The organism is Croceibacterium ferulae (genome assembly GCF_003660445.1).
GTDB classification, from domain to species: Bacteria; Pseudomonadota; Alphaproteobacteria; order Sphingomonadales; family Sphingomonadaceae; genus Croceibacterium; species Croceibacterium ferulae.
In genome coordinates, this window is record NZ_QZVQ01000014.1 from 1 (window position 1) to 57,671 (window position 57,671).

Annotated in this window: 46 protein-coding genes and 3 pseudogenes (1 of these 49 running past the window's edge); 20 read left to right on the top strand and 29 right to left on the bottom strand. The window is 61.8% G+C overall.

Features of this window, described 5'->3' with window-relative positions:
• The 6 genes and pseudogenes from D5S08_RS14535 to D5S08_RS14555 form a co-directional block, all read right to left on the bottom strand.
• The coding region (locus tag D5S08_RS14535) for a putative bifunctional diguanylate cyclase/phosphodiesterase (protein ID WP_241557432.1) at nucleotides 1-2,084 on the bottom strand (2,084 nt) is incomplete at its 3' end.
• 78 nt (nucleotides 2,085-2,162) lie between these two features.
• Nucleotides 2,163-2,690: pseudogene (locus D5S08_RS17525) on the bottom strand (MHYT domain-containing protein); the annotation flags it as partial.
• A gap of 165 nt (nucleotides 2,691-2,855) precedes the next feature.
• Nucleotides 2,856-3,053, bottom strand: coding sequence for a YadA C-terminal domain-containing protein (locus tag D5S08_RS14540; RefSeq protein ID WP_162301994.1), 198 nt, complete (start codon nucleotides 3,051-3,053; stop codon nucleotides 2,856-2,858).
• 260 nt (nucleotides 3,054-3,313) lie between these two features.
• Entirely contained in the window at nucleotides 3,314-7,921 is a 4,608-nt protein-coding gene (locus tag D5S08_RS14545) for a YadA-like family protein (protein ID WP_121119852.1), read from the bottom strand.
• 454 nt (nucleotides 7,922-8,375) lie between these two features.
• Entirely contained in the window at nucleotides 8,376-9,023 is a 648-nt protein-coding gene (locus D5S08_RS14550) for a DsbA family protein (protein WP_121119854.1), read from the bottom strand.
• A gap of 650 nt (nucleotides 9,024-9,673) precedes the next feature.
• A complete protein-coding gene (locus tag D5S08_RS14555) occupies nucleotides 9,674-10,162 on the bottom strand; it encodes a MarR family winged helix-turn-helix transcriptional regulator (protein ID WP_121119856.1) in 489 nt (162 codons plus the stop codon).
• A gap of 393 nt (nucleotides 10,163-10,555) precedes the next feature.
• Here D5S08_RS14555 and D5S08_RS14560 point away from each other — a divergent pair, with 393 nt between their 5' ends.
• The gene (locus D5S08_RS14560) at nucleotides 10,556-13,708 is read left to right on the top strand and encodes a TonB-dependent receptor (RefSeq protein WP_241557448.1); all 3,153 of its coding nucleotides are present in this window, start codon (nucleotides 10,556-10,558) and stop codon (nucleotides 13,706-13,708) included.
• Between the two features lie 111 nt (nucleotides 13,709-13,819).
• On the opposite strand, the gene D5S08_RS14565 is transcribed toward D5S08_RS14560, so the two are convergent.
• Complete coding sequence (locus D5S08_RS14565) at nucleotides 13,820-15,268, bottom strand: tetratricopeptide repeat-containing sulfotransferase family protein (RefSeq protein WP_121119859.1); 1,449 nt, start codon at nucleotides 15,266-15,268, stop codon at nucleotides 13,820-13,822.
• Between the two features lie 477 nt (nucleotides 15,269-15,745).
• Between D5S08_RS14565 and D5S08_RS14570 the strand changes: the two genes are divergently transcribed.
• The 3 genes from D5S08_RS14570 to D5S08_RS14575 all read left to right on the top strand — a co-directional run bounded on the left by D5S08_RS14570 (nucleotide 15,746) and on the right by D5S08_RS14575 (nucleotide 18,877).
• A complete protein-coding gene (locus tag D5S08_RS14570) occupies nucleotides 15,746-16,561 on the top strand; it encodes a hypothetical protein (RefSeq protein WP_121119861.1) in 816 nt (271 codons plus the stop codon).
• Nucleotides 16,562-16,819: 258 nt separating this feature from the next.
• Nucleotides 16,820-16,975 (top strand): hypothetical protein, encoded by a 156-nt coding sequence (locus D5S08_RS16760; protein ID WP_155522983.1) that lies wholly within the window; start codon nucleotides 16,820-16,822, stop codon nucleotides 16,973-16,975.
• A 483-nt stretch (nucleotides 16,976-17,458) separates the two neighbouring features.
• The gene (locus D5S08_RS14575) at nucleotides 17,459-18,877 is read left to right on the top strand and encodes a carboxylesterase/lipase family protein (RefSeq protein ID WP_121119863.1); all 1,419 of its coding nucleotides are present in this window, start codon (nucleotides 17,459-17,461) and stop codon (nucleotides 18,875-18,877) included.
• A gap of 45 nt (nucleotides 18,878-18,922) precedes the next feature.
• On the opposite strand, the gene D5S08_RS14580 is transcribed toward D5S08_RS14575, so the two are convergent.
• From D5S08_RS14580 to D5S08_RS14620, 9 genes are all read right to left on the bottom strand, one after another.
• Complete coding sequence (locus tag D5S08_RS14580; RefSeq protein ID WP_121119865.1) at nucleotides 18,923-20,203, bottom strand: sugar MFS transporter; 1,281 nt, start codon at nucleotides 20,201-20,203, stop codon at nucleotides 18,923-18,925.
• A 28-nt stretch (nucleotides 20,204-20,231) separates the two neighbouring features.
• A complete protein-coding gene (locus tag D5S08_RS14585) occupies nucleotides 20,232-22,079 on the bottom strand; it encodes an alpha-amylase family glycosyl hydrolase (RefSeq protein WP_121119867.1) in 1,848 nt (615 codons plus the stop codon).
• The gene (locus D5S08_RS14590) at nucleotides 22,076-23,557 is read right to left on the bottom strand and encodes a tryptophan halogenase family protein (RefSeq protein ID WP_241557434.1); all 1,482 of its coding nucleotides are present in this window, start codon (nucleotides 23,555-23,557) and stop codon (nucleotides 22,076-22,078) included. The genes D5S08_RS14585 and D5S08_RS14590 overlap by 4 nt, the downstream gene beginning before the upstream one ends.
• Before the next feature lie 54 nt (nucleotides 23,558-23,611).
• On the bottom strand, nucleotides 23,612-26,461 hold the full coding sequence (locus D5S08_RS14595; protein WP_241557435.1) for a TonB-dependent receptor: 2,850 nt from the start codon (nucleotides 26,459-26,461) through the stop codon (nucleotides 23,612-23,614).
• A 198-nt stretch (nucleotides 26,462-26,659) separates the two neighbouring features.
• On the bottom strand, nucleotides 26,660-29,170 hold the full coding sequence (locus D5S08_RS14600) for a TIM-barrel domain-containing protein (protein WP_241557436.1): 2,511 nt from the start codon (nucleotides 29,168-29,170) through the stop codon (nucleotides 26,660-26,662).
• 139 nt (nucleotides 29,171-29,309) lie between these two features.
• Entirely contained in the window at nucleotides 29,310-30,299 is a 990-nt protein-coding gene (locus D5S08_RS14605; protein ID WP_121119871.1) for a LacI family DNA-binding transcriptional regulator, read from the bottom strand.
• Nucleotides 30,300-30,805: 506 nt separating this feature from the next.
• Entirely contained in the window at nucleotides 30,806-31,378 is a 573-nt protein-coding gene (locus D5S08_RS14610; protein WP_175578953.1) for a nucleotidyl transferase AbiEii/AbiGii toxin family protein, read from the bottom strand.
• A 124-nt stretch (nucleotides 31,379-31,502) separates the two neighbouring features.
• Nucleotides 31,503-31,790 (bottom strand): hypothetical protein, encoded by a 288-nt coding sequence (locus D5S08_RS14615; protein ID WP_241557437.1) that lies wholly within the window; start codon nucleotides 31,788-31,790, stop codon nucleotides 31,503-31,505.
• 199 nt (nucleotides 31,791-31,989) lie between these two features.
• Nucleotides 31,990-32,865 carry an SDR family oxidoreductase gene (locus D5S08_RS14620; RefSeq protein WP_121119873.1) on the bottom strand — a complete coding sequence of 292 codons (876 nt, stop codon included), beginning with the start codon at nucleotides 32,863-32,865 and terminating at the stop codon, nucleotides 31,990-31,992.
• A gap of 236 nt (nucleotides 32,866-33,101) precedes the next feature.
• Here D5S08_RS14620 and D5S08_RS14625 point away from each other — a divergent pair, with 236 nt between their 5' ends.
• On the top strand, nucleotides 33,102-33,359 hold the full coding sequence (locus D5S08_RS14625; protein ID WP_241557438.1) for a type II toxin-antitoxin system CcdA family antitoxin: 258 nt from the start codon (nucleotides 33,102-33,104) through the stop codon (nucleotides 33,357-33,359).
• Complete coding sequence (locus D5S08_RS14630) at nucleotides 33,359-33,577, top strand: CcdB family protein (protein ID WP_121119875.1); 219 nt, start codon at nucleotides 33,359-33,361, stop codon at nucleotides 33,575-33,577. Before D5S08_RS14625 ends, D5S08_RS14630 begins: the two co-directional genes overlap by 1 nt.
• Nucleotides 33,578-34,169: 592 nt before the next feature.
• On the opposite strand, the gene D5S08_RS14635 is transcribed toward D5S08_RS14630, so the two are convergent.
• Both D5S08_RS14635 and D5S08_RS16940 read right to left on the bottom strand, forming a co-directional pair.
• Nucleotides 34,170-36,341, bottom strand: a complete 2,172-nt coding sequence (locus D5S08_RS14635; RefSeq protein WP_206610359.1) for a hypothetical protein — start codon at nucleotides 36,339-36,341, stop codon at nucleotides 34,170-34,172.
• Nucleotides 36,342-36,481: 140 nt separating this feature from the next.
• Nucleotides 36,482-36,616: pseudogene (locus tag D5S08_RS16940) on the bottom strand (IS5/IS1182 family transposase); the annotation flags it as partial.
• 217 nt (nucleotides 36,617-36,833) lie between these two features.
• Between D5S08_RS16940 and D5S08_RS14645 the strand changes: the two are divergent.
• The gene (locus tag D5S08_RS14645; RefSeq protein WP_121119879.1) at nucleotides 36,834-39,155 is read left to right on the top strand and encodes a S8 family peptidase; all 2,322 of its coding nucleotides are present in this window, start codon (nucleotides 36,834-36,836) and stop codon (nucleotides 39,153-39,155) included.
• Nucleotides 39,156-39,342: 187 nt separating this feature from the next.
• On the opposite strand, the gene D5S08_RS14650 is transcribed toward D5S08_RS14645, so the two are convergent.
• Both D5S08_RS14650 and D5S08_RS14655 read right to left on the bottom strand, forming a co-directional pair.
• Nucleotides 39,343-40,293, bottom strand: a complete 951-nt coding sequence (locus D5S08_RS14650; protein ID WP_162301997.1) for a retropepsin-like aspartic protease — start codon at nucleotides 40,291-40,293, stop codon at nucleotides 39,343-39,345.
• A gap of 438 nt (nucleotides 40,294-40,731) precedes the next feature.
• The gene (locus D5S08_RS14655) at nucleotides 40,732-41,121 is read right to left on the bottom strand and encodes a carboxymuconolactone decarboxylase family protein (RefSeq protein ID WP_338322998.1); all 390 of its coding nucleotides are present in this window, start codon (nucleotides 41,119-41,121) and stop codon (nucleotides 40,732-40,734) included.
• Here D5S08_RS14655 and D5S08_RS17195 point away from each other — a divergent pair.
• Nucleotides 41,071-41,256 carry a hypothetical protein gene (locus D5S08_RS17195; RefSeq protein WP_241557440.1) on the top strand — a complete coding sequence of 62 codons (186 nt, stop codon included), beginning with the start codon at nucleotides 41,071-41,073 and terminating at the stop codon, nucleotides 41,254-41,256. The genes D5S08_RS14655 and D5S08_RS17195 overlap by 51 nt on opposite strands.
• A gap of 13 nt (nucleotides 41,257-41,269) precedes the next feature.
• Here the strand turns inward: D5S08_RS17195 and D5S08_RS14660 are convergent, their stop codons facing one another.
• The 3 genes from D5S08_RS14660 to D5S08_RS17530 all read right to left on the bottom strand — a co-directional run bounded on the left by D5S08_RS14660 (nucleotide 41,270) and on the right by D5S08_RS17530 (nucleotide 42,396).
• Nucleotides 41,270-41,767: a helix-turn-helix transcriptional regulator gene (locus D5S08_RS14660; RefSeq protein WP_121119883.1), complete on the bottom strand. Its 498-nt coding sequence runs from the start codon at nucleotides 41,765-41,767 to the stop codon at nucleotides 41,270-41,272.
• A gap of 123 nt (nucleotides 41,768-41,890) precedes the next feature.
• On the bottom strand, nucleotides 41,891-42,157 hold the full coding sequence (locus D5S08_RS16870) for an AraC family transcriptional regulator (RefSeq protein WP_162301993.1): 267 nt from the start codon (nucleotides 42,155-42,157) through the stop codon (nucleotides 41,891-41,893).
• Nucleotides 42,064-42,396, bottom strand: coding sequence for a cupin domain-containing protein (locus tag D5S08_RS17530; protein WP_421757475.1), 333 nt, complete (start codon nucleotides 42,394-42,396; stop codon nucleotides 42,064-42,066). Before D5S08_RS17530 ends, D5S08_RS16870 begins: the two co-directional genes overlap by 94 nt.
• Here D5S08_RS17530 and D5S08_RS17200 point away from each other — a divergent pair.
• The 9 genes from D5S08_RS17200 (at nucleotide 42,289) to D5S08_RS17210 (ending at nucleotide 50,112) form a co-directional block, all read left to right on the top strand.
• Nucleotides 42,289-42,633, top strand: coding sequence for an SDR family NAD(P)-dependent oxidoreductase (locus D5S08_RS17200; protein ID WP_241557441.1), 345 nt, complete (start codon nucleotides 42,289-42,291; stop codon nucleotides 42,631-42,633). The two genes, D5S08_RS17530 and D5S08_RS17200, sit on opposite strands and share 108 nt — an antisense overlap.
• Nucleotides 42,634-42,805: 172 nt before the next feature.
• Nucleotides 42,806-43,339, top strand: a complete 534-nt coding sequence (locus D5S08_RS17205; RefSeq protein ID WP_241557442.1) for an SDR family NAD(P)-dependent oxidoreductase — start codon at nucleotides 42,806-42,808, stop codon at nucleotides 43,337-43,339.
• A gap of 91 nt (nucleotides 43,340-43,430) precedes the next feature.
• Nucleotides 43,431-44,261: an alpha/beta fold hydrolase gene (locus tag D5S08_RS14680; protein WP_175578954.1), complete on the top strand. Its 831-nt coding sequence runs from the start codon at nucleotides 43,431-43,433 to the stop codon at nucleotides 44,259-44,261.
• A 108-nt stretch (nucleotides 44,262-44,369) separates the two neighbouring features.
• On the top strand, nucleotides 44,370-44,831 hold the full coding sequence (locus tag D5S08_RS14685) for a carboxymuconolactone decarboxylase family protein (protein WP_121119890.1): 462 nt from the start codon (nucleotides 44,370-44,372) through the stop codon (nucleotides 44,829-44,831).
• Nucleotides 44,818-45,723 carry a sigma-70 family RNA polymerase sigma factor gene (locus D5S08_RS14690; protein ID WP_277750424.1) on the top strand — a complete coding sequence of 302 codons (906 nt, stop codon included), beginning with the start codon at nucleotides 44,818-44,820 and terminating at the stop codon, nucleotides 45,721-45,723. Before D5S08_RS14685 ends, D5S08_RS14690 begins: the two co-directional genes overlap by 14 nt.
• A gap of 364 nt (nucleotides 45,724-46,087) precedes the next feature.
• Nucleotides 46,088-47,272 carry a YfiM family lipoprotein gene (locus tag D5S08_RS16535; RefSeq protein WP_162301998.1) on the top strand — a complete coding sequence of 395 codons (1,185 nt, stop codon included), beginning with the start codon at nucleotides 46,088-46,090 and terminating at the stop codon, nucleotides 47,270-47,272.
• Between the two features lie 193 nt (nucleotides 47,273-47,465).
• Nucleotides 47,466-47,918, top strand: coding sequence for a cupin domain-containing protein (locus tag D5S08_RS14695; RefSeq protein WP_241557443.1), 453 nt, complete (start codon nucleotides 47,466-47,468; stop codon nucleotides 47,916-47,918).
• Between the two features lie 471 nt (nucleotides 47,919-48,389).
• Nucleotides 48,390-49,106, top strand: a complete 717-nt coding sequence (locus D5S08_RS14700) for a PEPxxWA-CTERM sorting domain-containing protein (protein ID WP_241557444.1) — start codon at nucleotides 48,390-48,392, stop codon at nucleotides 49,104-49,106.
• A gap of 661 nt (nucleotides 49,107-49,767) precedes the next feature.
• Nucleotides 49,768-50,112, top strand: a complete 345-nt coding sequence (locus tag D5S08_RS17210) for a hypothetical protein (protein ID WP_241557445.1) — start codon at nucleotides 49,768-49,770, stop codon at nucleotides 50,110-50,112.
• A 433-nt stretch (nucleotides 50,113-50,545) separates the two neighbouring features.
• On the opposite strand, the gene D5S08_RS14710 is transcribed toward D5S08_RS17210, so the two are convergent.
• Complete coding sequence (locus D5S08_RS14710) at nucleotides 50,546-50,917, bottom strand: PilZ domain-containing protein (protein WP_121119900.1); 372 nt, start codon at nucleotides 50,915-50,917, stop codon at nucleotides 50,546-50,548.
• Nucleotides 50,918-51,153: 236 nt separating this feature from the next.
• Between D5S08_RS14710 and D5S08_RS14715 the strand changes: the two genes are divergently transcribed.
• The 3 genes and pseudogenes from D5S08_RS14715 to D5S08_RS14720 all read left to right on the top strand — a co-directional run bounded on the left by D5S08_RS14715 (nucleotide 51,154) and on the right by D5S08_RS14720 (nucleotide 53,103).
• A complete protein-coding gene (locus D5S08_RS14715) occupies nucleotides 51,154-51,954 on the top strand; it encodes an AI-2E family transporter (protein WP_338322995.1) in 801 nt (266 codons plus the stop codon).
• Between the two features lie 71 nt (nucleotides 51,955-52,025).
• The gene (locus D5S08_RS17425; protein ID WP_338322996.1) at nucleotides 52,026-52,226 is read left to right on the top strand and encodes a hypothetical protein; all 201 of its coding nucleotides are present in this window, start codon (nucleotides 52,026-52,028) and stop codon (nucleotides 52,224-52,226) included.
• Between the two features lie 142 nt (nucleotides 52,227-52,368).
• Nucleotides 52,369-53,103 (top strand): annotated as a pseudogene (locus tag D5S08_RS14720) (IS5 family transposase).
• Nucleotides 53,104-53,529: 426 nt separating this feature from the next.
• Here the strand turns inward: D5S08_RS14720 and D5S08_RS14730 are convergent.
• The 5 genes from D5S08_RS14730 to D5S08_RS14750 all read right to left on the bottom strand — a co-directional run.
• Nucleotides 53,530-54,612, bottom strand: coding sequence for a fatty acid desaturase (locus D5S08_RS14730; RefSeq protein WP_121119904.1), 1,083 nt, complete (start codon nucleotides 54,610-54,612; stop codon nucleotides 53,530-53,532).
• 594 nt (nucleotides 54,613-55,206) lie between these two features.
• The gene (locus D5S08_RS14735; protein WP_121119906.1) at nucleotides 55,207-56,079 is read right to left on the bottom strand and encodes a DUF3618 domain-containing protein; all 873 of its coding nucleotides are present in this window, start codon (nucleotides 56,077-56,079) and stop codon (nucleotides 55,207-55,209) included.
• Nucleotides 56,069-56,536 (bottom strand): phage holin family protein, encoded by a 468-nt coding sequence (locus D5S08_RS14740; protein ID WP_162301999.1) that lies wholly within the window; start codon nucleotides 56,534-56,536, stop codon nucleotides 56,069-56,071. The genes D5S08_RS14735 and D5S08_RS14740 overlap by 11 nt, the downstream gene beginning before the upstream one ends.
• Nucleotides 56,533-57,267 carry a hypothetical protein gene (locus D5S08_RS14745; RefSeq protein WP_126665592.1) on the bottom strand — a complete coding sequence of 245 codons (735 nt, stop codon included), beginning with the start codon at nucleotides 57,265-57,267 and terminating at the stop codon, nucleotides 56,533-56,535. Before D5S08_RS14745 ends, D5S08_RS14740 begins: the two co-directional genes overlap by 4 nt.
• 81 nt (nucleotides 57,268-57,348) lie before the next feature.
• Nucleotides 57,349-57,671, bottom strand: partial view of a hypothetical protein gene (locus D5S08_RS14750; RefSeq protein ID WP_121119912.1) — the 3' portion only. The gene runs 199 nt beyond the window's last position; the window shows 323 of its 522 coding nt (coding positions 200-522); its start codon lies off the right edge, out of view; the stop codon is at nucleotides 57,349-57,351.

The following is a 57,671-nucleotide window of genomic DNA, read 5'->3' on the forward strand; positions in this document are numbered from 1 at the left end:
TGCTCGTCATTCTCAAGTCCCTCCGCCAACACCGGCGTGTTGAGACTTCGGCCGAGGGCAAGAACAGCGCGAATGATGGCGCGTGCCTGATGGCTCGCGTTAGCTTCAAGCAGGAATGACTTGTCGATCTTGATCTTGTCGAACGGAAAGGAATTGAGCGTATCGAGTGACGAATAGCCGGTGCCAAAATCGTCAAGCGCGATCGCCACGCCCATCGCCTTGATCTGCCGCAGCACGTGCAGTGCGCGAGCCTTATCAGCAACCAAGGCAGTTTCGGTGATCTCGAGCTCCAGCCTATTGCCGGGCAACCCTGACTCTAGCAGCGCACTTGCCACGATATCCACCAGGGCGACATGCATGAGCTGTACCGGCGACAGATTAACGGCGACGCGCAGATGATCGGGCCACTGGGCAGCTTCGCGACAGGCCGTGCGCAGAACCCACTCGCCGATCCGTAAGATCTCGCCGCTTTCCTCAGCTATAGGTATGAAGTCGACCGGGGAAATTGAACCTTTTTCCGGATGATCCCAGCGAAGGAGTGCCTCGTAACCAGTGATCTCCTCTGTGAGCACCGACTTTTGTACTTGATAGGCCAAGCTCATCTCATCGCGGGCGATCGCCTGACGGAGGTCATTGGCGATGATGCGCCGGGCCCGAGCTGCTTCGTCCATCCCTTGTTCGTAATAGCAGATCTGATTGCCGACGATATCCTTGGCGCGGTACATGGCAAGATCCGCAAAGTTCACGATCTGCTCGCGCGAGCTGGCGTCGCTTGGATAGACGGCCACGCCGAGGCTGGCACCGGCTATAACCGTAAGACCGTCCAGTTCGATCGGCATTGTCAGGCAGCTCTCGAGCCGCGCGAGAAATTCGGTCAACTCCGCATCATCCTTGAACGGCTTACATGCAGCGAACTCATCGCCGCCGATCCGCGCGATTATCTCGTCTGTTTCAATCGCGCTCCTGAAGCTATCGGCAAGCCGGCACAACACGGCGTCACCGGACGCGTGGCCATGCATGTCATTGATTTCTTTGAACCGGTCGAGGTCGATGGCGACAACTGCAACCCTCTCGCCGGTGCGCTGAGCACGCTGCATTTCAGCATCAAGCCGCTCGACGTAGTTGGTGCGGTTTGGCAGGTCTGTCAGACCGTCGTGCAGCGCCATGTGCTCTATTCGATGTTCCGCCCGTTGACGGTCGGTGATGTCATCGAAGGTGGTCACCCACCCGCCATCGGTCATCGGCTTGTGGGTGACTGATAACGTGCAGGTCTCATGAAATGGCACGATGAGAGTGCCCCCATCCGGCTTGCCTATGCAGGCGCGGTGCCGACTTACGACCTCACGAAAAACTGCAAGCGGCACCGAACCGCCGTCCCGCTTCTCCAAGCCACGTCGGAAGACATCTTCGAAGGTGATGCCTAAGGGGCACTCCTCGCGGCTCAATCCGAATATCGCGCCAACACGATCATTGGAGATGATCAGGCGTTCGTCCTTGTCGAACAGGCACAAGCCTTGGTGCATGTTCGATAGCGCGGCATCGAGATTATCCTGATGCTCCTTGAACAGAGTCATGTCGCGAGTGATCTTGGCAAAGCCGCGGAACTCACCGCGTTCGTCGTGTACCGCTTCGATCGTGACGTGGGCCCAGAAGCGAGTGCCATCCTTGCGGTGCCGCCAACCTTCCGCCGAAAACTTGCCCTCGCGCCGCGCAGTCTCGATCCCGGCGAGTGGCAGCCCGGCGAGCGCGTCTTCTTCAGAGTAGAAGTGCTCGAGCTCCAACCCGACCGCTTCCTCCCGAGAGTAGCCCTTCAGGCGCTGCGCGCCGGCATTCCAGCTTGCTACGCGGCCATCGGGATCCAGCATGTAGATTGCGCAGTCGCTGATCCCCTGGACAAGCACCTTGAACTCGCGTTCACTTGCCAGAATGCTCGAACGCGCCCGCGCGCTCATCAGGGCAGCCAGCATGCTGAACGCCAGAACGGAAAACGCAGTCGCAGCGACTGCAATGCCGACGTCGATCGGTGATAAGAGCGCCGACGTCGGCGTGTCGGCCTGACTGGGAATAATCGAGATCCCTGCCATGCTAGTAAAATGTAGCAGCAATATTGCGGTGACAACCAGGACGGTAGCGGCGGCGGCTCCCTTGCCGTTGCTCCGGTCGAGCGCATGGGCGAGTGCCGGAGGGATCGGCAAGATCGCGAATACGATTGAAGCGACTAGATGAGGGGCCGACCAGCGGATCGCACCGGCCAACTCTACCGCCTGCATCCCGGCATAGTGCATTGCTGCAATGCCTAGGCCCACCACTGCCGCAGCGCCCCATCGGCGAGTTCCACGTGCGGACCGTAGAGCTAACCAAAACCCGAGAGTCATCCCACCTGTTGCTATCAAGAGGGAGGCAACGGTGGGCACAAGCGCGTAGCCGCGGACAACGCCGGGATCGTAGCCGATCATGGCGATAAAGTGCGTAGCCCAAATTCCAAATCCGCTCGCTAGCCCGGCCGCTACGAGCCATCGGGTCCGGTCGGTTCCGCCTCCATCCCGTGCGTGGCGGAGCAGGATAACCGCAGCGGCCGAAGCGGCAACGCAGACCAGTCCTGCCAGGATGACCAATCGGAGGTCATGATCATTTCGAATACAGGCGTAGATTTCAAACACTGGCAGTCGATCCGTTCGCAGATGCGACATCGTTGTAAGAGGCGCAAGTCTCAAAACTGTTAATGCGTTTGCTCCGAAGATCGACAGCGGCAAATGGCAACAATCGCTGCGCTGATGGTGCCGCTGTTCAGATCCGCGCTAGAACGGATCCGTGCAGTCGATTGCGTCCGCTAGCCTGCGTTGGTGGAAAGGCGCCTACCTGTTTAGCGAAAGGGGGAAGGCGATCGCGACGGCGGCGCCCGCCTGCCCGTGGCTGGTATAGGTCGCCGCCATGTTGATGCGTCGGCGTTTCGTCCGGTGCGAAAGACCTAGAGCCATGGCGCTTTCGCCCCGCCAAATGCCGGCGCCGCCCTCGATCTTGCACACCCTTTCCAGAGAGGTGATCTGCACCATAGCTTTCGCCGCTCGCCTTTGCATCGCGGCGCAGATCGTCCAAGCGGATGTCGACCTTATGTAAGGCTCAGTTCGGCAAAGGCGGACCGCAACTAAACGACAGCATAACCTCTACATCTTTAACAATCCGCACTGAGAAGCTGGGTCCCCGTTCAGTGTGCTTCAATAGGAGAAGCGGCAAATCAAGCGTTCAGATCGTAGATCCCTGCCGAGCAACATATTCCCTGGAGGTGGCCAGAGAGAAGTACAAACCAGCTTGATCAGAACTGCCAGCCCATACCTGCGCTTGCGGACACGTGGCCCATCGAGTCAAAGGCAAGACCAGCCTTTGCGACCATGTGCCCGTCCTCACCCGCCCCTGAGAAACCTAACGAGACAGCTTGCTCGCCGCCGTAGGCTCCGACGCCAACCGACAACATCGAGCGACCAGACTCTAGGGGTTGCGGCATGCTAGCCAAAGCCATTGCACCAGACGCTCCGGAGGCAGCTCTGCGCGAAACCTTCGACAGATCGAAGCTCAAGGCAGCAACCCGAGTATCCGTGTAAGCTCCTGCTTCTGACAAGATCTGGCCGAGACCTGCATTAAGTTGCCCGACGGTTGCTGCATCGGTTCGCTCTGTTCCAGCGGCGACGTTGCGCAGCCGGACCGGCGGGCCGCCTGCGGCAAGGGTCACAGATTCGCGGGAAGGATCGTCATAACGAACAGCATTTTGCCCAAGCTCCAGTGCTGTTTCGGCCGTTTGTCGAACGGTCCCGATCGCCTGATTGGTTTCATGCAGCTGGCCTCCGTTGATTGCGTCTCGCGAGGCTACCGTGACCGCGCCTCCTGCCACGTTGGCGATGACCGTACCTGCACCATCAGCACCATTCACCAAAGTCACTCGAGCTGCCGGTCCACCGTGGGCCGTAGCTTCGTACTGCACGGCGAGCCCTACCTTGCGCTGGACTGCTGCAAGCTGCGAGCCATTGACCGCGTCTGTTGAACCCTCCGCGACCATGCCATCTGCGACATTGCTCAGTCGGGCAGCCGGCGACAAACCACCTCCGCCTATGCCAGCGGCGGCCGCCTGCAGGCTAGCCAGCTGCGCCTGAAGGGTTGCCAGTTGGGCACTAAGCGCCTGAACCTGCGCGATGAGCTGCGGGTCAGGCTGGGAGCCACCTTGCTGACCTGTTGGAGGATGGGGGATAGCCGCCTGGCCGGTGTTAATCTGAGTGGCCAACGCACCGAAGGCATCAGAGACGTTTCTATACATGGCGCCATTCACCAGGTAGCTCGGACCAGAGATGCTTGCTGTGGCTACATCGTACTTTGCACCACCACCAAAACCGTCTGCAACCGCGACACCGATTGCATTGGCTACCCCTTTTAGCTGAGCGACGTTGACTGCATCGGTATCGGCACTGCCAGCTGCGAGACCGGTGATCTGGCGATTGCCCGTCGGAGTTTGCCGGTTTGCGACCGGATCAAAGTAACTGATGTTCCGAGCAATCGCGATCTCACCGGAGGAGCTTTGGACCGAATTCAACCCAAATGCTGTGTAGGCACCAACATCGCCACGCACGGTCTGCGAGGCAGTTCCTAGCGCTACGCTGCCATCGTGCAGTGCCATAGCTCCCGAGCCAAGCGCGGTAGCCGCATAGGCCTGGCTCGATGCCATCAGGCCGAACGAGGAACTCGCGAAACCGTTGGAAGTCGCGTTACGTCCAATTGCCGTCGAATAAGCGCCGTGGGCTGCTGCTCTGGCACCAACGGCCGTAGCCTCCAAGCCCGAGGCCTGTGCTGCGTAGCCGAAAGCGGAAGTGCTGACGGCGCTTGCAATGGCATCGTTGCCAACCGCCAAGGCTTTCTCATCATTGGCCATCGCCCGGTTCCCGACTGCAGCGGAATGCAGGCCGCCGACATAGGCCGAAGAGCCTACTGCGAGGGTGTCAGATTGCAGCGACTGGATGTCGCTGCCCATGGCGAGTGCGTTTGCACCATTGATTACGTTGTTATTGCCGATCGCGATCGAAGAGGTCCCATTCACTTCGTTGGACGTGCCAACGGCGATAGAGCCGTCGCCCACCACAGTGTTCAAGCGTCCGAGTAGAGTTGCGCCAAGGCCTTCTCCGACGTTTTTTAGGCCAAGCGCGATGCCGCTGGCGCCCTCGATGAAATTTGTGTCGCCGAGCGCTACCGCACCGTCACCGGTCGCAATGTTATCGCGGCCGAGTGCAACCGCGCCCGAACCGGTCGCAAAGTTGGGATCGCCGATCGCCACCGCGCCGTCGCCCGAGGCGAAGTTTGCCGTGCCGATTGATACTGACTTGCCTCCCGTGGCGACAGCCTCGTTGCCGATTGCAACCGCGCCGAGACTTTCAGCCCTGGCATTGCGTCCACTTGCAACTGACGCGTCGCCAGAGGCAAGCGCGTTTGGCCCTGTTGCGATCGAGTCTTTGCCGGTGGCAAGGCTGTCCGCCATTGTCGAGGTCGTGTTGAAATACTTTATCGGTGTTCCGGTACCGACAGGAGACGTCGAGATGGTGCTCCCGATAGCATCGAACACATTTTGCACGCTCGCGTAGGTCGTTCCTCGAAAAGAGAAAGCCGCGGCTTGGCCGCTTAGCGGGTCGAAGGTGCTTTCGCCGAGTGCGGCCGCTACCTGACTGCTCAAAGCAAACAGCTGACCCCCGTTCACTGCATCCAGCGAGCCGCTGCCGACGACGCCGCGCGCGATGTTGCCCAGGGATACCGGTCCCTCGTTCAGACCAACCAGAACAACGCTATTCGTGACGCTACCTGAGTTCGGTATCAGAAGGCTTGAAGCATCGGAGTAGCGGACGGGGCCGAGCAGTCCGCGGCCTACATCGACCCGCAGAGTGCCGAGCACCTCTTCCGCTGCCGCAATACCAGCTTTGGCGGTTGAGACCTCGGTGGTCATCGTGGTCAGTTTAATTGCATGATCACGCAGAATGTCGTCTTGAGCAACAAGAAGCAGGCTATGTTCCGCCACCTGTATATCGATCCGGTCGACCGCAAGGCTGAATTGGTTTAGCGTGGTGCCGTGGCTAGCTAAAGTGGCAACAGCGCCATCAAGAACCGTGCCGTGATCATTCAGATCGGTGCGCAAAGCGCTAAGTGACGCCGTGTTGCTGCCGACAGCGTTGTTCGTCGTAAACAGCTGATCACCAGTGACAGCTTCGGTCGAGCCTAAAGTAATTGCGCCATTCGCCAGGTTGTGCAGTCCGACCGGGCTCGTAGTAGCGCCGACGAGCGTTAACGACTGCGACGGTACCCCGCCGTTGGGAGTGGTGGGCGAAAAGGCATCCGCGTAGCGGACTGGCCCGAGACCGCCTGCGCTCACCTGCGTAGTCAAATTGCCGAACGCGTTGCTGATGGCGAACAGCTGGGCGCCATTCACGGCATCTCTGGAATCGGCCGAGAGGGTGCCGGCAGATAGATTGGTAATTTGCGTGCCGCCGGCGCCAGCCAGTGTCACAAGCTCCTTTGCTCCGCCGTCGTACTGGATTGCCGCTGCACTCAACGCGGTGATTGCAGTGGAGTTCGTTCCGATGCGTTCCTCATGATTGCTGACGGCGGTGCTGTTCTCCGCAACCCGGCTGTCCAAAGCCGCCAGATCGGTTGTGTTCTTACCCACCTCCAGATCGAGGCGTGCCACGGCTGTATCAGTGACCGTGATGCGCGTGCTAAGCTCATCGATACTGGAAAGGTTGGCTGCGACCTGTTCATCGATGGCGAACAGCTGGGCGCCGTTCACAGCGTCAGTGGAGCTAGCCGTCAGGGTACCGGCAGATACATTGGTGATGCGGGTGCCGCTGCTGCCGGCCAATGTTATCTGATCCTTCGCCGGACCATCATATTGGATTGCGGCGAGATTCAATGCGGCAATTGCGCCGGCGTTGGTGTCAATGCGCCCGTCATGGTCTGCAATGGCGATTGTGCTATCCACTACACGGTTGTCCAGCGCAGCGAGCGTGGTCGTGTTGTTATCTACGCGAACGCCGAGAGCGATGAGTTCCGCGCCGTTGGTGGTGATGCGAGTGTCCAAGTCGCCGATACTGGCGACATTGGCAGCGACGTCCTCGTTGGTCGCGAACAGCTGGGCACCATTCACGGCATCGGTCGAGCCCGCCACGAGTGATCCGGCACCGAGATTGGTAATCCTTGAGCCGCCAGCGCCCGCCAGGGTTACAAGGTCGCGCGTGATGCCGGCATATCGCACTGCGACCGCGTCAAGCCCAGCCACTTGCGCCGCCACCTGGTCCCGCACGCCCGTGACCTGCCCTACGGTTGCAGCGTCGCTCAAGTTGGTGCCGGCCGCGACATTGGTGATCTGCCGCAAGGTACCGGCACTGCCCACAGAAAGTTCGCCGGCCGAATATTGTGGGGCAGTCAAGCCAATGGCAGAGTAACCGGCAAGCGTACCGCGCAACGCTTGCGACCCGGTGCCCAGCGCGATGCTATTGGCCGCCGTTGCGCGGGCGTTCGCGCCAAGCGCGATGCTTGCGCTTGCGCCATTTGCGGTCAGGGCATTGTTGCCCAAAGCGATGGAGTCGATGTGAAAGGCACGCGAAGCGGAGATGGCGTCGGAGCCCAAGCCCGAGATGCGATTGCCTCCGATGGCGATACCGGCCGGAGCGTCTAGGACGATACTGTCGGACGTGGCAACGCACTGGTCGGATGGGCCGATGATAGTTCCGTCGGTCCCGAGCACCTGAAGCGTGATCGGCTGTCCTGATGCGGCAGTGGTCAGCAATCCTGTCACATTAAGGTTGGGCCGGAGTCCCAGGAGCGAACCTGCGCTACCAAGCAGGCCGTTCACCGCGGTTTCAAGCGGACCTGCCACGCCTGTGATAACCGGACCCATAATATCGGTTACCACCGAACGGGGCAAGCTAACACCGGCGCAGGCGCTGACCAAGCGATCTTGCGATTGTGCCAAGACGGGTGTGTGCCCGACAAGAGCCAAACAAACTATCGCACTTGTCGGAAAACCGATTCTCTTTGGCCAGCTTCGAACGTTTAAGGACAGCAACTGCTATCTCCAGCTTCGTAAATCTACCTTCCAGTTGGTATGAAAGATTGGTGAAGACATGCTTGCGAGTCTCAGAGAGTTAAAACACGTAGAACTGTCGTGAGCTCGACGGTTCATGCCATCGTACTACTCTGGGCGCTTGGTTCTCAGATGCGCGGTTGTGTGCCAGGCGGCCTGAACGTTCGTGCGTGGCAAAGAAGGTCCGCAAACTGAACTGCTGTCCTGATAAAGATTGTTCAGAACATTGCAAAGAACTGGGCCGCAGACATACCCCAGCCCGACCCGCTCAGCTAGCTCGGCGGGCTCGCGCGAACAGCTCAACGAAGGAGTTTTCTGAAGTCGCACCTATCACCAGCCTGGATCCAGCAAGATAGCCGGGCGTCCCTACAAGGCCGATCGCCAAGGCGTCCTGCCCGTTTGCATGGAGGCGCGCGGCAATCGTCTGCCCGTGAGTCATCATGTAAGCCATCGCGCGCTTACAGTCGCCGCCCGCATCAGCGACGACTTGCTGCAACATACCGTCATCATCGATCCTGCGACCGCTCATCAGCTTCCGATGCACGGCCGGATAGATGCCTTGTTCGTCACTGGCGAGCGCAAGGCGAGCAGCCCGTTCCGACACCGGGCCGAAGATTGGCCAATCCTTGTAGATGATGCGCACATCCCCATCGGAGTGCACTGCGCGCTCCATCGCCGGGAAGGCGCGCCGACATGCTGGGCAGAGATAATCTGTGAAGACAGCGAGCCGGACTGACGCGTTGGCCGGCCCGGACGTCGGTAATCCAGCTCCTTCAAGTATACGTGCCACAGCACTGGAATTGCCTAGGTCGCGCTCACTTGGATCGGTGCGCAGCACCACGCGAGCGACGGCCCAACTACCAACGATTACGGCACCGAGCTGCACTGCCTGACGGCGGTTGAATGGTGCCGCCATCAGCGACCCGCCAGCGATGCTGAGGCAATCTGCACGTCTTGTCTTTATGTCACGCGGCGGTCGGGTGCCAGCTTTGCCAGACGGCAGGTGGAGCCTTCAACCTCCATTTCCGGGCGCCAAGCCATGGTAAGCCGACATACGATCGGGGGAGAGGCTGATGTCGGTTGTCGACCAAAATGCGTCGTTCGCGGTCGGACCTTGAACGTCAGCTTCGGCCAAGATCTGACGTTCGACATGTCGCTCAGGACCGGCGGAAAAGTCCCACTCGCCGCCAAGCGACGACTGCTAGGTGGCGAGCACGGCTGATATGAGAGGATGTCTGAAGTTGAGGGCCGCGATGGCGCCGCCGAGCGTCCAAGGAGGGTCCTCTGTGTGGGCTCTAGCAGTTATGGGGCTCCGCACCATTTCTTCCGTTTGATCCTGCCCTTCTAGTCGTCAGAACCTCGCGTCGGGTTGGTCAGTAAGCGTGCATGAACGAGCGTCGGAAAGTGGTTAACGGTGAGGAGCAGCAAGGCGTTCGTGACAGCCAAAAGTTTCGCATGGCGGTTACAAAGGTGGCGTGAGGCTCCTTCTGAAATCATGCTGTCTACGACACCGAACCCTTCCGGCGCGCATAACAGCTTCTTAATCCGTTCACCATGTTGGATGGATCAACCGTATCGCCGACCTTGCATATCAATCGCAAATTCGCTCACATTCAAACGGCTTACTTGGTCATTCACTCGTTCCAGCATTGCGCGGAAGTGACATTGCTCCTCAACGGTCAGCACGCCCATGATCCTCCGCGATATGTCGGCGACCACGGGCATGATCCGTTGATACAAATCTTGCCCGGCCATTGACAGATCAACCAAATGGGACCGTCGGTCGCAAGCATTGGGACTGCGATTAATGAGGTGCCGTTCCTCGAGCAGCTTGCATGCTTGATGGATTGCCACTTTTCCCATCAGCGTCCTGTCAGTCAGTTCTGTCTGGGTCAGCGGTCCATATTCATACAGGACAGCTATGACCCGCCATTCGATGACAGACACTCCAAATCGGGTCTTATACTCTCTGGATATTCTCCCACTCACTGAGCTGGATGCCAGCATCAGTCGTTCGGGCAGTGTTTGCTGAAGCAGGATTCGAACAACCTCCATATACCACCTCCGATACTGGTTGAGGCTGCCTCTGAGTGGCTGTTCGTCAGCAAATTAACTTTGCAACAGAACGGCGTACTTGAGGCGCCTGATGCCGATTCTTGCATGGGCAACTGTGGGACGACATGGTTTGTAACCAACGTGTATCATCGCCGACACAATCGATAGATATAATTTTGCGGGGACGTTGGTTCCAATTGCAACCGCGGGCGCGGTTCCGCAGTCTCCCCTGGTCGGCTGACCTGCGGAAAGCAGAATGCCGGCGCGCCGTCTGGGCTGCATCAACAGGGACTGCCATCAGAGATGATCACACACCATTTTCGCAAGCACCTGCTTGGAGCAGGTAGCGCATTGCATGTGCTCGCAATCGTTGGCGCGGGGGCTGCCGTGAGTATGCTGGCTGCACCGGCTGTCGCACAGGATTACACGACCGGTTCCGTGACCGGCAATGTGACGGACGAAGCGGGCAACGCGATCGCCGGCGCGACCGTCACGATTACCTCGCAGGGGCAGGGCTTCACCCGCACCGCGACAACGACCGCGCAAGGCGGCTTCCGCTTCGGCTCGCTGCCGACCGGCCGTTACGACATCCGCGTGGAATCCTCCGGGCTCGATTCGACCACGGCGACCGATGTCGGCGTGATCGCCTCCCAGACCACCGACCTGCCGATCACCCTGACCACTTCGGGCAACGAGATCGTCGTGTCGGCCAGCACGCTGGCCCCCGCCTTCGCCGGCAATACCACGGGTGTCGCTGTCGACCTGGCCGAACTGGTCCGTCAGGTGCCGATCAGCCGCGACATCGCGTCCGTCGCGCTGCTCGCGCCGGGCACGTCCTTCGGTGATGACGGCTTCGTGTCCAACGGTCAGCTGATCCCGTCGATCAACGGCGCGTCGCCGGCGGAAAACGCCTATTACGTCAACGGCCTGAACACGACGAACTTCGACAACTACCTGGGCTCTGTCCGCGTCCCATTCGAGTTCTATCGCACGGTCGACATCAAGACCGGCGGCATCCCGGCCGAATTCGGCCGCGCAACGGGCGGCATCATCAACGCCGTGTCGAAGTCCGGCACCAACGAGTTCATCGGCGCGATCCACCTGAACTGGGAGCCCGACTTCCTGCGCATGGACGCGGCCGAACTGGTGAATTGCGAGTACGAACCAGGGACGACCAATCGCGTCTGCCAGGATTCGACCAATCGCGCGTTTGATGAAACCGAGAGCTACTCGGCCATCTTCGAAGTCGGTGGACCCGTCGTCCGTGACCGCTTCTTCCTGTACGGCCTGCTGGAACTGCGTGAGCAGCAGACCCTGCGCACCAGCCGCAACGCCAGCACCGCGACGCAGCGCACCAGCAACAGCCCGTTCTGGGCGATCAAGGCAGACGCCTACCCGATCGACAACCAGCACTTCGAGCTGACGGTCTTCAACTCGAAGAACACGGAGCGTCGCACCGATTTCGGCTACAGCGAGCTCAACGGCGCCCCGACGCTCGGCGCTGCCAGCGCCATCCAGGAAGGCTATTCCGGTGGCATCAACTATGTCGCCAAATATACCGGCACGTTCACGGACTGGCTGACCGTCTCGGCAGCCTACGGTGTGGTGAAGGACAACTTTGAACAGCTTGGCATCGACGCCGGCTCGCAGGGCTTTGCGGTCCGGAATCAGTCAGGGGCCACGATCGCCGGTGTTCCGAATGACGGCTACCTGAGCGATCAGATCGTCCAGAGCCGCGACTCTCCCTACAACACGAAGCGCGAATTTTATCGCGGTGACGTGGACCTGTTCTTCAGCCTGCTTGGCGACCACCACATCCGGGCCGGCTTCGATGTCGAGAACAACACGCTGAACCGCGTTACCGTCCGCACCGGCGGCGCGGCCCTGGTCGAGGCCGGTTTCCTGACCCAGGAAGCCTTCAACGCCAACTTCGGCGGCGCAGGCGCTTCGGTGCTGTTGCGGGCCGGCAACGTGGCAGAGGTGAACTACTTCAACGCGGGTGGTTCGTTCGAGGCGCAGAACTCCGCCTTCTACATCCAGGACGAGTGGAGCATCACCGATCGCCTGACCCTGAATTTGGGTCTACGTCGGGACGATTTCGGCCTCGATAAGCCGGGCGGCGTCGAATATATCGACTCCCCAGAAAACTACGCTCCGCGTCTGGGTGCCAGCTACGAGATGTGGGAGAACGGCGAAGGCCGCCTGTTTGGCTCGTACAGCCAGTACTTCCTGCCGGTCGCCAGCAACACGGCGTTCCGTCAGGCCAGCCCGGAACTCTACGTCCGCGAACGTTTCACCTATAATGGGTTCGATGCCAACGGCCTGCCGATCCTGACCGGACAGGTGACGAACAACGCTTCTTACCAGTCGGCCTGCCCGATCAACCTGACCGGTTCGGCATTCTCGACGGGTGCGTTCTGCCAGGTGACCGGCGATGGCACCGTGAAGGATACCTCCGCCAGTCTCTCGTCGACCTTCGAGGCGACCAAGACAACCGAATGGATCGTCGGTTACGAGCACAACTTCAACATTGGCGGCTTCCTGGACGAGGTTCGTGTGGGTCTGAGCTACACCAATCGTCGCCTCAACACGACAGCGGAAGACGTCGCGGTCGACGCGGCCGTGCTCGCCTATTGCGATGCGAACGGCATCGCCGGGTGCGAGGATACCTGGACCGGTTTCCATCAGTACGTGGTCATCAACCCGGGCAACGACGCGACCTTCGCGCTGGCGCCGAATGCGGGTGGTCCGGAGGGTGTGGTGACCATCTCGGCCGAGGACCTGCGTTACCCCAAGGCGGTGCGCAAGTATGACGCCGTGCAGTTCACCTTCGATCGTCCCTGGGATGGCAAGTGGAGCCTGGCGGGCAGCTACACCTGGTCCAAGTCGCGCGGTAACTCGGAAGGCTTCGTCCAGTCCGATTTCGAACAGGACGATTCCGGCATCACGCAGGACTTCGACCAGCCGGGCTTTACAGATGGCGCCTATGGTCGCCTGCCGAGTGACCGGACGCACCGCTTCGTCGTGTACGGCTCGTACGGGATCACCGACGACTTCACCGTGGGCATGAACACTCGCGTACAATCGCCGCGTCCGCTCAGCTGCTTCGGCTTCAATCCGAACCCGAACTACTTCGATCCGAACGGCGAGCCGTACAGCGACTTCGGCAATGGCTACGGCGCTGCATCGCACTACTGTGCGACAGGCGACCTGGTCGCGGTTCCGGGCGATGCGCCGTATCGCACCAACAGCACCCTTTCGCCGCGTGGCGAAGGTCTGCAGACAGACTGGACGTACCAGATCGATCTGTCGGCGCGGTACAATCTGGAGGTCGGCGATCGTCTCGTGACGCTGCGGGCCGACGTCTTCAACGTGCTGAACGAGCAGGCCGTGCAGGGTCGGACCGAAACAGGTGACAGCGAATCTGGCGTCTATGTCGATGACGACGGCGTGTCGCGGGGCGTGTATTCGAACCCGAACTACGGCAACCCGACCAGCTTCCAGACCCCGCGTTTCGTCCGGATCGGTGCTGATATCGCTTTCTGATCCTCGCTGGTCAGATTGCAGAAAGAGAGAGGCGGGCTTCGGTCCGCCTCTTTTTTTGCCCGCAGCGGTTGGCAGGGATGGCGCATTCCGACGCCTAGTGATCGGCAGCTTTCACCCCCGCAGGGCGCGGCGGTATTCCTCCAGCATGGCGGTGTGCGGCCGCGCCTTGCCGATCGCATCGGTGCCGATCGGCGCACGGACCTGTTGCACACTGGCCGTGCGGACTTCGCGCACAGTCTGGTGCGGAGTGAACACCTGCTCCTCAACCGGCAGGTCGAAATGGTGCAGAATGCGCCCGATCCATTCGCGCGGGTTCCCGGCCAGCTCCTCGTACGGCACGGTCAGGATGCGATCGGGAAACAGCGCCTGCCAATGGGCGTGCAGACGCGCCTCGATCCGGTGGAATTGGCCGATGTCGGACAGCGACCAGCTCCACGGCACGGGCGAGGTGAAGAAGGTGCGGTAGGTGGACAGGGCCGTGTCCTCCCCGGCCCGGCGCAGCCACACCATGCGCGCACCGGGCATCGCATGCAGCAGCAGGCCGGCGATGTGCGACTGGCCTAGCGTCTTGTCCACGATCAGCCCGGCAGGGCCGAACCGTTCGCCCAGCAACCGGTTGTAGGTCCGCGCAACCGCGCCCCAGGGGTCCGCCGGGTGCCGCTGCTGGTACCGGAATGCACCCGCAAGCGAATAATCGAGCGTCGGCAGCAGGGCGGCCCGCGCCAGATTGATCTCGCCACCGTCGCGCACCGCCGAATGGCTGACCAGGATCTGTTCCACCAGCGTGGTGCCGGAACGCGGCAGTCCGTTGACGAACAAGGCCCGCGTCGCGCCTTCTCCTGACGGCATCAGTCCGGCCAGCGCCGCTGGCGTAAAATCGCGGATCAGTGCGTCAGCCATGCGCTCGATTGCCGGCAGGTCCGGCTTCTCCTGTGCGCGCCGCAGCGCGGCACCTTCAGCGTACAGGGCAAAAGCGCGTGCCGGGTCGCCGACATCGTCCCATGCCTTGGCCAGGCCATACAGGAACCGTGCCCGCAGGCCCGGCTCCGCGCCAGCCAACCGCGGCAGCACGTGTTCCATCTGTTGCAGATCAGGATCGCCGGCGGTGAACCGCTTGAGCATCGCCAGCGCGAACCAGCTCTGCAACTGGTCAGGCTGCGCAGCCAAGGCACGGCGGTACAGCGCTTGCGCGCCGGCGGCATCCCCGGCCGAGCCTGCTATGGTGGCGCGGAAGTGCAGCACGGCCGGATGGTCCTGCTGCTGGTCGGACAGGCTGGCAACGGCTGCCAAGGCTTCCGCACTGCGCCCCATCGCCGCCAGATCGCCCCAGAACTGCAGCAGCCGCGGCAGCGCCGGAGGCGGCGTCGCCGCATACCGGCGTCCCGCCTCAAGCTGCAAGGCGACCTCGCCGATCCGCTGCGCCAGCAGGGCGACCGACCGCCAACGCTCGCCATCTGGCGGTCCCTGCGCCAGATCCCGCCGCAGCAGCGCGACTGCCTCTTCTCGCTCGCCTGATTTAAGAGCATCGATGGCTTGCAGGATCAGCGGCTTCGTGTTCATCGTGAGAACCTAGACTGGCACTCGCCTGATCTCAAACACGAGGGCTGCCGATCCTGGTGGGAACAGGGCGACCGCGTAAGCTTCAATATGCTGCCGGAACAACGCTGCCGCCGCGGTTCCGGGGCAATCGCGTGCCTTGATAGAGTGAGCTCCTCCGATTTCTTGGTCGTACCTGCCGAGAACGGCACAAATCATCTGTCGCAACGTCCAAGGAGCAAGTGGGCAAAGTGTGATCAATGATCCGCCCCGACGGCATCGGTTATCGGCCTCCGGTCCAATCTGTCTTGGCTCCGTGTTCATGCGATCTGGAAGAGATCCTCCTGTTGGAAACAGAACAGGCGTATAGAAGAACGGATTGTTGCAGTCTGGCCTTTTTTTTCCGTACAATTGTCCTTTCGGATTGAAGAGGGTGCCATGCGAAATCTCTCTGTGCTTGTTCGCTCGGCCACCTTGCGCCTGACCTTGGCGCTTCTCGTCTTGGGTAATCCGCTGAACTGTTCGGTGGCCGGTGCGCAGGATGCCGCTGTCTCCGCACCGGTGTCCGCCGATGCCGAGACGACGATCGTGGTACTCGGAAATCCGGACGACATGCCGGCGATAGCCGGGCAGGTCATCACCTTCAGTCAGATCAGCCGGAAGCTGAGGGCGGAGAGCGATCGGTTCACCCGATGCGCGCCACTGCCGGAACGTTCCAGGTTGAGCGCGATCTTGGACGGCCCGCCCACGCGGGAGCGGACGCAGACGGAAATGCACCGCTACATTGCCTCGAACAAGGGCTGCTATTCCGGACAGCCGGAACTGCTGCAATCGCCGCAGCTCGGCGTGTGCAATCCTGAATCGGTCACTCTGTTTCCGACCAACAATGTCTGTCGCGTCACCTATGATCGCGGGGCGTTGTTCGAACGGACATTGCGCGAGGTCGTCGGCGACCTGCGGCTGACGCGCGAGGATACGTTTGATGCCGATGTGCGTGCGCGTTTCCTGCAGCGGGAGAGCGCTCGCAATGTCGCGCGCGGTACGATGGAGCGGCGGTACTTTGATACGGTCGCGTGCATGGTGCAGATCGTGCCGGATGCGGCAGTCGGCATGCTGTTGGCACGGGCGGGATCCGACCGGGCGAAGCTGGCCTATGAATCGCTGATCGGCAATGGCGGCCCTTGCGTCGGCTATGCGCGGGAGGTGCGCGCCGATCCCGATCAGTTCCGCGCCTTCGTGGCCGAAGCGGTGTATTCCTGGATTACGGCCAAGCACAACCGCGACAGCCTGATCGTTCGCTACCCCGCCGCGTATTAAGCGGGGGCAAGAATAGGCGCTTGGATCGATTCGGACGGTCCGTTCTTTGTCGCGGCTATGCCAGTGAGGTGCTGTGGCATATTTTTACGGCAAACGAGTTCGGCGTAATTTCGGAGTGGCTGACCTCGTTCTACCTCAGCTCGACATCCGCTACAGCGGACCAGCAGGCGTAATTCTGAGTGGCAGAGTCCGGCGAGGGCACGCCCGCTCCGCGTCCGGCCACCGCGCAGGGTATTGCTGAACTGGGTGCGCTCCCGCGTGAAGATCTTGCGCACTTGGTACGACATTACGTTCGCTTGCCGGTTCAACAACTTCGCGCCGTCGAACTGCATCGTCCGCCTGATTACCGGCTTACCGGTCGCCTCGGCATCAGCAGCATCGTTCGTGCCGCGCTTCGTTCAGGGCGTCAAGTAGCAGACATCTCCATGATCGTTCTCCGATGGCCAGAGCGGCCATCGGAGAACGCTTTCGGTATGACGGTCTGGTTTCCCCAACGGGCCTATGCCTACCGAAATGCGTCGTTCGCGGTCGGACCTTGAACGTCAGCTTCCGCCAAGATCTGTCGTTCGACACGTCGCTGGGGAACGGCAGATAAGTCCCACGTCTCGCCGTTCCGCATCCTCGATGTGACCACCTGAAGTCCCGACCGGCTAACATTAACGAGCGTCCGAAAGTTGATACCCCGACAAGGGAGCTGAATGGCCGGTATGGGGTCGTCTTCGTGATTGTGGAAGTCACGGGACCCCGGCTGTTTCCTCCGTCGTGTTCACGCCGGAGTCGAGGCTAATAGTCGACCATCATACCCGATGCAGGATCCAATCAGGAAAGTGTTATGAAGGGCCACGGATCGGCTATGCATCTCTGACAGATCGCGTGGGCTACAGGAGGTTTTTGAGAATGTTGAAGGTGCTAGTCCTTGCCGGGTGCGTAGCGCTGGCATCCACTCCGCCCTCGCAGGCGCAGGATAGCCAAGCAGTTGTACAGGTGGCCAATGGCAGTCTGCAGGGGGCAGTGGAAGACGGTGTAGCGAGTTGGAAGGGAATTCCATTTGCCGTGCCGCCGGTAGGGCCGCTGCGTTGGCGCGCGACGCAGCCAGTGCAAGATTGGACAGGTATCCGCGACGCAACCGAATATGCGAGCGACTGCATGCAGGAGCCGTTCCCGAGTGACGCGGCGCCCCTTGGCACTGAGCCGGCCGAGGATTGCCTGTATGCCAACGTCTGGCGTCCGGCGGAGGCAGCGAACGGGCGATTGCCGGTCGTGGTGTGGATCTATGGCGGCGGTTTCGTGAATGGCGGCGCCTCGCCGCCCACCTATGCGGGCGCCGCCATCGCAGGCCGCGGGGTGCTGTTCGTCAGCTTCAACTATCGTGTCGGGCGGTTCGGGTTCTTCGCGTTTCCGCAATTGACCGCTGAGAATGCCGACGACGGGTTGCTGGGCAATTACGGGTTCATGGACCAGGTCGCCGCCTTAGGTTGGCTGCGGGAGAACGTTGCGGCGTTCGGCGGCGATCCGGGCAACGTCACGGTCATCGGCGAAAGCGCAGGTGGCATGTCGGTGCACAATCTGGTGACCTCCCCATTGGCACGCGGTCTGTTCCACAAGGCCGTGGTGATGTCCGGCGGCGATGCAAAATCAGCGGATGTTACGCTGGCCGAGGCGGAAGAGATCGGGGTGAACTTCGCTCGGGCCCAGGGGCTCGATCCGACCGCTTCCGATGCGTTGCAGCGTTTGCGGCAACTGAGCGCGGAGGAGGTGACCGGCGGGCTGAACCTGTCGCAGCTATCCGAAACTCAAGGGCCGCGGACCTTCACACGTCCATTCCCGGACGGGACGGTCGCCGTGGACATGGACAAAGCCTATGCCAGCGATGCCTTCGCGCCGGTTCCAATGATCGTGGGGGCGACCAGCGCGGATATTGGCGGGCCAGTCGGATACATGATCGCCGGCGCGCGCGAAGCAGCGGGTATGCTGGCCGACAAGGGCGTGCCCGTGTGGCACTACCGCTTCTCCTATGTCGCGGACGCAATCGGCCAGACCGGTGCGCAGCACGCTTCCGAGATCCCGTTCTTTTTCGACAATACGGCAATCAAGTATGGCAGCGCGACAACGCCCCAGGACATTGCGATCGGCAGAACGATCGCGGATTACATCGTCCACTTTGCAAGAACGGGTGAGCCGAATGGACCGGGCTTGCCCTTGTGGCCGCGATATACACGCGCCAGCGACATGATCATGGACTTCGCTGAGAGCGGAAGGGCTGAGGTCAAACCCGACCCTTGGGGGGCCGAGATCGATGCAAGCCGAGCACGCTGAGCTTCGTGCTCTCCCGCTTTCGGCTCTTCACAGCCATTGATGCAGCTACAGCATTGCAGGCTTTCTGGCGAAGATGCCGAAGCCGGCAATCGCTGCATAGCACAGCGCGGGCAGGATCAGCGCGACCGCGAGACTGCCGCTCAGATCGGCCAGCATTCCGGTAGCAAGCGGGATCACGGCGCCGCCGAAGATCGCGACATTGATCAGGCCCGAACCGTCCGCTGCCCGTGACCCCAGGTTTTCGGAGGCGAGACTGAAGATGGTCGGGAACATGATCGCGTTTGCCAATCCGACCGCCAGGATGCTGTAGGCAGCCAACGTGCCGTCCGAATTGGTGGAAATGCCCAGCAGCACGATTGCACCCGCCGCAGCACAGGCCAGCACCAGCCCCGGGCTCACGACGCGCAGAACGGCGGACCCAAGAAAGCGGCCAACCATTGCACCCGCCCAATAAAGGCTGACCATCCAGCCAACCGCACTTTCAGGAGCGTCGAGCACACGGTCCTGCATCAGGTAGTTGATAACGAGGGAGCCGATCGAGACCTCCGCCCCCACATATAGAAAGATCGACAATGCGCCGAACCCGAACCGCGGACGGCGCAGCAGGTCGAGGCCGCCCAGCATGCTGGAGGGTTCGTGCCGTTCGCCCTTGAGCCGGTTGCGGAACAGCCAAACGACCAGCGCCACCACGGCAATGGCGGCGGCAAGGCCGACATAGCCGTTCACGATCGCTTGGCTTTCCGCCCGGCGATAGGCATCGAGTGCCGGACCGGAGAGTTCCGCTGCGGACACCGTCACAAGGCTGCCCAAGATCAGGATGGAGCCGACATAAGGGAAGATCGTGGTGCCTAGCGAGTTGAACGCCTGCGCGAAGGTCAGCCGGCTGTGCGCCGTTTTCGGATTGCCGAGCAGGCTGATCAGCGGATTGGCCACCACCTGCACCAGCACCACTCCGCTCGCCAGCACGAACAGGGCGAACAGGAACAGCGGATAGGTGGCGCTCTGCGCCGCGGGAATAAACAGCAGGCAGCCAATCATCATTGCGACCAGGCCCACCACCGCTCCACGCATGTACCCGATGCGTTTGACCAGCTGCGATGCCGGAATGCCGACCAGCAGGTATGCGGTGAAGAAGCAGAACTGCACCAGCATCGCCTGTGTGTAGTTCAGCGTGAACAGCTCCTTCAGTTTGGGGATGATCACGTCATTTAGGCTGGTGATCCCGCCGAAGATGAAGAACAGCGCAAAGACGAAGCCCTGCAATCCGGGCGCCTGAACGGGCGCGGCCGAGCGGTCGGCGTGCAGTGCAGAAGGAGCGATGGCCATGGGTGCAACCTGATTGGAGAAGGGGAAATTACTGTGCCTGGCAGATGGCGTAGCCCAACGGAGGCAGGGTGACGGCGACGCTGCCAGGGGCGCTGGCCGTCGGCGCGCACGTGCCGGCAAGGGCAGCAAAGGCGCTGGAGGCGGTCTCCACCTGCACCTGTTGCGTCATGGTCTTCGTGGAGGTGTTGAAGACCAGCAGCATTTCACGGCCGCTGGCGGGGTCGAAGCGCGATATCGCCAGCAGGCCGGGCGTATCGCCACGCGCGCGCAGAACCTGCCGCCCGCGGGTCAGCGCGGCATGGCCCGTGCGGATACGGGCCAACTCGGCAATCTGGCGAAACAGCGGATGTGCGGTGTCAAAATTGATCTCGGCGGTGGTCGCATCGCTGCCGAGCAGGGTGTTGTCATTGTAGCTGGCGACTTCGCTGGCGAACATGTCCTCCCGCGATCCCTGGTCGCCGCCATCTCCGGTAAAGCCCTGCTCGTCGCCTGAGTAGATCGTCGGCACGCCGCGCAGCGTCAGCAGCATGGCGTTAGCGAGCATGGTGCGTTCCAGCAGCTCGGCATCGCTAGCTTGTGGGAAGGCCCGCCGAAGCTGGAAGCCGAAGCGGCCATCGTCGTGATTGCCGGTGAAGGTGGGCAAGGTGAGTGCGGTGTCGAAGCCGTGTTCGTATAGTGCATCGCCGTCGAACAGCGTCTCGAATGCATTGGTGCCAGACGTGCCGGCCACCGTCTGGACGACCGCCTCGCGGAAGGCGAAGTCGAGCACGGCCGGCAGTTTGTCGACGCGGGTAAATCTGGCGAGGCCCCCCGCATCGAGCGAGTGCAGCGCAACTTCGCCGAAGATGTGGAAATTCGGGACGCCGCGCGTCCGGGCCCGATCGAGCATTGCGGGGACGAAGGCCTGCCAGAACTCCGGGTTCACATGTCGCGCCGTGTCGATGCGGAACCCATCGATGCCGAAGCGCTCGATCCAGCCACCGAAGATATCGATCATTCCCTCAACAACCCTGGGATGTTCCGTCATGACATCGTCGAGCCCGAAGAAGTCGCCCATGGTGGAGCTTTCGCCGGCGAAGCTGGTGTTGCCACGGTTGTGGTACAGGAGCGGATCGTTCAGCCAGGCTGGGCTCTTGGCAGCCTCCTCTCCGGCGGGGATGTAAGGCTGGTATGCCCAGGCCGGATCTGTCAGCTGCGCCCAGTTGGCCGGATCGGCATCGGCATCGCCCTTGAAGCCGGGGTTGATCGGTTCACCGTCGATCCTGCCAGCAGTGATGTAGGGGAATTCCGCCAGCCCGCGATAGGTGCAGTCCCCACTTGCGCCGTTGTCGCCGTCGCATTCGCGATAACTGATTACGTCGGCCGTGTGGTTGACGACGATATCCATGTATACTTTCAGGCCGCGCTCATGGGCAGCTTCAACGAGAGCGGCAAAGTCGGCATCCGTCCCAAAGTGCGGATCGACATGCTCAAAATCCGTGATCCAATAGCCATGATAGCCCGCGGACTGGCGGCCTGGCGGACCCTGAACCGGCTTGTTGCGGAAGATCGGTCCGACCCACAACGCCGTCACGCCAAGGTCCTGGAGATAGTCGAGCCGCTGCAGCAGCCCTTTCAGATCGCCGCCATGGTAGAACCCGGTATCCGCGGGATCAAAGCCGGTGACGGAACGATCGCCGGACAGGCCGCCGCGATCATTGCCCCTGTCGCCATTCTCGAACCGGTCGGGCAGCACGAAGTAGATCACCTCGTCCTGCGGCAGACGCTGCTGGACCGCGGTGGCGGTAGGCGGCGCGGCCTGTGCCCAGGCGGCGGGGGCGGAGAATAGCAGGGCTAGCGCGGGCAGGGCGGAGCCGATCAGGCGAGAGGGGGTCATGCGGGCGTCTCCAGTGCGGCAAGGAAGGCTTCGTGCGAGGGCATCCGGTCGACCGTCGCGGCCGAATGGCGCCGGGAGAGGGCGAGAAATTCTGTCAGTTCGGCGGGGTCAGGCGCATCGGCCAGAGGGTGATGCCCTGCCGGCACGATCCCCTGTCCCACCATCACCTGCAGCCAGGCGACTTCGGTAAACAGGTCGTCGGGATCGCGCGCGATCTGGCCGGTGGCGCGGAACAGGTCGATGCGGTGCTGCAGCCGTTCGGGCAGGGGAGTGGACCGGCGTTCGACCCAGAACGGTTCGGGCCGATCATTGGCGTAATAATGCAGGATCAGGAAGTCCCGCACGGCCTGCCATTCGCGTTCCGTCTGCCTATTGTATTCCGCTGCCAGGGCAGGTGCGACGTCGGCCCCTGGCAGAAGCTCCAGGAGGCGGGCGATCCCCGACTGGATCAGGTGGATGCTGGTGGATTCCAGCGGTTCGAGGAAGCCGGCGGCAAGGCCCAGCGCCACGCAATTTCCGAACCAGGCTTGGCGGCGGCGTCCCGCGCGGAAATGCAGGGGGAGGGGCTGCGAAAGGGAGCGGCCGTCAAGATTGGAGAGAAGGGTGTCGGCGGCCTGCTGATCGTCCATGTGCGCGCTGCTGTAGACCAGGCCGTTGCCGGTCCGGTGCTGCAGGGGGATGCGCCACTGCCAGCCTGCCGGGTGCGCGGTGGCGCGGGTGTAGGGGGTGAGCGGGCGGACACCGTCGCACTGCACGGCGAGCGCGCGGTCGCAAGGGAGCCAGCGGCTCCAATCATCGAAGCCGACCCCCAGCGTGCCGCCCAGCAGCATGCTGGCAAAGCCGGTGCAGTCGATAAAGAAACGGCCGGCGAGGCTGCGGCCATCGTCCAGCTGTACCGCCTGTATCAGGCCGCTGGCGCCATCGCGGCGGATATCGGCCACGCGCCCTTCCGTGCGCTGCACGCCGCGCCCTTCAGCATAGCTACGCAGGAAGGCGGCGTAGAGCGCAGCGTCGAACTGGAATGCCCAAGCAAGGCCGGTGGGCAGGTCGGGCCGGCCCTGATCGGGCGCGAAGCGGTTGGCCCGGGCGGCCAGCGCGCTGGTAGAGAACGCCCATAAATCTGCATCCGGCTGCTGTGCCTGATGCCGCAGCCAGTAATGATGAAACGGGACCAGTCCCAGCTTGCGGCCGATTGTTCCGAACGCGTGGTAATAGCGGCTGCCATTCTGGGACCAGTCGACGAATTCGATGCCCAGCTTGATCGTGCCATTGGTCTGGTGGATCAGTTCGGCGTCGTCGATCCCCAGGCTCTTGTTGAACAGGCGGATCTGCGGGATCGTTGCCTCGCCAACCCCGACACGGCCGATCGCATCGGATTCCACCAGCGCGACGCTGCGCCCGTGTGGCAGGAAGCGAGCAAGGGCGGCGGCGGCCATCCAGCCGGCGGTGCCGCCGCCCACGATCACGAAATCATGCATGGTCCCTCCCATCGCGCACCGCCGCCACATGAACGACGGTGCGCGGAATGATGGTCAGAACTTGTAGCTGAACCCGGCCAGGAACCGGCGGCCATAGGTCTGGTAATCGATGACCTGTGCGCGTTCCTGACCATTGATGGTCACGAACGGGGCGTCGGTCAGGTTCTGGCCCTGCAGGAACAGCGACAGGCCGTTCAGCGTGCCGGAGGAGAAGTCGTATCCGACCTGCGCGTCCACGATCGTCTCGTCCAACGCACGACGGCGGGTACGCGCCGCGCCAAAGCCCGACAGCTCACCCACGAAGGTGGAGCGGTAGCGCACCGAGCCGCGTACGTTCAGGCCCCACTTCTCGAAGAAGGCGGTGCCGTTCAGCACCCAGCGCGAATAGCCGGGGATGTCCTCTGCCAAGCCGCCGGGCGTCGGGACGATCTCCGTCTTGGTGTAAGAACCACCACCGGTGACGCCAAAGCCGTCCAGCGCTGCGAACACGTCGCCCAGCTGCAACGTGCTGGCGAGTTCGGCGCCATAGATGCTGCCGCCTTCGCCATTGATCGGTTGCGTGTTGCGCCCCAGCGTCGGCGTGCCTTCGGGAGCGCCGGTGGGCAGGGGAAAGCCGGCGAAGTCGAACGGCACTTCCAGGTTGTAGACGAAGCTCTTCAGGTCCTTGTAGAAGCCCTGCGCCGCAACATAGCCACTGTTGCCGAAGTACTTTTCGACCGTGACGTCGAACGAATTCGACCGGATCGGCCGCAGATACGGGTTGCCGCCGCTACCACTGATGATCTCTTCCTGCGTGTTGTAGCCGTAGCCATTGGCAACGCGCATATCGTCCATCCGCGGGCGCTGCATCTGCCGTGCGGCACCGAGGCGGAACACCCAGTCGCTGGGCAGGCGCAGCGACAGGTTGATGCTGGGCAGCACATCGACATACTTGTCGCCCCGCTCAAGCTCGCTGAAGCCGGCGCCATTGAACACCAGACCGGAGGAGGACTGGTCCGTGAACACGGCCTGCAGGCCGACATTGCCGGTCAGGTCCGCATCGCCGATCTCCTGGTCGATCGTGCCCTGCGCGTAAGCGGTGATGACATCCTCATCCACGCGGAAAGCGGACGAGATGACATCGTTCGACAGGTTTGGGACCCGATCATAGACGCCGCCATCAAGCAGCGCGCGCGGATCGTAGCTGAGGATCGGCCCCAACCCCAGATAGGACACATCCGTCGATTCCAGCACATACTGCGCCGGAATAACCTGGCTCAGCGCTTCATCGGGAAGGGCCAGGAAGAACTGGGTTGGCACCAGATCCTTTGTGCGGGTGGTATAGTTCACGCCGGCCCGCACGCTGGCCAGGAACCCGCCATCAAGTTCCTTTTCCAGTTCGGCACGGAACTGCTTGATCTCGTCCTTGATGTCGCGGTCGTTGTAATAGCCAGCCTGGCGGTTCACACCTCCCCAGCCGAGCGGATCGGTCAGCAGAATCAGGTTGGGATCGGAATAGTCGAGCGTCGGGCTGAACGTCGAACCCTGCTCGCCGGTGGCAAAGCCGATCGTGTCGGTTGCGCCCGTGTTCGGTCCGAAACCGGTGCCGCCGTAAGTTTCAAGGACGATCTCATTCCGGTCGGTGCGCGAGTAGCTTGCGTCAAGCTGGGCGCTCCACCCGTTGTCACCTTTCCAGCGGCCGTTCCAGCCGAAGGAGTACAGCTTCGCGCTACGTTCGAAGCCGTCATTGCGCACCAGTCCCTCGACATTGTTGAACGTGCCCGAGGTGACCAGACCGTCCGTGATCACGGCATCGGTTAGTGGCGACTTGGGCACAGCGTTGCCCGCCGCATCGGTGATTGTGCCGGCATAGCTGAGCGGCAGTTCGATCCCGCGCTTGATCTGATCGTCGTTGAAATCGGAATAGAATGCATCGAACGTGGTGGTGATGCTGTCGGTCGGCCGCCATTCCACCGTTCCCTGCAGGCCAAGGCGCGTCAGCGTGGTGGATGTGACATAGGACTTGGAACCACCGATCACCGCCACGCCCGGCGCTGAAGGGTTCGCCGTGTCGAAGCCCCACGCATTGTATTCCTGGATCTGGTACGGCTCATCCAGATAGGATGCGGACAGAGCCACACCCAGCGTGCCGTCGGCAAACTGGTCGACATAGGTAGCGTTGACGCGGTAACCGAGGTCCTGCGACCCGGCGTTGAGCTTGCCCGCGTCGGCATAGGTGCCGCGGGCGCCGATGGAAACGACCTGACGGCCATATTCCAGCGGGCGGATGGTGCGCAGATCGACCGTCCCGGACAGGCCCTGTCCGATCAGCGAGGCATCGGCTGTTTTGTACACGAGCACCTGATTGACCACTTCAGACGGGTACTGGTCGTATTCCACCGCGCGGTTGTCACCGGTCGAGGTCTGTTCACGGCCGTTCAGCAGGGTGGTGGCGAAATCGGGCGCAAAGCCGCGGATGGAGATCTGGTTCGATCGGCCGCTGACCCGCTGGCTCGTCAAACCCGGAAGCCGGGCGATGGATTCGGCGATCGAGGCGTCGGGCAGCTTGCCGATATCTTCCGCCGATACGGATTCCACAACCACGTCCCGCGTACGCTTAGCCGCGACCGCATTCTCCAACGCGGCCCGGAAGCCGGTCACCACGATCTCGGCCGAACCGTCGGCGCCTGCGCCGGCCTCTGGCTGGAGCCCGTCGGCACTGGGTGCCTCGTTCGGGTTGCCGGCGGTGGCCGAACTCGCGTTCGGGTCGGGCACATTGGTGGAAGCCTGGCCGGCCTGCGCGGCGGCTGGCGCGGCCAGCATCAGCGAGGCGGCAATTGCCACGATGCTGGTCCCGGCAGCTGCATGGCGCGCGATGGCGGAGGACAGGGCAACAGTCTTCCCGGTCGAAATCGGCTCAATCATGAATCATCCCCTCGTGGACCGGACGGATCCTCCCCTTCGGGCCGCCGATTCCTTGCAAGCGCTGGTTGTTACGTAATCGTTTACAGTGGAGCTGGTGGGACAGACAAGAGGGATCCCGAACCGTCACTGTGCAGTAATGAAACGTGGCTTTTCAGCAACATCGGGCAGCGAATCACGGTCCGCTGCCCGATGTGCCGATCACTTGCGGGCAATGGTGATCTTGGCCGCCCGACCTGACGTACCGAGCGTGAACGCTACCGTGCGAGTGGCGGCATCACTGCGGCTGTCGAGGGTACGCCGGCCCTGGCGCACATCCGCTGTTCCGTCCCAGCCATGCACTGTGACGGCGATCTGCTCCCACCATGGGCGGAACTGCCCTTCGCGCGCACCGATATCGATGCTGACACCCTCCGGAGTAACGGCGCAGGTCAGCTCTTGGCGCAGATAGCTTCCCTGCTGGAAGGCCATCGAATGCCCGTCATCCGCGTAGAGCGTTCCCCGGCAATCCTCGCCAGGATAGACGTCCAACATCAGCGGTCCCGCCGGCGTTTCCGACAGGCTTTGCACCACCGCCTGCCGCGGCAGGATGGTGCCGGCGCGCACGAAGATCGGCAGGTGATCCAGGCGGGGGGTCTCGCGCACGATGCTGCTTGCGACCCGCACCCCGCCAGTCGCCTGGGACGCCGACTGGATCGGTGCGTCACCCTGATCGGTTGCAGGCTTCCCGGCAGGGAGTCCGGTCCAGTAATCGTACCATCCACCTGCCGGCAGACACACATCGTACTGCTGCGGCGATTCCGGCTTGGGCGGCGGCGCTACCAGCATTGCCCCGCCAACAGTGAAGGTCCAGCTCTGATCGCACGCGGCGTTCAGGGCGGTGGGGTAGTCGTAGAATACCGGGCGCAGGATCGGGTCGCCGGTGCGCGCATTCAGTTCCGCCAGGCCATACAGATACGGCATCAGGCGGTACCGTTCCTCGATGAACCGGCGGCGGATCGCCAGATGCTCCGGACCATCGACCCATGGTTCAACGCGGGGCGTGTCCTTTGCCGAATGGTTGCGGAACACGGGATAGAAGGCGCCGATCTGGAACCAGCGGGTCAGCAGGTCCGCGCTGGGTCCGCCACCGAAGCCGCTGACATCGGCGCCCGAATAGGAGAAGCCCGACAGGCCCAGATTGATGATCTGCTGGATCGACAGCTTCAGGTGATCCCAGCTGGCGGTGTTGTCGCCCGTCCAGGTCACGGAGTAGCGCTGCCCGCCGGCATAGCTGGCGCGGGTCATGAGATAGGCCCGTTCGTCTGGGCGCAGCGTCCGCAAGCCGTCATACGTCGCCCGGGTGTTCTCCATCCCGTAAACGTTGTGCATTTCCAGCTGGGTGGCGGTGCGTGGCGCGAAATCGTCACTGGCGATACGGTGGACGTTGTCCAGCGGCATGGTCTTGGTCGGCGTCTCGAAGATCGCCGGCTCGTTCATGTCGTTCCACGCACCCGCGACGCCCCAGTCCAGCTGTTCCTCAAACAGGGCGCCCCACCAGTCACGTGTGCTTTCCTGCGTAAAATCGGGAAACACGGACGGACCCGGCCAGACAGGCGCGACATAGGTCTGCCCGTCGGCGCGCTTCACCCAGTGATCGCCGGCAGTGCCGGTGTCATAAGGCGTGTAGCCTTCGTTCGGGGCGGCGGCGATGTGCAGGTCGGTGATGGTGATCACCTTCATGCCGTCGTCACCCAAATCCTTGATAAGGCCGGGCAGGTCAGGGAAGGTCTTGGTGTTGACCGTGAACGGGCGGTTGCGGTCCTGGAAGTCGATGTCGAGCCACATCACGTCAGTCGGTATGCGCTCGGCACGCAGCCGGGCCGCAACATCGCGCACTTCCTCTGCGGACATGTAGCTGTAACGTGACTGCTGGTAGCCCAGCGCCCATTGCGGGGTCAGCGGCGCCTTGCCGGTCAGGTCAGTGTAGCGGCGCACGACCTCCGCCGTGGAGGGGCCGTTGATGATGTAATAATCGATCGGGCCATCCGGGCCGCCGAAAGACAGCACTCCTTCTTCCTTGTGGCCGAAATCGAACCAGGTGCGCCAGGTGTTGTCCAGGAAGATGCCGTAGCTCCCACCGGCCCCGCCGACACCGATAAAGAAGGGAATGGACTTGTAGATGGGGTCGTCAGCCGAGGAGAAGCCGAACGCATCGGTGTTCCAGTTGACGAAGCTCTTGCCGCGGCGGTCCATCCCGCCGGTCTTGTCGCCCAGGCCGAAATAGCGCTCTGACTGAGGCATGGCCTTGCGCAGGGTAAATGCGCTGCCGTCCAGCTTCACCGATTTCGGGGCGTCTTGCGTGATCACCGCGCCAGACATGTCGGTGACAGTGAGCCGTCCGTCTGCAAACGAAACGCGCATTGTGGCGGTGGAGAAGCCGTCCGGCGCTGCTGTTACACGCGCTTCGCCTTGGCGCATTTCAGGCGGCACTGCCCAGCTGGCATCTTCTGGCATGGTGCCGTCGCGCCCGATGGTGACACGCAGGATGTCGTCGGTCAGGGCCGTGACACGCATCCGCATATCCGCACGCACAACCTCCATCCCGGCGGGCTGCGCTGCCATTGCAGCGGAGGCGGTCTGGCTCTGCGCACGGGCGGGCAGAGCAGCGGAAGCCAGCACGCTGGCTGACAGAGCGGCGCACAGCAGCATGGTCTTGCGATGACGGAACATTCTTCCTCCCCTTTCGTGAGCCGATTCGGCCTCTCATTAGACTACGTAATCGATTACAGTGGCTGCGGTTACAAGGATTGGCAGCGAACAACAAGACGTTGCATGCCACGGCGTGCTGGTGGGGTTCGGAGCAGGGCTCCTAGGCGGACTGGCGGCGCACCATGTCCAGTGGCAGGCACACGGATTCCGTCGCCTCGCCTGCCATACGCCTGAACAGCAGATCCAGCATGACCTGCGCCGCGGCGCTCAGATCCTGGCGGATCGTGGTCAACGCCGGCATGATGTGCGCGGCCAGGGTCACATCGTCGTACCCGACGACCGGGACGTCGTCCGGTACCCGCCGGCCACTTTCCACGATGGCCCGGATCACGCCCATCGCAATCACGTCGGATGCGGCTACGACGGCGTCGATGTCCGAACTGGTGGCCAAGGCCCTTTCGAGCGAGTTCAGCCGCGGATCGAAGGACAACGGCACCGGGATATGTGGGCCCGGGGTGATGCCGCGATCCTGGTGAGCCTGCAGGTATCCGGCGTAACGTGCGGCAAGTTCCGGGATGTCGGTCATGCCGGCAAAGGCGATCTGGCGCTTGCCCAGCTCCAACAGGTGTGCGGTCGCCAGTCGCCCGCCCATGTGGTTGTCGGTCCCGACACAGCAGTAATCGCCATCGACCCCGGCGGTTTCGCCCCAGACGATCAAAGGCATGTAACTGCGCCCTACCAGGCGCAGCGCGGCCTCCTGATCCGATTGGCACAGAACTATTATGCCATCGACCCGGCCGCTGCGAGCCAGGTTGTCCAGCCAGTCGGGATCGTGCGGATTGACCGCGGAAAGCAGCATTGCGTGCTCGCGTTGAGCAAGTCCGTCCATCAGGTGACCGATCAATGCGGTATAGAACGGGTCGGACACCCGCTGCGCGCTTTCGTGGCCCAGCGGAATGACCACACCGATCGATTGCGTGCGCCCAAGCCGCAGGTTGCGTGCGGCCTGGTTGACGCGGAAACCGTGATTGTTGGCGATCTCCATGACCTTGCGCCTGGTCTCCGGGCTGATCTGTGCGTGACCCGACAGTGCCCGTGAGACGGTGGCAGCGGTGACGCCGGCAAGTTCGGCGATATCCGCCAGTTTCATAACTTCTTTTCGAACGACCAACGGACCACTCTCCCTTCCTCGCGTTGGGCATCTGCCGGGACAGGCCGCAAGCTTTTTCTGGGACTGAACCGAGCCATGGATTGATCTGGACGCTAGATGAGGCTTTGCCGGTGCCAACCGTTCAGCTGCGGGACCCGGCCATCCAGCGTGCACGTTATAGCCACCCACCTTTGGGTCGCGGCAGTGGCACGGTGACAGACCATGCCTTGATACACCGGGTGTGCGATCTGATAACTACGTCGGTAACTTGTCGCGTACTGCATGGCAAGGCGGGTGCCTTCATCACCTCTTTCCCGGCTGAACGAGACCTTGTGGTCCCGTTCGTTCGCGAAGAGCTGACCGCGAAAGCAGCCGTCCGCGGACTACTCGGTTTCACCATTATCTAGCCGATTACAATGCGGAAGCCGGCCTTCGAAAATGATGAATGAACGGCCGGTTTGGAGAAGCGTTAAACTGCCATCGAACGTCCAATATGGGGTCGTCGGCTACATGCCGGTTCTGAGCTGAAATCCTGCAAGCGAGGCACGGAGGACCGCCTGCGTGACGGACTGAGCCTTATGAAGAAGCGGCGCGTGGTGTTCGCGAAACATGAGTTGGCCTATAATTCCGGCGGCTAAGTCAGGACTCATTTTGTCTACGCCTTGAAGGGCTGCCTCACAGCGCTCTGAGCCGCACTGCCTGAGAGCCGCCACAACGTAACGCTCGCCTTCGCGTTCAACCACGGCAGCAAGATCGAACATGTCGCGAGGCTGCAATCGTGATCCGCGATAGTAGATCTTCTTTGCAACGATCTCAGCAGGCGTCTCGAGCAGCACGTTTCGCCCTCGCACGGAAGTCTGATTGGCCGGGTGAGCGGTGATCGATGCACAGCAAATGAAGTCAATTTCGCCAATGTCGGCGAACGTTAACTTCAGGACACGGCCACCGTCCTCTTCGTATCCGTCTGGATTACGATCGAGCGAGTAGTCCTGCGTTTCGGGATTGAGAAACGGCATCACCTGCGGATCGTCGAGGAACAGGTCGATATCGTGGCTTTCACGATGATCGATTTGCAGCATTAGCGCCGTCCCGCCGCCAAACGTCCATTCGAAGGGTAGCTAGCCTGTCGAGCCTGGTCGATGATGCTGGCCGCGGTGTCGAAGAGTGACGACCACTGGCTTGGCCGCGCGTCAGGCATGCGGGTCAGGCGGCAAGGGGGAGAGCGTACCCCGCCTTGATGGCGAACTGCGCCGCCATCCAGTGGACCTGATTGTGGTCGACGCCCATGATGTCGATGAATTGATGTTGCAGCTTCTCGTTCACCTCCGAGAAGAAGGCGAACACCGGCGCATCAAAGAAATCGAGGCTGGTAGGGTCGACGATCTTCGCTGCGAGCTGATGCGCGGAAAGGTTCGTCCCATAGGGAGCGTTCACCGTCGCCAACACTGATGTCGCTACGTTCATCATGACCAACCTGCGGTCCAGCTCCATGTCGAGGCAGGTGATATAACCTGCTGGGGTACTCGAAACAAGAACGCGCTAGTGACGCTACGGCTCCGTCCAAGCTTGTCTGGAGCTCGTTAACACGCCGTCGGAGCGCTGTCTCGCGCCTACCTTCGGAGGTGAATGAATGCCCGAAGTCGGGAAGGAGCAAGGTGCCGCTGGAGGTCCATTATGGGGTCAATCACGTTTACGAAACAGGAACGCCACCGGTGACCGCGACGACATTGCCGGTCATGTAGCTGCCCTCAGCCGACGCGAGCAGCACATAGGCAGGGGCGAGCTCGCCGGGCTGTCCGGCACGTCCCATTGGTGTATTCTGGCCAAGGGTCTCCAGTTCTTCAGGCGACTTCGCGATCGGCTGAATGGGCGTCCAGATCGGTCCGGGCGCAACCGCGTTCACGCGGATGCCATCGCTGGAGAGAAGGTTCGACAATCCAACCGTCAGGCTCGATACCGCACCCTTGGTGGCCGCGTAGACGATCATGCTCTTGGCTGCGATCTTGGCCTGCTCGCTGCTCGTGTTGATAATGGCCGAGCCTGGTTTCATGTGTGGCGCAGCAGCCTTGGCGAGGCGGATCATGGCGAAGACGTTGGCGGCAAAGGCCCCCTGCATTTCGTCGTCATCGATGCTGTCCAGCCCCTCGTTCATGGTCTGGGCGGCAGCATTGTTGACAAGGATGTCCACGCCGCCAAGCTCTGCGACGGTACGTTCGACAAGCGCTGCGCAATGATCCCGGTCACAAAGGTCGCCTGGCAACAGAAGGCAGCGCTGTCCCGCCTTGTCGACCCAGTCCCGTGTTTCCTCGGCATCGGCTTGCTCTTCGGCAAGATAGGAGATGGCCACGCTGGCACCCTCACGAGCGTAGGCTATCGCTACAGCCCGGCCGATGCCAGAGTCCCCGCCAGTGATCAGCGCCACCTTGCCTTCAAGCAGTCCCTTGCCGACATAGCTCTCCTCACCATGATCAGGCTTGGTTCTCATCTCGGTCGTCAATCCGGGGCGCGGCTGCTGCGGTTCGTCAGGGAACCTCGTAGGCTGGCTGGTGCGCGGATCCTGGGCCATGTCTTCTCCTGTAGATGGTTCGAACCGCCAACGGCTCACAGGAGGTTGCGTGCCTGCACATCCGCCATGGCAAGCCCGCAATGGGCTGGACCCGAGGAACTTGACCTGCGCGGCAGCGCTCTGATGCACGCAAAGGGATATCGAGTAGTGGTTCTGTGCCGCACGAGCCGGTCCGATGTACCCGCACCTAGCCGCCGGACGCTTGCAGATTTGTACGGATGCACATAGATATGCGCATGAATAATGGGCATCCCATGCCAATGGCAGCTATCCGGACGCGTCGCGCCACCAATGTATCGCTAGACGCTGCACTTCTTGAAGAGGCGAAGGTGCTCGACATCAACGTTTCGCGTGCCTTTGAACAGGGCCTTGCCGCTCAGATCGCCGAGTTGCGCGCCGAGCGTTGGCTCGCCGAGAATGCCAATGCGCTGACTTCCTCCAACAGTTACGTTGAAAAGGGCGGACTCCCCTTGGCGGACTATCGCCGATTCTGATGGCGAAGTTCGACGTTTACCGAATGCGACAAGGGGGCATTCTCGTCATCGATTGTCAGGCTGACCTGCTCAGCGGTCTGAACACACGCTTGGTGGTGCCCTTGCTTGCAAGGAGCGATGCGCCGCAGCCCGCCGCGCGGCTCAATCCGACGTGCACTAAATGCACCTGGATCTTGCCAAAAGTCTTGAGTAGCCGCCATTTGACGGCGGCGTCGTAAACCTAGATTTATTCTGAACGGATACCGAAAACCGGGATGCGGGCAGGGCAGTCTGAGCGTCCACTTTGGGGGCGCGCCAAAGGAGCGAGCAGACGGCAGCTCGCGACCACAATGCGTTTTTCGCCGAGCGGGCCTTGAACGGCGGCTCCCGCCGGAACCAGTTAGTTGCTCAGCCTGAAGCCACTGCTGCCTCACAATCAGAACGGCAGCCCGTTCGAATTGCTTGTAGGGGTCGGCATCGGTGTGCACCCGGCAGGTCACCGTCATGTTCACGCCATGCCGGAGAAGACCGGATCTTCGACCAGTCGAAAGCATAGGGAGCGCGGTTTGCCGGCTCCATAGAGGTGGGCCACCGGGACGCACCAAGCGGCACGTGCTCGCCGAACGGCGTGGAGCTGGGCACCTGCAGGGGGCTGACGGTGTGCTGTGCGCCGGCAATCAGGGAGCCAACATCCGCCGGCGGCACTGGCTCGGCCGCAGCGGCGATGACGCCCTTCGCGATCAGATGCGTGAAGATGAGGCGTCAGCCCTCCTACTCGTCAATGCTGACCAGATTGGCGCGCCAGAGGATCACCCCCGGCGCGTCCGTTCTTTAGGCGATGTTCGACCAGGCTTCCGGCAGGTCGGTGGCGCCGATAGCCCGCACCAGTGCCTTCACCTTTTCCCTCGTTTGGAACCGCGGCTCCCGCGTGACTCCGTGCTGGTAGCCGTCTGCGCCAGTCCAGACATATTCCACGAAGTCGAGCGGCGTGCGCAGCTTCGGTTCCACAGTCAGTATGTCACCGTTGCGGGTAAGTACGGGGCGAGCGGCGAAGACAGCAGGAACCGCGTTCACCACTTCATCGCGTTGCCATACTTCGATGCCATGCACCGTCAGTCCATACCGCTTGGTGCGATCGGGCTCCCAACCCGTCCCACTGTTCTTAATGCAGGTGTTGATCATGAAGTACCACCGCTCAAGGAAACCAGGCGGCGTCGGAAAGCGCATCCACTCCTTGAGGTTCGTCCGGTCGGACATATTCTCTGGGCTGGTCAGGTCGATGTTCAGGTAGATAAAATCGGGATCGACCCGAACCTCACAGGTGATCGGCTTGCCGCTGAATTGGTCGAGGTCAGCGGGCCAGCCATTCGCCTTCGTGATCGACTGCGACACGATCTTGTGATGCGGCGCACCCTTCCGACCCTTGATGAAGGGGTCATGATTGTGGACCGAAAACCAGTTGCCCCACATGCGGTTGACCGCATCCGGCTCGTTGAAGTCGATCTCCTTCCGGGGAATGTGATGGTACCGGCGGAAGTCCAGACAGTAACCCCACATGCCCCAGAACAGCTTGCCCGCGATGTCGTCGGTGGAGGTGGTGCGCCAGCGGAACACATAACCTCCCGCCCAGCTGCGGCCGTGCATTGAGTTGGACACTGAAGTGAGCGCACCGGCCCGCCACTTGCCTTCGCGGTACTCGTTATACAGCGTCAGCGCGCCGGGCTTGTAGTCGTAGGTCGGCGTCGGCACGTCGTCCAGGAACGGGTTCTTGGTTCCCTCGTCACCGCCGACCGCCGGGTTCGCGCCTTGCGCGTAGATCGTCGGGCTGAACGTGTTGACCTTCCCGCCAGCGCCTACTGTGTTGACGCGGAAGTCTTCGAGATACACGCGGGTGTAGCCATCAAGGGGCAGGGCAGGCCTGCCGCTCTGCGCCCGGTATTTGGCGGCATTGCGCGGGTTGGCAGCAACCCAGGCATTGTGGGCTTCCACGTCGAAGCGATGGATGTGCGGGTGATCGCTGGCCTCATAGACCGGCGGATTGCTGCCTTGGAACGGGCTGCGTCCCCCACGAGAGGCGAGCCAACCTTCGGCCTTGGAGTACCACTCTTCTGAAAGTTCGCCCTGCAGACCGATAAGGTCGCCAATCACGACACCGATATTGTCGCCCTGGTCCGCGCGGGGGCCGATGATGCTGTCGCCTGTGGTATCATTGTCCCCGCTCCATGGAAGGTCCGGCCCTAGGGCGAGCGAGCCATTCAGGCGGTTGAACAGGTAGCTGTCATGCCGCCCCACGATGGCGGTGTTCCAGGTCTCGCCATCGGTGATGACGCCGCCAATCTCCACCAGAACGGGCGCAACGGGCTGGACACGCTTGCCGTCATAGGTCAGCGCATCCCACCGGGCGATAAGCTTGCCCTTGCTGTAATAAACTCGCGGCGTGTTGCCTTTGCCCTGGCTGTTCACGTTGATCGCGACGAGGTGCACCTGCCCGGTCTTGCTGGGATCACTGAGCTTGAACCGGATCAGGAAGCCCCGGAACATGGTGGCGCCAAAGCTGGTGCCGTCGCGCAGCAGGAACTGGTTTTTGTTGAACACCAGCCCCTCATCGGTGATCGCCGGCGTGCGGCTGGTGATGCTGTGCGCCTTCGACGCCGTGCTCAACAGGCCCACTGGCGCATGCGCAACCGCGTCGCCGACCATGTCGCCCGCCTGGTACGCGAACAGCACCTCATCGGGGAACAGGCTTGGCTCCCACCTGGCCTGGCCGGTGCTCGAAATGGCGGTGGGCTTTAGCAAATGTTCGCCCGAAAGTTCGACATTGGCGGAAGATTGCGATGGCGCTTGACTTTTATCGCCGGTACAGGCGGATATTAAGAGCGTCGTGCCCCCAAGTATAAATTGCCGACGTTGCAACATTGTTGAAGGCTTAGTAGTTTCTGAGGGAAAGTAAGTCTTAGATTCTTTCCGTTTTTTGACAAGCCAATCGCGCTCAAGAACTTTCATAATGTTTCCGCAAATATCTAGCGAGCTTCGTCCTTTTATTGCGAACAGGAATGAGGAATGGTTAAGGCCAGAGGCGTGCAAAGCCCTTATCGTCTGTTGAGCGAACGATCAGACCGAGGCCTCAGAGTCCGTTTCAGAAGTCATGCTGACCGTGCGATGTGTCGGCAGAGGACCATGGCAGCGGCTGCGTAGAGGAAAGCGGTGGCGGAGCCGATGGTGGCTTCGAAGTCCTTGGCCACGCGGCGATTGCGGCCCATCCATGCAGAGGTTCGTTCGAACAGGTGAGCTTCGCGTGTTCCCGAATAGCTGGATGTGGGTGGAAACTTGCCGGTCCGCTTTTGGGCGCATCGCAGCAGCGACCGGATGAGAGCCAGGGCTTTCCTCACTGTTCGAAAGCACAATCTGTTAAGACAGTCGGCAGATAATTCGTCGGGGGACTCGTGGCACGCCGAACACTCTCTGCAAGTTTCTGGGATCAAAAGTAATCCGCCGATGAATCGTAAAAAAGTCGTGCGCCTAACGCTCGGTACCACTGCGTTTGCGACGCTTGCCGGCTGCGGTGGAGGCGGAGGCGTTGAATCGACGCCTCCGGCGCCGGTAGCGGCTCCTCAGCCGGTGCCTCCGACCAACCCTGCGCCCGCGCCGACACCGGCTCCCGTGCCCGCTCCCGGTCCAACCCCTTCACCCCTGACAGGCTGCGCACCCAACTGCAGCCCGGCGGCTCCGCCGGCCGGTTTCGTCGTCACGCCAAGCAGCCTGCAGCCGCAGCGTTCAGTTCACGACGATGCCGAGTATCGAGCGAACTACATCGCTGCCGAGTACATCAGCGCGCTTTACGCTCTCGACAATGGCTGGGATGGTCGGAGTGTCCTCCTTGGTGTGTTGGATGACGGCGTTCGCGAGACACCGGAGCTTACTGGCAAGATCTCATCACTCAGCCGGGATTTCGGCTTTGTCATAAAGGGCGGCGTGGACTTGCGGCGTAATTCGGTCGGGGACATTACCTCGACACATGGTACGCCGGTCGCGACGATCATCGCCGGTAAAAATGATGGTATCGGAGTCCAAGGCCTGGCGCCGGGTGCCACCATTGTGTCGTTGCGCGTCGATGCGCGCCGAGAAGACGATGAAATGCTCGGCGTCAATGAAGCGGCCGCGCTTCGCTATGCGGCGGACAACGGCATCAGGGTCGTCAACAAGTCGCTCGGCTACACCGAGACGGACGTGTCCGATCGGTCAGTGCGGGATGCCATTGCGTACCTGGCCAGAAGCGGGGGTATCGTGATCAACAGCGCGGGCAATAATGCTGCTGACAATCCCAGCAACTACCTCGATCTGACCGAAGCGACGCGTGACGGCCTGCTCTTCGTCGGCGCCATCAGCCCCGGCCGAGGGACCGGCTACGAAATCGCCAGCTATTCGAACCGCTGCGGCGTCGTAATGGATCGCTGTGTCGTGGCGATCGGCACGAACGTAACGCATGACGTTAACGGCGACCGCGTCCAGTTTTCGGGCACCAGCTCCGCAGCCCCCCAAGTCAGCGCCCTTGCAGCCATGATCTTGTCCAAATGGCCTCAGCTGAGCGGCGTCGATGCGGGCAATGTGATTCTCGCTACAGCACGCGACATCGGTGATGCTGGCGTTGACACGATCTTTGGGCATGGGCTGATCGATGCAAGGTCGGCGCTGTCGCCGGTCAGGCCGGCTTTGTCGAATGGCCGGATGACGAGTTCGGTGGCTTCCTCGCTCATGGTTTTGGGGAACGCCTTTGCAGGCACTGGCAAATCGGTGCCTGCCTCCATGGCGGAGGCGCTTGGCAACGTTGTGGTGCTTGATGCCTTTGGCCGCGATTTTGCAGGTGATCTGTCGGGCATGGTCGTGCATCCGCTCAGCGATGAACGCATGCTCCAGCGGCGGGTGGAGGCTCAGGCCAATGCCGGCTTTACCAGCTTCGTCACACCTGCGGCGAGCGGCACGCTTGGGTGGAGCGCATTCGAGACCGAACATGCCGCCATCGGTGCCAACCGCGTGTTTGAGACCAAGCTGACCAGTGCCGCATTGGCTCTGCGCGTGCAGGGCGTAACTATGAAGGCAAGCTTCAACGGCAGCGACGATGTCATGAGCGACATTATAGGCATGGCGCCCACATCCGACGTCATGTTCGCCTACTCGCCGCGCGTACAGACCAGCGTCGGTGTGGCTGGACTGATTGGAGAGCCGCGCATCGGACTTTCGCTATACGAGGGAAGGCAGGCTTCGGGCGCGATCGCCCATGTCAGTGCGGGGGCCGGCACGTTTAAGCTGGGCATTCTCGACGAGACAGGTGCTGTGTTCGGCACGCCGGTTGGTGCTGGCGCAATGCGCTTCGGTGATGGTGCTCGCACGTTGTTTGCCGAAGTCGCAACTGGCTTTGGTGCACACGGATGGCAAGTCGACGCTTATGCAAGCGTCGGTTCGACCCGGCTAAAGCTGGCAGATGATCTGCTGCTCACCAAAGCGCAGACGCTCATGACTGGCCGGTTCGGCGTCGTTGCCACCCAGCAAATGATCGGCGGCCGGGTGTCCGTAGGTTTGGCCCAGCCGCTGGTGGTCCTCTCTGGCACCGGCACTCTCACCGTCGGCTCGGACTACGACTCCGTCAGCCGCAGACTGCTGTTCGATGAACGGACTGTTCACTTCGGCGGTCAAATTCAACCGCGAATAACCTTCGGCTTCGAAAAGAACGGCCTGGCTTCAGCTCTTCGGGTCGGAGCAGCTACTGACGCACGGGCCCGCGACATGCGAGCTATCGGTAGTTGGACCATGCGCTTCTGACGTAGGAGCTGGAGGGCGAGCAGGGCAATCTGAATGGCCGACAAGGGGCACCTAGCGCATGATCTAACTGTCAGCTGTCGCGTGCTCGCGGAACCTTAGCCCCGACCTGCCACTTGCTTATGCAGCCAGGCGGATTGAAGATTTCGTTTCTTCAGCACGAAATCGCAGACCCGGTCCGATGTTCGCCTCAGGGTTCTATCAAGCGCGCCCAAGCCTCCGCCATTTCGCGCTCGGTAGTGGGAACGTCGAACAGGATCCGTCGGGTTTTGAAATCGATCGCTATGCGCCGGAGGAGCCGCAGCTCGCGCATTCCCAGGAACATCGCTGGCCGATCCTCCAGATCAAGAGCGTGGAAGACCGGGGAAGGGGTAAATACGATGGGGACGCTCGTCAGTCGCAATCGCCCGATCTCGGCGCTGTCAGCGATATGGACATGTCCATAAGCGACGGCGCCATTTATGTCGGTCAGCTCGGTTTTCTCACGCTGCCGCGCCCGCAGTCGACGAGCTAGCGCCTCGTTGCCGACGCTCACCTCCGCGCCGGTATCGATCACGACGGCGGTGCGGACGCCCTCGATCTGTGTGTCAGTGATGATCAGTTGACCGGAACGCGTGCGTGCGCGCACAACAATCTCGTAACCGCGGCTGCTTCTTGCCTCCTCGGGAGTTGCGATGGTCATGGTTCGGCGGGTGAAGTCAAACAGCACGCGTTGGCCTTGCAGCGCATCGACGCCGAGTACGCCGTCCGCGCCGCCGATGTGTTGCCCCTCCACCAGCACAGCGCGCGGCACATCGGTACGGCGCTGGCCGATCGTCAGGCCGGTCATTGCAACAGTGTGCGTTGCAAGGCGGCTGGCCACTCCGATCAACGTGACCGGCTGCCGATCAGACAGAGCGAGCGCATCGGCCAATCCGCGCGAGAGGACCGTCGCCTGCGAGCCGGTATCGATAAGGAAGTTGTAAGCTCCAGCATTGTCGATGGTTACAGGCACGGTCGGTCGATCGTGGCGATCGTAACCGAGCTCCATCAGTTCGGTAGCGGTGGTCGCCGGTGCAGGTGCCGCGGTGACCGACTCCTGCGCGAGGGCAGGGATGCCGAGGCCGAGCATGAACCCGGCGGTGAGCGCAAGAACGCGCATGATCCTCTCCTGCCCAGGTCGCGCCGGCCGGGCTTGGCGCGAAAATATCACGGTCGACCGCGGATCCATACAGGCAAGATTGAGCCCCTGCCGGAGGATCGCTTCTGATCGATGAGTGGGCGGATTGGCGAACTCGCGATCTGGACGGCTGACCCGCCCCTAGAAATGAACAGACGACCGGAGCCGGGAGCTAAGAGGGCGCGCTAAACGGCGACTTTGGGGCCAACGCGGTAGCTGCAAAGAATGGCGGGTTACAAACGCGTTGTTCTAACGTGTTGTTGCCTGCCTTGATGCAAAAACTGCTGCTCGCGCGAAGGGGTAGTTTGAGGCATCGGCGCATCTTCGTCCAGCAGACGACCAACCCGCGACTATGGTCCTTGATTCCCAATGACGCTGATCGGTTGACTTTCGCGGACCGATCAGGTCGCACTGCCACCATCAGGCTTTTGCCTTAACCGGGAGGCGGAACGGCGCGCCAAGCCGGCTGAAGGCGTTCATCGCCGCGATCGCGATGGTCAGATCGACCAAGTCCTTCGGCTCGAAAGCCGCGGCTGCGGCCGCGTAAGCCTCGTCGGACGCATGTGTCTCGGTCAGCAGCGTGACCTTCTCGGCCCACGCCAGTGCCGCGCGGTACCGATCGGTAAACAGGTGCGGCACTTCCGCCCACACCGGCACCAGCGTCACCTTGTCGGCTGCCATCGTCTTGAGCAGGTCGCGCGTATGCATGTCGATGCAATGCGCGCAGCCATTGATCTGCGAAACGCGTAGAAAGACCAGATGGATCAGCTCCTCCGGCAGGTCCGTGTCGCGGGCGATGTAATGGTGAATGCCAACAGCGCCTTCGCGCCATCAGGCGCCACCTCGAACCAGTTCAAGCGTGCAGTTGCGGTCATGATGAAATCCTCGAACAAGCGCCGACCATCGGCACTGCAGGGCATGACGAGACGCAGGTTTCGGGTGTGACATCGGCGCAGGCTTATTTCCCCACACCCGATGATGTCACGGCACGTTGCCCTCCACCCTGCTGGTGGGCACCGACCATTCGGCTCTGCCCAGGCGAGCGCGCCTGTATGCCGCCGGCGTCAGGCCCCGTTTCGCGCCGGAATGCGGCGTGAAAGGCGCTGTCACTCTGGTAGCCGGCCCGACTGGCAATCGTTCCGATCGCCATTGAACTTGTGGCCAGTTCCTTGGCCGCAAGACGCAACCGCCACCTTGCCGCATAGGCTATGGGTGCCATGCCGACGCAGCTGGTGAACCGACCCGAGAAGGCAGAGCGGGACTGCCCGGCGATGGCAGCAAGCTCGCCCAGCCGCCATGGCCTGCCCGGGTCGGCATGGACCGCACCGAGCGCCCGGGCAACCGGCAGGTCCGACAGTCCGGCAAGCCAGCTCGGCACGGCATCCGGCCGGCTGAACAGGCGACGCAGCGCCTGCACGAAGAGCAGGCGGATGATGTCGTCACAGGCGGCGCGCACACCGGCGAACCCGCTACGCTATTCGGTATCAAGCCGGGTGACCAGCCATTGGATAGCGGATGCATCCTCGGCATCGTGGGGGATGATCAGGGCGTGCGGCAGCAGCGGCAGCAACAGGTCGTCCTAGGCCTGGGCAAAGGTGACGCTGCCGCCGAGTATGTCGACGTCGGCGCCCGAACCAATCTCGCCGCAGCTGGTATCTGCGGCAAAGACCGACGCGGCATCGGCCGGCTGGATCGCCGGGTCGCTGGCGACGGTGAACGCATTGCCTGACACCATGAAGCAGTCGCCTGCGGTCAGGCGCGTCGTCTTGCCGCCTGCCACAGCCAGCACCCGCCGGAACGCACGACATCGAATTTCACGTAAGCCGGTTCGAAGCGCAGCGCCCATTCACCGCCCGTTTGGAACCGGATCGAACAGGCGGCTGTGGCCTGGACCATCACCAACACATCAGACAGGGGGTCGGTGGGACCACCCTGGACGATCACGACAGGATTCCGGCAGTTCGCGCGTCGATCATCGTGGCGGATTACCTCATATCGGATCGCACGACGACACCACAGATGCCCTTGAAGTCGCCCTTCGGCGCAGCCTCCATCGCCAGCGACGTGATGGCAGAAATCGATCAGGGCGGACGCACGGCGCTCGTGACCGGCGGCTATTCCGGCCTTGGCCTGGTGACGACGAAGGCGCTTGCGGCCGCTGGCGCGCATGTGGTCGTACCCCCGCGCGACCTCACGCGGGCGCAGGCGGCGCTGACCGGCCTTCCAGGCGCTGAATTACTGCCGCTGGATCTGACCGACGCCGCCGCAGTGGCAGACTTCACCACGGCGTTCGTGCCGGCGGTCGGGCGCTCCACCTGCTGATTAACAGCGGCGGCATCATGGCGACGCCGCTGAGCCGCGATGCCGAGGGTCACGAGATGCAATTCGGAGCGAGTCTCTGGGGCGGCGGGCGCCCGCGGCCGGCGACGGACCGCGTGCGGTGTATACCAACCACCTCGGGCATTTTCGTCTCGCCTGCGGCTTGTGGCCTGCAATGCGCCAGGATGGCGCCCGGGTCGTGGCAGCGTCCTCGCGCGGGCACCAGATCGCCGGCGTCGACTTCGACGACATCGACTTCGACCGCCGGCCCTATGACAAGTGGGCGGCATACGGTCAGTCCAAGACGGCGAACGTGCTATTCGCCCGCGCGCTGGGCCGGCGGGGGGAAGCCGCTGGCGTGCGGGCGTGGTCACTTCATCCCGGCCAGATCCTTACGGATCTTGCCCGGCACCTCTCCGCCGAGGAGATCGCGGGCTTTGACGCCCTGGATGCAGAAGGAAAGCCGATCGTCGATCCTGCACGCGGGATGAAGACACCTGACCAGGGTGCGGCGACCGCACTGTGGTGCGCCACCAGTCCTCTGCTCGAAGGGCGGGGCGGGGCCTATTGCGAGGATTGCGACATTGCCGAAATCAGCCGCGGGGAGCTTGGCCGCAAGGGTGTGGCGCCGTGGGCTGTCGACGACGGGGCGGCAGAACAACTCTGGGCGCTGTCATCACGGTGGACCGGTTGCGACATCGCAGGTTAGGATCGCACGGCCGGCAATGTCACGCCGGCGACAGCAGCATCGTCTTCGCAGCAGCGGCGCTCGGCCGCGTTTTCCTGAAGGAAGCATCACGATGAGCACGATCACCACTTCGGACGGTACCACTATCTTCTACAAGGACTGGGGCGACAAGGCGGCGCAGCCGATCGTTTTCCATCACGGCTGGCCCCTGTCGGCCGATGATTGGGACAACCAGATGTTGTTCTTCGTGGGCGAAGGCTACCGCGTCATCGCGCATGACCGGCGCGGGCATGGCCGTTCAAGCCAGACGGATGTCGGCAACGAGATGGACACCTACGCCGCCGATGTCGCTGCACTGACGGCGGCACTGGACCTGAAGGATGCGGTGCATATCGGCCATTCGACAGGCGGCGGCGAAGTCGCTCGCTATGTCGCGCGTGCCGAGCCCGGCCGCGTGGCCAAGGCGGTGCTGATCGGGGCGGTGCCGCCGATCATGCTCCAGACCCCTGCTAATCCCGAAGGCTTGCCGGACGAAGTGTTCGACGGCTTCCGTCAGGCGCTCGTCGCCAATCGCGCGCAGTTCTACATCGATGTGCCTTCCGGCCCGTTCTACGGCTTCAACCGCGATGGCGCGACGGTCAGCCAGGGGCTGATCGACAATTGGTGGCGGCAGGGCATAATGGGCGGGGCCAAGGCGCAATATGACTGCATCGAGGCGTTCAGCGCCACCGACTTCACGGCCGACCTGCAGGCAATCGAGGTGCCGGTGCTGGTGATGCATGGGGAGGACGACCAGATCGTCCCCATCCACGATGCTGCGCACAAGTCCATCAAGCTGCTGAAGCACGGCACGCTGAAGACCTATCCCGGCCTGCCGCACGGTCTGTGCCAGACGCACCCCGATATCGCCAATGCGGACCTGCTTGCCTTCATTCGCGATTGACCGGGAGGGCGGGCGTTCCGGCGCTCGCCTTCTTTTTTCCGCTTCATGTCGCATCCGGCCAGGTCGCCTCGTCATGACCACGAGTCTTCTGCTCGGAAGGAAAATACCATGACGCTCCGCATCGATAACCCCCAGGCCCTGTTCCCCGCCGGCATGAAGGCGATGATCGCGCTGGAGACCGCGCTGCACCAGACCGGGCTCGACCCGGTGCTGCTGGAACTGGTCAAGCTGCGCGCTTCGCAGAACAATCGCTGTGCCTACTGCATCCACATGCGCACCACCGCGCTGCGCAAGCGCGGCGTGGAGGAGATGAAGCTGTACCTGCTGACCGCTCGGCGCGAATCCAACCTGTTCACCCCGCGCGAGCGGGCGGCGCTCGGCTGGACGGAGGCACTGACCCGCGTGGCGGAGACTGCCGCACCGGATGGGGACTACACCGACTTCGCCTTCGAGTTCACGGAGGAGGAGCAGGTGCAGCTGACCTACGCCATTGGCGCGATCAATGTGTGGAACCGGCTGCAGGTCGGCGTCCGCACCGCGCATCCGGTGGATGCCCGTGAGGCCGCCTGAACAGCTTCTCGCAACGTTCGAGGCGCAGCGGCCCCGCCTGCTGCGCCTCGGCTACCGCATGCTCGGCTCGATCAGCGAGGCGGAGGACGTGGTGCAGGAGGCCTGGCTGCGCTGGGCGCGGGTGGAGGAGAGCGTTGATGCTCCTGCCGCCTACCTCACCCGCATCGTGACGCGCCTGTGCCTTGACCAGCTGAAATCCGCCCGCAGCCGGCGCGAGGTCTATGTCGGCCCTTGGCTGCCCGAACCGCTGATGGGCAGCACGGAGGACGAGGCACTTGCCGATGATGTCACGCTGACCCTGATGATGGCGATGGAGCGGCTGTCGCCGCTGGAACGGGCCGCCTTCCTGCTGCATGACGTGTTTGACATGCCCTTGAACGAAGTCGCCGTGACCCTGGGGCGGGAGCCGGCGGCGGTACGGCAGCTCGCCTCGCGCGCCCGCCGCCATGTGCAGGATGCGCGTCCCCGCTTCAGCATGCCGGCCGAGGAGGCCGAGCGGATCGCCCGCGCCTTCTACGCCGCCAGCACCAGCGGTGACGTGACGGCACTCACCGGCATCCTGGCGGACGAGGTAGCGATCCATTCCGATGGCGGCGGCAAGGTGATTGCCTTCCGCAATGTGGTCCGCAGGATCGAGCGGGTGATCAGGCTGTTCCAGGGTGTCGCGCGCAAGCCCGCCTATCAGCCGCGCCTGCTCCGCCCGGTGACGATCGACGGATTGCCCGGCTTTGTCAGCATCGATCGCGGCCGCGTGCTTCAGACCACCGCGCTGGCGGTTAGCGAAGGGAAGATCACCGCCATCTACATCGTGCGCAATCCCGACAAGCTGCGCCATGTCGCCGCCTTGTTCACGGCCGAGATCCAGCCGGCCAACGCCGCCCGCCCGAGCTGAGGCAAGTTTCGATGGCAAACGGCTGTTGGCGTGACATCGTCAGCACCGCCGCATCAGCGTATCGCCTGTCCGACCGGCAACTGAACGAACGTCCAAAGCTCGGAAGCGCCAGGGGCGGTGCGAACGTCCGAAAAGGGGCGACGCAACTTTCGGCTGCGTGCAAATGACGATTGAAGCTCCTTCCATTGATCCGAGCCGCCAGTCGCATGACGGCGCGTGCGCGCTGCGAGCAAACTATAGGCCGTATGCCGTCGCGAAATAGGTTTTCGGCTTGTATGCGCTATAGAGCGCCATCATGAAGGGGCGAGCATCATCATCAAGAGTAGGGCGGGGCCGAACAGCCGCACTTGTTGCTTTATCGCTGGTGCTCCTTCTTGGCCTGCTTGGTTTCAGCGCCACGCCAACTGTCGATCGCCATCGGAAGCCAACAGGTCAAGACATCGACGCAGCCCATGCGCTGCTCGAGCAGGTCAAGGCAGCACAAGCGGTGGGAACATTAGCGCACCTGCGCCTCACTACGTCGCAGGTTGCAGCGCTGGGCATCTTGATCGGGGAGGCAAGTGGCGTCGAACGAGTGAAAGCTGGCGTAGAGGGCGATCTGTTGGTCGGTCGCGCTAGTCTGCCCGTGTTCGGTGGTTGGTGGATCAACACGGCCGTATCGGTGACTGGTACGCACGACGGCTTTCCCACTGTGGCTCTGTCCGCGGGACGGCTTGTGCTGCCTAAAGCTGCATCGCGGTGGTTGGCCGAGTTCAGTCGTTGGATGCTTATGAGAAAGGGGGTTGGTTTGCCTCCACTCGACGACCTCGTTCCCCTTATGAGGGTGGAAGGCGGCGTTCTGACTGCCAACTTGGCTTTGCCGCCCGGCTCCGATCTGATTACGCGTTTGGTTGGCACTGCAGCGGCGAGCGTCGATGAGGGACGAGTGGTCCATATCTATTGCCGATTGGCACAGGCGCACGAAGAAATCCCTGATCCGCAGCTTGTCTCGTTGGTGAAGGGAGCTTTCCAACACGCAACCGGCTCAGATGTTGTCGGATACAACCGCGCTGCGTTCGTGGCGCTCTCATTCTATGTTGTCGGGGACGAGGCCTTCAGCTTGGCGCCGTCGGCTGCTGCCGAAGTTGCTCGATGTCCTCCACCTCACGCGAATGTACTGCTGCGCGGGCGGCGTGATCTGGCGAAGCACTGGGCGTATTCTGCGGCGCTGACCGCAGCCTTCGGAGAACGAGCGGCGGGCAAACTGGGTGAATGGAAAGAGGTGCACGATAGTAACCCAACAGGGTCTGGTTTCTCCTTTGTGGATCTGGCCGCAGATCGCTCTGGGCTTTTTGTAGCGCGCGGAGCTCTGGATCCCAAATCGGCGAGCCCCGCGGCTCACGCTCTCAGTTCCGTTTCTGAACAGGACTTGCTTCCAGTGGTGCTGACCCAATCACCAGAGGGTTTGAGTGACGAAGACTTCATCACTCGCTTCGGGGGCCTCGGTCAGAAGCAGTATCGCGACTCCGTTGCCCGGATCGATCAGCACCTGGAGCATCCGACAGATTGAACGGCGGACGATCCTGGCGGGTCAAGCCCAGCTTTCAGCAGCCCGCCTCGTTGTGTTGGTTGCCGTTAGCCCGCGCTGATGCGACAAGTGGAAAAGTTCTAGGATGAGGCCCATAATTCGGATGATCGCAAAGCGAGCGACAATTGCCAAGGCATCCCTGCTACTGGCCAGTACGGCACCGATTGCCGACGCCGTGGCGCAGCCCATCCCTGCTTCAGCCGCTATCTCCGCCGACCCAGCGCAGACTGACTTCGCGAGCGGGGACGAGATCCATGCGCAGGTGGACGAAATGTTTGCCGAGATGGCGCCTGGGCAGGGCTTGATGTGGCGTCCGCTCGTGAGTGACGGAGACCGCGTCGCAGCGATTGAAATCTGGAAAATGCCGGGGCGCCCGGCGGCTCACCCGACCGAGGCCGAATATGTTGTTGTGCTGGAAGGTGCCGGCACGCTTGTGTCAGGCGGCACACTCATCGCTCCTGTCGCCAGCAGGGAAGGGCTGATCGAGGGCGAGCAGATCGAGGGCGGCATCTCGCGCACGCTCGGCCCCGGTGACGTCCTGCTTATTCCCGCTGGCCTACCGCACTGGTTCGGGGTCACCGGTGATCACCTGGTGCTACTGGGCACGAAAATGCCTGTGAACCGATAGGAACTATCCTGGGTCCAGCTTCATTCGAACATTTCCTCCTGGAAGAAGCGTTCGGCCGTTAGGCTGGCTGAACGAATGGCGGAAAGTCGGCAGGCGAGCGACCGGGCTGAATAACTGCTTGGGGTCTTGAGCAGCCGAAGCCAAAGGAACTAAGCCATTATCCAGGCTGGTTCAAATGAGCAATCGGGCTTGGCGACGGCGGGTCGCGCATCTGTTCGGCTCGGCCGGAATGGCACTCGGTTCTTCTTGCCACCACCACGACGCGCTGAACACCTGACGCTCGAGCGGTGAACCAGCTACTACCGGACGGCTCCTACGTCGTTGGAGTAAGCATGCTGCGCTGATAGTACACAAAGCCACCAGGGCATTGACCTAATTAGCTATGAGAGTATTTACCTTAGGCAACAAGGCGATCAAACTCGCCAAGCTTCTCGGGGCGCATTTCACACTCTTGTTTGAAAGGCGTAAATCATGAGAACGGTGATCGGTATCTTACTCGCTTCAGCGTCATTGGGCTTCGGCAGTCATGCCTATGCCGAAGATTACACATTTGATTTCAGAAGCAATTCCGTCAATGGTTCAATCCGATTAACCTATGCTTCAAACCCCAACACAGGCGTGTTGGGCACATCCCCTAACATGTTCGATCCCGTTGGCTCATACATTGTAACCGGCGCAACCGGCAACTTCTTCAACAGCACTTTAGGCCTAAACACAACTGTGACTGGCGTCGTGCCGAGCAATCCCGCAAATCCGCACACCACCAATTTGCTTGCCCCCGCCAGCTTCGGCCACTTCCTTGTTGCCGCCGGCGTGCCCGGACCTGGCGGTGTCGCTCCAGGCTTCTCTTACGACAACCTGTTTTATCCAGGAGGCTCCCCGCCAGCTGCTACCGATTATCCGTTCGGCGGAGGTTTTCTAGACATCTACGGTCTAGTATTCACAACAACCGATGATGTCTTTATCAACTTTTGGAGCAACGGAGACCCTGCCGGCATTGGAAGGGTGTCTTACGGGGCTGGATTCACCGATAGCCTCACAGTTCTAGATTACGTGAATGACATCGATGTCACAAGTGTGCCTGCCGTGCCGGAGCCGGCCACTTGGGCGATGCTGCTATTGGGCTTTGGCGCAGTAGGAGCGATGGCCCGCCGTCGTCGTAGCCGTACTACAATCAGCTTCGCCTGATCTCCTATCAGCGACAGGGGCCATTGGTTATTGTCGGCAATTGGCGCCTTGTCTTTGCCTCCTGTCGTCGCGTGACGGTAGCATTCGGTTGTAAACCGGCCGATGCTGCCGTTACCGACGGCCGAGCGCTTTCACCTGTTTTCTTTTGACCCAGAGGTCTGTCGAATTCCTCAACGTCGACCTCATCAGTGCTTTCGACCGTCATCGCGAGCTGCCGGTGAGCTTGTCGATATTCTGATGCTTTGATTGCGTGTCGGCTAGGTTGGCGCGCTGCCATCCTCGACGTCCCGGGTCACATCCTGGTGGTGGTCGGCGCAGAGGCGAACCCCGGTGATCGTTGATCCATTCGCGGGAGGCGTGCGCGCCGGTGCCGAGCGGCTAGCCGCGCTGCATGCGGAACTCGCCGACAGCGGCCCGGCAGTCACGCATGTCGCGACTACGCCCGACCGGGCTGTGCTTGTTCGTCTCCTTCAGAACTAGGCGTTTCGCGCCGAGCAGGCGGGCAAGGGACGCCGTGCGCTCGAACTCCACGTCCGTGTGACGCGCATGGCGCCGGTCTCACTACATGAATGGTGGAAGCGCGGCCTGCTCGAGCTAGTCGATCATGACTTCCCGCGGCGCATGGAAGCCTTGGCGCCATCCTAGAAGTCACCCACGACCCGTGAGGTACGTCGCCGCGTCGGAGAGCCTGAAAGGCTTCGGCACGTTGACGCAACAAGGTCATGAACGAACGACCGGTTCTGAAGCCGCAAACGATGGCGGATGTCCAAAAAGTGGTCGAGCGCTCGGCCATGACACGATCGTTGCGCACGAGCGCACCACCTTGCAGCCGGTCGACCAACAAGCTTTCTTCACCGTTTTCGATATTCCCCAAGCACTGACCGATCACCAGCAGGTGATGAGGCCCGAGACCGCAAAGCCGAGTTTCATTAGGCCGGGCGATTCTGACAAGTACGATCGGGCGCCCTGTTTGTGCGGCATCGATCAGGTCGACAGCTCCCGCTGAAGCTTCGACAGGCTCACCAAGGCCAGCAATGTCCGCACCTTCGTGATCATCAGCATCGACGCTGAGCTGACCGGCTTCTATGCCACGAACGCCACGCGATCGGCTACGCTGAGCTGCCAGCCGAGTTCGCTTGCGACCGCCCTGCTGATGGCAGCATTTCAGCCGCCTATATCTTCATGAACGGCGTAGACAGCGTTTTCAGCTCCGCGGTTATGGTGGTGACCTGTCGGTCGATCGTCTAACGCGTCTGGCAGGCCCGGCTCAGGCGCTGGGCATCTGCGGTTATCATGCTTGATCTGCTCAACTGCGGCGATCCCGACAAGGTAGCGAAGCGTTCGGCGTACGAAACTAGCTCTTGGTTCGAACCAGTGCTCTCCAGTCGCTTGCGATTTCTCCAGCCGATGGCAACAGTGCGGACGCTGATCGCAGCCTCCTAGGCGCAGGCGGCGATTTTTGCCGAGCGGCCAGCACGTTTGCGAGACGGTAGGTTGAGATGCATCGCCTCGCTCATGGCGGCGAGCTCGTCCGGACGTAGGATCCGCTCGAACTGGAATCCTGCAAGGCCGCCGGCCGACCAGATGCAATGTGTCTCGATACGGCCGACGCTCGGAAGGAGCAGGGAGAGGCGTTCTCCCAATTTCAGTACAGGCGCCGGGTCAATCAGCACACCTTTTAGCGACAAGTCTCGCACTCGAAAGACAGTCTGAATATCGTTCCTCAGGTGTTCGCCTCTGACTCTAAAATCTACCCGGTGCCGGACCGCACCTCGCAGGTCGAGGATCGAGAGTTGTGCTCCGCTAGGCATGTTGGTGTGTCCAGTCCAGGTTGGGCCGGCGTTAGACGGCCAATGCTGTGCAAATGGTTAAGGTATGCGCTTGTTACATCCAGATCGCTGATAAGGCGGAACGTTGGTCATTTGGGTCCGGGCGGCTCGTTAAACGCAAGGGAACAATGCAGAGGTAAGTCCTTTTTTGGCGTTGGTGTCTCTGCCCTAATCGGCGTGGCCCCACGTCTGCATCTTACCCGAAGGACTGGTTGGTCATGATAAAGCGCGGTGGCCTGGAGAGCGGCGGCCTGATTCTGACCGTGCTTCTGGTCACGACTGCGTTACTAATGGTCGTGTCGGGCTTTATCAGCGCATTGTTGTGGGCGACGCTAGCAGCTTTGCTGTTTCAGCCGCTGTTCCAACGTTTGCTGATTCACTTCCCTGGCCGCCGTAACTTGGCGAGTGCGGTCACGCTGTCGATCATCACGGTCGCGGTGGTGATCCCCGCCTTTATCATTTTTAGCTTGGTGATCGAGCAAGCGGCCGGCGTCTATAATCAGGTTCGCGGTGGGCAAATTAACCTCGCCAGCTATTTCCAGCGGGTCTATGGCGCGCTGCCGCTGCCGCTGCAGCTGCAGCTGCAAGGCGTGCTGGATCGGTCCGGCTTTCAAAGTTTCGAGCAAACCCAAGTGCATATCGCGCAGGCTGTCAGCAGCGATGCCAGCATACTGGCAAGCCGAGCATTATCGTTCGGTGCGGATGCCTTTGCCTTTGTGTTAGCTTTCGGTGTGGGGCTTTACGTCGCCTTCTTCCTACTGCGAGATGGGGATCAAATCGGACCCGCGGTCGTGCGCGCGCTACCGTTGGAACCGTTAGTAGCGGAGCGTCGTGCACGCTACGATCAATGGATCGGGCGTTGTCGCACTGGTGCAAGGCGGGCGCAATCACGTTTTGGATGTCGGCTTGCCCGCTGCGCTGCTGTGGGGCGTGCTGATGGCAATTGCGGCATTGCTGTCAGCCCTCGGCCCGGCGATTATCTGGGCGCCGGTTGTGGTCTACCTTCTTGCGACCGGTGACATCTGGTAAGCTATCATCGTGATCGCATCCGCTTTTCCTGATTGGACTAGCGGACAATGTATTGCGGCCAATGCTGGTCGGCCGCGACACAGGCCTGCCGGACTGGCTGGTGCTGGTGACAACCTTGGGTGGTATCGATGTTCTGGGGGTTAGCGGTATCGTGCTCGGTCCACTTGCCGCCGCCTTGTTCCTGACCAGTTGGCAGATCCTTTCGGGCCAACGTATGAAGCAGCCCGGAGGCGCGCCAGTCACCCCGAGTGTCGATGAATAACAAACTGGATACCTTCGAGCAGGAATCGCAGCGCTAGCCGAATTTTCCTGATTAGGACTTTGGGAAACATGGCTGCTTGCGGGCGCGGCGTTGAGCGATCCAGTGGCGGTGCAAGGAGGCGCTGCCGGTAAGTGAGTTATGGATGCTGAGTGAGGCGCAGATGGGCCGGATCGAGCCGTACTTCCCGCGGTCGCACGGCATGCCTCGGGTGAATAATCGAAGGGTCATCGGCGGCATCATCTTCGTGATCGGCAACGGGCTGCGCTGGCGGGATGCGCCGACCGGTTATGGTCCGCACAAGACGATCTACAAGCGCTTATCCGCTGGAGCCGGCTCGGCGTGTTCAACAAGTCCTTCGCTGCGCTGGCCGCCAAGGGCGGCAGGCCCGACCAGCTGATGATCGATGCAACCCATCTCAAGGCACACCGCATCGCTGCCAGCCTGCTTGTAAAGGGGCTGTGCCCCGCCGTGTTGGGCGCAAGGGGCGGCCTAAACCTAAACTCCACGCCGCGCGCGACGGCAAGGGGCGTCCGCTGATCATGGCGCTCAGCGAAGGGCAGATGAGCGACTACAAGGGGGCTGCGCTGATGCTTGATGCGCTAGCCGGGGCCAAAACCCTGCTCGGCGACCGCGGCTATGACGCTGACTGGTTCCGCGCTGCTTTGACTGACCGCACGATCGCTGCGTGCATTTCCTTCAGGGCAAACCGGCGGGTGCTCATACCGCACGACCGGTGCTCCAGCGCAAGCGCCTCAAAATTAAGATCATGTTCGGTCGCCTCCGGGATTGGCGCCGCATTCACACCCGCTATGATCGATGCGCCCACACCTTCTTCTCGGTCGTCTGCCTCGCCACCACCGTCATCTCCCGGCTGTAATCAATGGGTCCTGAGCTCAGGGCCGTGACTGCTTACTGCTGCCGCAACGTCGCGCCACCGAATTCGTGCAGGCTTCGCTGTAGAGCGCAGAACAATGGGGTGATGTGGCCGCGCTCTGCTCGACCGAAACATCACCCCTGCTCTGGCACCGGTGGTTTGTGGAAGCGGTACGCGTTGTGAAACGCGCCAGAGCGTTTGCTATATACGAGCTAATTATTGCAGTACGAGAGCAATTCTTCAGCCCCGAGCGGTTGGGGCCTTCCCTGTCTATCTGCACCTCGGTAGGGCTTGCTAATCTCGTCTGCCTGCAAGCCGGCAAGAAGATGAATATGCTGAAGCGATACCTGGCGACGGCTGTTGAGGCCGAGAACTGAACGGGTTTCGAAGTTGACGGGGTGTCCGTGAATGGGTCGTCTACGTCGAGATTCAGTCCACGCCTTCGCGACAGACCTGCGGGCCTTCTTCAATCGTGCGCGCCACACGGAACGATACCAAACGGCGATCCGCTTCATCCCACAGAGCGAGGTTCACTGACCGAACGCTTTGCCCCACTGTCAGGCGGTTGAGGGCTACAAGCTCAGGATGTGCCGTCAGTGCTGCCGGCATCCGGTATAGCGGTATGTTGCTGCAGAGGTGATGGATGTGATGCATGCCAATGTTAGCGGTGAACCAGCGCAGAATGCCAGGGAGCACATAGTGTGAACTTCCAAGTAAGGCTGCCTCGTGGAAGGTCCATTCGTCACTTTGAGCCCAGTAGGTCTGCTCAAACTGGTGCTGCACATAGAACAGCCACACTCCAGCGGAGGCCGCGAGTACGACGATCGGCAGCTGGACTAGCAGAAAGGCCTTTAATCCAACCAGCGAGATCAGGACAGTGAAGAGAAGTGCTATCGTACCGTTCGTCCCCATGGCGCTGATCCAAGGTCTCCAGCCTTCACGCATATGGCCGAGCGGCAATCGATAGCGCAAGAAGAACAGCCAAGCCGGGCCAAGCCCGAACATCACCGCAGGGTTCCGGTACAGGCGGTAGCGTAGGCGAGCCCAGAGGCCGAGATCTCTGTACTCGCTGACGGTGAGCGTATCGACGTCGCCTGTTCCGCGGCGATCAAGGTTGCCGGTACCAGCATGGTGGGTAGCATGCCCCCGCCGCCACAGCTCATACGGGCTGAGTGTCAGGACGCCAATGCAGCGGCCTACCCAATCGTTCATTCGCCGACTCTTGAAAAAGGAGCCGTGACCGCAATCGTGCTGGATCAGGAACAGGCGAAGGAGGAAGCCGGCGGCCGGAACAGCGAGCAGCAGTGTTACCGCATAATGTATCTCCAGCGAGAACCACATCAGCAGCCATAGAAGGAAAAGGGGGAGGGCACTTACCGTGAGCTCGAAGGCTGCGCGTGAATTGCTCGGCCGACGAAAATTGGCCAAGTTTCGCGCGATCGTTTTAAGGTCATGAGGCGCTCTTTTCAGGCTTCCACATACGTCTGGAGCCAGAACATCGGTTATTGCCATGCTTCCGCAGGGGCCTGTCTTCATTGCGGAAGGGCCGCGCGAGCGCGATCCTGTCGAGCCGCATTCGCGGGGGACGTTCGGGAGAGATACACGTAACGAGTAGGACGCGATAGCGAGGCGTACGGATCAAGACCACTCGCTTCAGAACCCGGGCTGCGAGCCCTCGCCGTTATACTCGAATGTCCATTGAAACACACTTTCGGAACCAGCGGCCAAAACCGCCGGTATCAGAGCTTTTGCCACGAGCATGGGACCGCTGCCATGAGGATGGCCATCACAGAACAGGATCTTCGGTACGATGCCGATCCCGCTCGCCTGACGGACGCTATGTTGATGTGTCAGGGCTGGGCGCCAACTTGTGCCGACTTGGGTATGTGCCACCAAGAGGGTGGGTGCTTCTCTAAGCCATCGTGCGCATCGTGGCGCAGGCGAGCAGCCAAGTCTCCAGGCGATCATATCAACCAGATTAGGTTGTCGGTCTCACTCTGCTGATGAGCGTTCTCGACGACTGCCGACTTCGCTGTTGGAACAATGACGGCGCCGCTGCTTCATGACGAAGCAGCGGCGCCGATAACATCCAGATGATCCGCACCGTTACACGGGCGGATGACTTACGCGCTCCGCGTTATCTGGTGAGCCGCTGCTTTGGCTCATGCGGCTATCAGCCGCCTCCACCAGTTCGCCCTTCTTCTCACGCGCGATGTCGCCCGCCTGCCTGGCACGAGCCCGCGCTTCGTCCAGCACCTGCTCGCCGGCGCCGCCCAGGTAGTCTTCTTCAGTGCGGGAGACTGGCAGCAACGAGCCGGCGATCGCGCCGACAAAGGCCGCGGCAAACCCGCCCAGCAGCGGATTGTCCTGGTAAGCCCCACGAGCCGCGCCGGCTGCGCGTCCCGCACCCTCGCGCGCACTCCGCCCTGCAGCGCGCGCTTCCTCCATGAGGTTGTCGCGTCTTTCGCGCATCCGGTCTGTGGCGTCGTTCAGCCGCTGACGGTAGGAACTCTCATCCTCGTCATGGTGCTGTTCGAGCATCAGATAGCTGCCACGCGCTGCATCGCGGCGACGCCGGTAGCTGATCTCGTCTTCGTCATGCCGCGGTTCGCATGCAGCCATGTGCGCGACATAGCCTCGGTGATAGTCATCGCCGTGACTGATACGGTCATCACCGTCCTTGCCCGAGCCGCCCCAAGATGGCTTCAGCGCGGAAGGACGGGCATCGGCGTCGCTAACCAGCCATAGCCCACCAACGGCGATCATGCCCAAAGCCAACGGGTTGCGGCGTGCGCAATCGAGCAGATACCGCGAGTCTATTCCGCTGCCGTCTGCCTTGTCCAAGGCCGCATTCAACAGATTGCGAGGCGTGAACTGGTCTTCCAGCTGATCGACTGTCCGGCTCATCTCCTGCTGCGTTGCACGGATGTCGCGTTCAATCTCCTCCGCGGTGCGGGTGTCAGTTTGATTATCGGCCATGGTTGCCTCCGGCTGTGTTCATGTTGCCTGTTGCCGCTGCGGGCATGTCTTCTGCCGTGCGGATGGAGCGTTCGGGCTTCAGGTTCGCGGCGCTCGCCTTCTTCTTGCCTGCCGAATACAGGATGGCGGCGAGGATCAGGCTGACGACACCCACGATCAGGATGCCAAGGCCGATATTATCCAGCGCGTCCCCCAGCAGGTACCCTGCGCCCATCAGTGTGACGCCCAGGCCGCTGATGCCGACCACTGCTGCGCCGGCATAGGCACCGATCGCCTGCTTGGCGTCGTTCACGCCTTCGCGCACCTCCGCCTGCATCAGGTGGATCTGCTCCTGCGCCAAATGAGCGCCCTGGCGGGTGAGCTGGCTGACGAGATCGACAACGTTGCTGCCGCCGCCCTCAGCGCCTGCCGGGCGGCGAGCTGCGTCCGTTTGCGTAGTCGTGTTGTAGTCGTTCACAGCACCCCTCCGCGCGTACTGGCCGGAGATATGGTATCAGCGCCGAAACCAGCTGTGCTGGCGCCAGTGGTGCTGCCTGTGCTCGTCCCACTGCTAGGACCGACGCCTGTTCCAGTGGACACGCCGGAAGATGCCGCGCCCGAACCGGGCATCGTGCTGGCGCCGTAGCTGCCGCTTGCCTCGCTGGAGCCACTGCTATCCTGCTTGTGATGCCGATGTTCGACACCAGCGCGCAACATGCGAGCCGCTGCGAACCCTGTTGCTGCTGACGCTGCGAGAAATGTGCCCGGGTTGCTGCGGGCAAAGTTCATCAGCTGCTGCCCCATCTGGTTCACGCTGCGCCCGTCGATCTCGCCGGCAAGCCGGTCAATGCTGCTTGCAGCGTGGCGCATTGCCGAGCCAAGCCAGTCGGGTGCGTTATCGTCCTGCTCCAGCTCCGAAGCCGCCTTGCTCAAGGCAGACGACGCAGACCCGGCGATCTGCGCGGCCTGACCCTTGCGGGTGTCAGCCTCCTGCTCGATCCGCTGGCCTGCAGTGTCCTTCAACTGGGATGCGTCGCGAGAGAGCTCCTCGCCGGCCGCTGACCGTGTCGAAGCTGAGTTTGGCGAACCGCTTCCATAATCTTGTGGCATCTTGTTTTCCTTGTTTGTGACGCGCAAACAAGGATCGGAAGCTACAAAGCGTTCCGATAATGATCGGCAGATACCCAAATTTTCACGACGCTCTGCCAATTACTAACTTCAGATAAGTTTTTTGACCAGATCTCATGAAGGAAGCAGGGGCCGCATAATTCATTGCGGCCCCTGCGATACTCAGATCGCTGCGTTGCGGGTCTGTGACGCGTTGTGGCCGCCATTGCGGTAAAGAACCTCGCGTGCCAGAGCCGGATCGACGCTGGTGTCGCTTACGGTGACGACCACGCCACCATCCTTCAGTCGGCTGCCGTAATAATCGGCATCTTCTTTCTCAACTCCGTGCTTGGTCAGAGTTTCGTTAAGTGTGCCGCTAAGGGCACCGATGCCGGCGCCAATCGCGAGCGCTTCGGGCGCCGCGGAAGCGGCAATCGCACCTGCGGCGGCAAGCGGGCCGACACCAGGAATGGCCAGCGCGGCGATGCCAATGCCCGCGCCAAGCG

What these genes read in the sequence shown, in the direction of transcription:
- D5S08_RS14615 (WP_241557437.1), bottom strand. Translation starts at nt 31,790, where the DNA reads ATGGAGCTGGACCGCAGGTTGGTCATGATGAACGTAGCGACATCAGTG.
- D5S08_RS14680 (WP_175578954.1), top strand. Translation starts at nt 43,431, where the DNA reads ATGAGCACGATCACCACTTCGGACGGTACCACTATCTTCTACAAGGAC.
- D5S08_RS14635 (WP_206610359.1), bottom strand. Translation starts at nt 36,341, where the DNA reads ATGAAAGTTCTTGAGCGCGATTGGCTTGTCAAAAAACGGAAAGAATCT.
- D5S08_RS14645 (WP_121119879.1), top strand. Translation starts at nt 36,834, where the DNA reads ATGAATCGTAAAAAAGTCGTGCGCCTAACGCTCGGTACCACTGCGTTT.
- D5S08_RS14715 (WP_338322995.1), top strand. Translation starts at nt 51,154, where the DNA reads ATGATAAAGCGCGGTGGCCTGGAGAGCGGCGGCCTGATTCTGACCGTG.
- D5S08_RS14575 (WP_121119863.1), top strand. Translation starts at nt 17,459, where the DNA reads ATGTTGAAGGTGCTAGTCCTTGCCGGGTGCGTAGCGCTGGCATCCACT.
- D5S08_RS14590 (WP_241557434.1), bottom strand. Translation starts at nt 23,557, where the DNA reads ATGCATGATTTCGTGATCGTGGGCGGCGGCACCGCCGGCTGGATGGCC.
- D5S08_RS14560 (WP_241557448.1), top strand. Translation starts at nt 10,556, where the DNA reads ATGCTGGCTGCACCGGCTGTCGCACAGGATTACACGACCGGTTCCGTG.
- D5S08_RS14735 (WP_121119906.1), bottom strand. Translation starts at nt 56,079, where the DNA reads ATGGCCGATAATCAAACTGACACCCGCACCGCGGAGGAGATTGAACGC.
- D5S08_RS16870 (WP_162301993.1), bottom strand. Translation starts at nt 42,157, where the DNA reads ATGGGCGCTGCGCTTCGAACCGGCTTACGTGAAATTCGATGTCGTGCG.
- D5S08_RS14605 (WP_121119871.1), bottom strand. Translation starts at nt 30,299, where the DNA reads ATGAAACTGGCGGATATCGCCGAACTTGCCGGCGTCACCGCTGCCACC.
- D5S08_RS14550 (WP_121119854.1), bottom strand. Translation starts at nt 9,023, where the DNA reads ATGGCGGCACCATTCAACCGCCGTCAGGCAGTGCAGCTCGGTGCCGTA.
- D5S08_RS17195 (WP_241557440.1), top strand. Translation starts at nt 41,071, where the DNA reads ATGGATCAGCTCCTCCGGCAGGTCCGTGTCGCGGGCGATGTAATGGTG.
- D5S08_RS14585 (WP_121119867.1), bottom strand. Translation starts at nt 22,079, where the DNA reads ATGACCCCCTCTCGCCTGATCGGCTCCGCCCTGCCCGCGCTAGCCCTG.
- D5S08_RS17205 (WP_241557442.1), top strand. Translation starts at nt 42,806, where the DNA reads ATGCGCCAGGATGGCGCCCGGGTCGTGGCAGCGTCCTCGCGCGGGCAC.
- D5S08_RS14630 (WP_121119875.1), top strand. Translation starts at nt 33,359, where the DNA reads ATGGCGAAGTTCGACGTTTACCGAATGCGACAAGGGGGCATTCTCGTC.
- D5S08_RS14650 (WP_162301997.1), bottom strand. Translation starts at nt 40,293, where the DNA reads ATGCGCGTTCTTGCGCTCACCGCCGGGTTCATGCTCGGCCTCGGCATC.
- D5S08_RS14545 (WP_121119852.1), bottom strand. Translation starts at nt 7,921, where the DNA reads ATGGGTCCGGTTATCACAGGCGTGGCAGGTCCGCTTGAAACCGCGGTG.
- D5S08_RS14700 (WP_241557444.1), top strand. Translation starts at nt 48,390, where the DNA reads ATGAGAACGGTGATCGGTATCTTACTCGCTTCAGCGTCATTGGGCTTC.
- D5S08_RS14565 (WP_121119859.1), bottom strand. Translation starts at nt 15,268, where the DNA reads ATGAACACGAAGCCGCTGATCCTGCAAGCCATCGATGCTCTTAAATCA.
- D5S08_RS14610 (WP_175578953.1), bottom strand. Translation starts at nt 31,378, where the DNA reads ATGCTGCAAATCGATCATCGTGAAAGCCACGATATCGACCTGTTCCTC.
- D5S08_RS14730 (WP_121119904.1), bottom strand. Translation starts at nt 54,612, where the DNA reads ATGGCAATAACCGATGTTCTGGCTCCAGACGTATGTGGAAGCCTGAAA.
- D5S08_RS14685 (WP_121119890.1), top strand. Translation starts at nt 44,370, where the DNA reads ATGACGCTCCGCATCGATAACCCCCAGGCCCTGTTCCCCGCCGGCATG.
- D5S08_RS14540 (WP_162301994.1), bottom strand. Translation starts at nt 3,053, where the DNA reads ATGGTGCAGATCACCTCTCTGGAAAGGGTGTGCAAGATCGAGGGCGGC.
- D5S08_RS17425 (WP_338322996.1), top strand. Translation starts at nt 52,026, where the DNA reads ATGCTGGTCGGCCGCGACACAGGCCTGCCGGACTGGCTGGTGCTGGTG.
- D5S08_RS14710 (WP_121119900.1), bottom strand. Translation starts at nt 50,917, where the DNA reads ATGCCTAGCGGAGCACAACTCTCGATCCTCGACCTGCGAGGTGCGGTC.
- D5S08_RS14620 (WP_121119873.1), bottom strand. Translation starts at nt 32,865, where the DNA reads ATGGCCCAGGATCCGCGCACCAGCCAGCCTACGAGGTTCCCTGACGAA.
- D5S08_RS14555 (WP_121119856.1), bottom strand. Translation starts at nt 10,162, where the DNA reads ATGGAGGTTGTTCGAATCCTGCTTCAGCAAACACTGCCCGAACGACTG.
- D5S08_RS14595 (WP_241557435.1), bottom strand. Translation starts at nt 26,461, where the DNA reads ATGATTGAGCCGATTTCGACCGGGAAGACTGTTGCCCTGTCCTCCGCC.
- D5S08_RS14600 (WP_241557436.1), bottom strand. Translation starts at nt 29,170, where the DNA reads ATGTTCCGTCATCGCAAGACCATGCTGCTGTGCGCCGCTCTGTCAGCC.
- D5S08_RS14625 (WP_241557438.1), top strand. Translation starts at nt 33,102, where the DNA reads ATGAATAATGGGCATCCCATGCCAATGGCAGCTATCCGGACGCGTCGC.
- D5S08_RS14580 (WP_121119865.1), bottom strand. Translation starts at nt 20,203, where the DNA reads ATGGCCATCGCTCCTTCTGCACTGCACGCCGACCGCTCGGCCGCGCCC.